Genomic DNA, 41292 nt, shown 5'->3' with positions numbered 1-41292 from the left:
GCTGGCCGTCGACGAGTCCAAGGAATTCACCGCCCAACTGGCGACCGGGGAGCACGCCGGCAAGGACGCGCAGGTCACCGTCACCGTCAGGTCGATCAAGGAACGCGAACTGCCCGAGCCCGACGACGAGTTCGCCCAATTGGCCAGCGAGTTCGACACCATCGACGAGCTGCGGTCCAACCTGCGCGTCCTTGCCGGCGTGCTCCCCGGTCGCCAGTTGGGCGGTGAATTCCTTGGACTCGTCGACGGACAGGCCGACCAGCGCGTCGTCCAGGCCAGCGATGAGCCGGCCGGATCCCACCTCGTGCGACAGGCCCTCCGCGGCCGCGTTGGGCACCTCTTCGCCGTCGACGGTCGCCGACAGGTCGATCGAGACGAAGTCGCCGAGGGCCGCCGGGCGCTCGACCCCCTTCAGGGTGCCGAACCGGGCGCGCAACGACTCCAGCTCGGCGTCGACGTCGTCGTCGCTGATCTCGATCGGGTCGACCGAGACCTTCAGCGAGCCGAGGTCCGGGAGGGCGATCTTGGGGCGCACGTCGACCTCGGCGGTGAACGCCAGCTCCTCGCCGTACTCCTTTTTGGTGACCTCGATGTCGGGCTGGCCGATCGGGTCGACTTCCGCCTCGGCGACGGCCTGGCCGTACCGAGCGGGCAGCGCGTCGTTGACGACCTGGTCGAGCATCGCCTCGCGGCCGAACCGGGCCTCGAGCAACTTGGCCGGCGCCTTGCCGGGCCGGAACCCGGGCAGCCGGACCTGCTTGGCCAGCTCCTTGTAGGCGCGCTGGAAATCGGGCTCGAGTTCGGTGAACGGCACCTCAACGTTGATGCGCACCCTGGTGGGGCTCAACTGCTCGACGCTGCTCTTCACGGATTTGCTCCTCGGTATTCGGTGGATCGGCGCAGTGTTGGTCGGGGTGACAGGATTTGAACCTGCGGCCTTCCGCTCCCAAAGCGGATGCGCTACCAAGCTGCGCTACACCCCGCGCTGACCTCGCGATCCTACGGCCCCACGACGCCAGGCCGGCCATCGGCTTCGCAGGGACCTCAGGACCTCACGGGGCGATCACAAAACCGCTTCGATTAGATTTGATGTTCGCCGCCAGATACAGTCTCGCTCGACTAAAACTTGCGGGCGTAGCTCAATGGTAGAGCCCTAGTCTTCCAAACTAGCTACGCGGGTTCGATTCCCGTCGCCCGCTCGGGCTGATTTTTGCTCGACAGAAAGGCGCCATGAGCGACGTCGAACTGAAGGGCTCATGCGCGTCCGACTTTGTCGGAGTGCGCGACGCTTTCGAGCGCAACTTTGTGCTGCAATCCGAGGTCGGTGCGGCCGTCGCGGTGTGGGTCGACGGGGAACTCGTCGTCAACCTCTGGGGCGGCTGGGCCGATGCCGCCCGAACCCGGCCCTGGGCGCAGAACACCTTGACGACGGTCCTGTCGGGCACCAAGGGCCTGACGGCCACCTGCGTCCACCAGCTGGCCGATCGCGGCGAACTGGACCTGCACGCGCCCGTGGCCCGCTACTGGCCGGAGTTCGCCCAGGCGGGCAAGGACGGCATCACGCTGGCGATGGTGATGAGCCACCGGTCCGGGGTCATCGGCCCGCGGACCCGAATGGGCTGGGAGCAGGTCGCCGACTGGGACTTCGTCTGCGAGCAGCTCGCCGCCGCGGAACCGTGGTGGGAGCCCGGCACCGCGCAGGGCTACCACATGACCACGTTCGGCTTCATCCTCGGCGAGGTGTTCCGCCGCGTGACGGGCCGCACGGTCGGTGAGTACCTACGCACCGAGATCGCCGAACCGTTCGGCGCCGACGTCCACATCGGCTTGTCGCCGGCCGAGCAACGGCGCTGCGCCGAGCGCGTGAACAAGCCGCACGCCCGTGATCTGCTGGCCGAGGCGCAGGCCCCGGGCTACCCGACCAGCCTGACCGAACACCCGAAGGCGGCGCTGTCGATTTCGATGGGCTTCGCCCCCGACGACGAACTCGGCTCCCACGACCTGGAGCTGTGGCGCCAACTCGAGTTCCCCGGCACCAACGGCCAGGTGTCGGCGCTGGGGCTGGCGACGTTCTATAACGCCCTCGCGCAGGAGCGGCTGCTGACCCGTGAGCACATGGAACGGGTTCGGGTGTCGCAGGGCGGCTTCGAGACCGACCTGGTGCTGGGCCCGCGGGTCGCCGACCACGGATGGGGCCTGGGCTACATGCTCAACCAGCGCTGCGTCAACGGACCCAATCCCCGGATCTTCGGGCACGGCGGCCTGGGCGGCTCGTTCGGATTTGTCGACCTCGAGCACCGCATCGGCTACGCATACGTGATGAATCGCTTCGACGCCACCAAGGCCAACGCCGACCCGCGCAGCGTCGCGCTCAGCGACGAGGTCTACGCGGCGCTGGGCGTCATCGAGCGCGCCCAAACCTGAAGCGCCGGGCCGTCACTTCTGACAGTTGGGGCACCAGAACACGTTTCGGCCCTCCAGCTCTTGCGTGCGGATCGCCGTGCCGCACACCCGGCACGCCTCCCCCGCGCGCCGGTACACGTAGGTGCGTGGCCGCCCGGGCCGGTACGACGGCGCGCCGTGGTCGTGTTCGGGCCGCACCACCACGATCTGGCCGCGGCGCAAGCCGACCTTCATCAGCGCCACCAGATCGGTCCACGCCGCGTCGAATTCCGCCTGGCCGATCGCGCGGCCGGGCCGGAATGGGTCGATGCGGTGGCGGAACAGCAACTCGTTGCGATAGACGTTGCCGACACCGGCGATCACGGTCTGGTCCATCAGCAGGGCCCCAATGGGCCTGCGCGACTTGCTGATTCGGGCCCACGGCCACGACGGGTCGGCGTCGCTGCGTAAGGGGTCGGGGCCGAGCCTGGCCACCACGTCGCTGACCTGAGCCTCGTCGATGACTTCGCACACCGTCGGGCCGCGCAGGTCGGTGCCGTAGCCGGCGCCGACCATCCGCATCCGCACCTGCCCGATCGGTTCGGGCAGGTGCGCACCGTCGGGCCGCTCCCATTCGGTGAAGGCGCCGTACAGCCCGAGGTGCACGTGCACGATCGGGCCGCCGTCGTAGTGGTGAAACAGGTGCTTGCCCCACGCGCTGGTCCGCCGCAGCACCCGGCCGTCCACGATGGCCGCTTCGAAGCGGCCCTGCGGGCTGGACACCGCGACCGCCGCGCCGCCGTATCGGCGTTGGTGCAGCCGGGCCAGCCGGTGCAGGGTGTGGCCTTCGGGCATCGCTAAGCCGGGGCACCCGGCACCGGCGGCGCCTGGTGGGTGCGTTCGTATTCGGCGAGGATGTCGATACGCCGTTGGTGGCGTTCGGCTTTCGACCACTGCGCGCTCAGGAAGGCGTCCACGATGGTCAGCGCCTCCTCGACGGTGTGCATGCGGCCGCCGATGCCGATCAACTGCGCGTTGTTGTGTTCGCGGGCCAGGGTCGCGGTCTCGACGCTCCACCCCAGCGCGCAGCGCGCGCCCGGCACCTTGTTCGCGGCGATCTGCTCACCGTTGCCCGACCCGCCCAGCACGATGCCCAGGCTCTCCGGGTCGGCCACGGTGCGCGTGGCGGCCGCGATGCAAAACGCCGGGTAGTCGTCCTCGGCGTCGTAGCTGAACGCGCCGCAATCGATCGGCTCGTGCCCGGATCCCTTGAGGTGCTCGATGATCTGCTGCTTGAGCTCGTAGCCGGCGTGGTCGGACCCCAGGTAGACGCGCATGTCCGACATCCTTACACAGCAGCGCGCCGCCGCAGCGCGTCGCTCGTCAGTCGAACTGGGGCGGCTCGGTGCGGGTCCGCTTGAGTTCGAAGAAATGCGGGTAGGAGGCGAAGGTCACCGAGGCGTCCCACAGCCTGCCCGCTTCCTCGCCGCGCGGAATCTTGGAGATCACCGGCCCGAAGAACGCCACGCCGTTGACGTGGATGGTCGGCGTGCCGACGTCGTCGCCGACCGCGTCCATCCCCTCGTGGTGGCTCTTGCGCAGCGCCTCGTCGTAGTCCTCGCTGTGCGCGGCCTCGGCCAGCTCCGCCGGCAGACCGGCGTCCGCCAGCGACAGCTTGATGACCTCCTCGAGGTTCTTGTTGTCCTCGTTGTGGATCCGGGTGCCCATCGCGGTGTACAGCGGGTCCAGCACCTTGGCGCCGTGGGCCTGCTCGGCGGCGATCGCCACCCGCACCGGCCCCCAGGCGTGCTTCATCATCTCGCGGTACTTGTCGGGCAGGCCTTCGCGGTTTTCGTTGAGGATCGCCAGGCTCATGACGTGGAAGTGCACCTCGATGTCGCGGACCTTCTCCACCTCGAGAATCCAGCGCGACGTGATCCAGCACCACGGACACAGCGGATCGAACCAAAAATCGGCTCGGTTTTTCTCGTTGGCCTTCTCGGGCATAGCGCGGTCCTCTCCTGGAGAGCAGATACGGTCAGAACACCGTTCAGCACAACCGTAGTCGCGCGGCGCGTGTTCCCGCTCCGTCGCTTCGGTTACCGGCCGTTCACCAACACGTTTAAGTTGGACGCGTGGCCCTTCCTAACCTCACCCGTGACCAGGCCGTCGAGCGCGCCGCCCTGATCACCGTCGACAGCTACCGGATCGACTTGGACGTCACCGACGGCTCGGGTAGGGCCGGCGATCGCACCTTCCGGTCCACCACCACCGTGGCGTTCGAGGCGCTCGCCGGTGCCGACACCGTCATCGACATCGCCGCCGACGCCATCCGCAGCGCCACCCTCAACGGCCGCGAGCTCGACGTGTCCGGATACGACGAATCGACCGGCATCCCGCTGCGCGGGCTCGAGAAGCGAAACGTCCTCGTCGTCGACGCCGACTGCCGCTACTCCAACACCGGCGAGGGGCTGCATCGCTTCGTCGACCCGGTGGACGACGAGACCTATCTGTATTCGCAATTCGAAACGGCCGACGCCAAGCGCATGTTCGCCTGCTTCGACCAACCCGACCTCAAGGCGACCTTCGACGTGCGGGTCGCCGCCCCCGAGCACTGGAAGGTGATCTCCAACGGCACGACCGTGTCGGTGCAGGACGGCATACATACGTTCGCCACCACACCGCGGATGAGCACCTACCTGGTGGCGCTGATCGCCGGCCCGTACGCCGAATGGACGGACACCTACACCGACGAACATGGCGAGATCCCGCTGGGCATCTACTGCCGCGCCTCGCTGGCCGAATACATGGACACCGAGCGGTTGTTCACCCAGACGAAGCAGGGATTCGGCTTCTACCACAAGAACTTTGGGCTGCCGTACGCGTTCGGCAAGTACGACCAGCTGTTCGTCCCCGAGTTCAACGCCGGCGCCATGGAAAACGCCGGGGCGGTGACGTTCCTCGAGGACTACGTCTTCCGCAGCAAGGTCACCCGGGCTTCCTACGAGCGGCGCGCCGAGACGGTGCTGCACGAGATGGCGCACATGTGGTTCGGCGACCTCGTCACCATGACGTGGTGGGACGACCTGTGGCTCAACGAGTCGTTCGCGACCTTCGCGTCGGTGTTGTGTCAAAGCGAGGCAACCGAATTCACCGAGGCGTGGACGACGTTCGCCACCGTGGAGAAGTCGTGGGCGTACCGCCAGGACCAGCTGCCGTCGACGCACCCGATCGCCGCCGAGATCCCCGACCTGGCCGCGGTCGAGGTGAACTTCGACGGAATCACCTACGCCAAAGGCGCGTCAGTCCTCAAGCAGCTGGTCGCCTACGTCGGGCTGGAGCACTTCCTGGCCGGGCTGCGCGACTACTTCCGCACGCACGCGTACGGCAACGCCACGTTCGGTGACCTGATCGCCGCGCTGGAAAAGGCGTCCGGCCGCGACCTGTCCGACTGGGGTCAGCAGTGGCTGAAAACCACCGGCCTGAACACGCTGCGGCCCGACTTCGACGTCGACGCGGACGGCAAGTTCACCCGGTTCGTCGTGCGGCAAGGCGGCGCCGCGCCCGGCGCGGGCGAGACACGGGTGCACCGGCTGGCGATCGGAATCTACGACGACGACGGCGCCGGCAAGCTGGTGCGGGTGCACCGGGAGGAACTCGACGTCGAGGGCCCGGACACCGAAGTCCCTGCGCTGGTTGGGGTTTCGCGTGGCAAGCTGATCCTGGTCAACGACGACGACCTGACCTACTGTTCGCTGCGGCTGGACGAACGCTCGCTGCAGACCGCGCTGGAGCGGATCGCCGACATCGCCGAGCCGCTGCCGCGCTCGCTGGTCTGGTCGGCCGCGTGGGAGATGACCCGCGAGGCCGAACTGCGCGCCCGCGATTTCGTGGCGCTGGTCTCCGGCGGCGTGCAGGCCGAAACCGAGGTCGGGGTGGCGCAACGTCTGCTGATGCAGGCCCAGACCGCGCTGACGTCCTACGCCGAGCCCGGCTGGGCGCGCGAGCACGGTTGGCCGCGATTCGCCGACCGGCTGCTGGAGTTGGCGCGCGCCGCGCCGCCCGGATCGGATCACCAGCTCGCGTTCGTCAACGCGCTGTGCACCGCGGTGCTGTCGACGCGACACGTGGTGACGCTGGCGGACCTGCTCGACCACGACCCGGCCGAGCGGGGGCTGGCCGGGCTGGAGATCGACACCGACCTGCGGTGGCGCATCGTGACCGCGCTGGCCGCCGCCGGCGAGATCGACGCCGACGGGCCCGCGACCCCGTTCATCGACGCCGAGGTGCAGCGCGACCCGACCGCCGCCGGCAAGCGCCACGGCGCCCAGGCGGCGGCGGCGCGGCCCCAACTCGAGGTCAAGGAACAGGCCTGGACCACCGTGGTCGAAGACGACACCCTGGCCAACATCACGGCCCGCTCGATGATCGCGGGCATCGCGCCGCCGGGACAGCACGAGCTGCTCAAGGCGTTCACCGCGCGCTACTTCGATGCGATCCCCGGGGTCTGGGCGCGGCGCTCCAGCGAGGTCGCCCAAACCGTGGTCATCGGCCTCTACCCGCACTGGGACATCAGCGACGAGGGCGTCGCGGCCGCCGACGAGTTCCTGAGCGACCCGGAGATTCCGCCGGCCCTGCGGCGCCTGGTGCTGGAGGGTCAGGCCGGGGTCAAGCGGTCGCTGCGCGCCCGCAAGTTCGACGCGTCCTGATCTCGGCGCGCGGCAGAACCTAGGCGGGGGAAATCCCGGCGCTCAGCACGCGGGTCGCGCTGACCAGCCCGTCGACCAGGTGACCCTGCTCGAACGCCGACGACGCGGCGGCCACCCCGAGCGGCGCGGCGGACTCGGCGCCGCGGCCGCGGACCGCCGAGCCGTAGACCACCTCGATGACGCGCTGGTCGGGCGACACGGCGAGCAGCACCGCGTTGTCGGGCGTCGGCACCTTGGCCAAGATCTCGCGGGCCCGCGCGGCGGTGTCGCTGCCCAGGTCCCCGAGGTAGATGGCGAACCGCGCCCGAGATGCCCGCGAGGCATACTTCAGCGCGTCGTCGATGGCGACCAGGTCGCTGATCGGGAACGGGTAGTGCACCGACAGCTCGCCCGGCTCGGTGACGGCCGAGATCCGTCCGCTGGTGGTGATCGCCGAACCGTAGGGCAGCTCGCTGGGCGCGATCGTCGCGACCTCACCATGTGCCACTTGCGCCACCTCCCACCGAGAACTCCGACGTGCCGTGTCCGCCGTGCGCGCCGCCAACGTCTTCGTCGGTGGCCGCCCACAGGATCGGCGGATGCGTCCACTTCTCCGACATCTTGTAGGTCGCGGGGTGGGGCCCCTTGCGCGACCAGATGAGTACCGCCAGCGCCGCTACCAGCGCCAGCGGGATCCCGATGAAGTACAGGTGAATCTCTGCAAGGCTCACGACGCAAACCGTATCCCACCGGATGATCCACCCGCACACTTGGACACGGGATCGGTCAGGCCGCGCCCTCGCCGAGGTATCGAGCCCAGGATGGGTCCAGTTCCTTGACCGTCGACAGCAGTCGCCAGTGTTGCCCGGTCGGCGGCAGCGGCGCCCGGCGCAGCGCCCAGCCCAACTCGGTGAGCAGCTTGTCGCCCTTGCGGTGGTTGCAGGTCGAACAGCACGCCACGCAGTTCTCCCAGGAGTGGTCGCCGCCACGGCTGCGCGGCACCACGTGGTCGACGGTGTCGGCCTTGGCGCCGCAGTAGGCGCAGCAGAAACGGTCGCGGTGCATCAGGGCGGCGCGGGTCATCGGCACGCGCGCCCGATACGGAACCCGCACGTAGGACCGCAGCTGGATCACCGAGGGCACCACGATCGACCTGGTCGCCGAGTGGATGACCGGCCCGGCCGGGTCGTCGTGCACCACGTCGGCCTTGCCGCAGATCACCATGACGATGGCCCGCCGCATCGGCAGCGCGGTCAGCGGCTCGTAGGTGGAATTCAGCAGGAGAACCCGCCGCCGGCTCCAGATTGACGCGGTTTCGTGGCGGGTTGGCGGATGGGTATCGACGCTATGCAGGGGTGACGCGGTTGGGGGCCCGGTTAACCCTGCCGCGGCACCGGAACTGCGGTGGCTGCGGCGTCTCTTGCCATGCGCCATTGATCCTCCGCGGATAGTCCACCATGATTCGCCGCCAAACGCACCCTTATTGCTGGTGCGCGCCGTGACGAACCGGTGAACAGAAGGCGCGTTCCGGGCCCGTTCGGCCTTGCCACCGCGGCGATGCACCACAATGGAGGGGATGGATCAGGTGAGCTTTTACGAGGCCGTCGGCGGTGCCGAAACCTTCAATGCGATCGTGTCGCGGTTTTACGCACAGGTCCCCGAGGACGAGATTCTCAGCCAGCTGTACCCCGCGGACGACCTGGCCGGCGCGGAGGAGCGGCTGCGGATGTTCCTCGAGCAGTACTGGGGCGGCCCGCGCACCTACTCCGACCGGCGCGGGCATCCGCGGCTGCGGATGCGGCACGCCCCGTTCCGGATCACCCCCATCGAGCGCGATGCGTGGCTGCGGTGCATGCACACCGCCGTGGCCTCCATCGACTCGCAGACTCTCGACGACACGCACCGCCGGGAGTTACTCGAATACCTGGACATGGCCGCGCACTCTCTGGTCAATTCATCGTTCTGATCCCCCGTAACCGAACGGAGCAGCATGAGCCCCGAGCCGTGGTGGTCGAGCGCGGTCTTCTACCAGGTGTATCCGAGGTCGTTCGCCGACAGCGACGGCGACGGCGTCGGCGACCTGGACGGGGTGACCGCCCGCCTGGATTACCTGACGCAGCTGGGTATCGACGCGATCTGGCTCAACCCGGTCACGGTTTCCCCGATGGCCGACCACGGCTATGACGTCGCCGATCCGCGCGACATCGACCCGCTGTTCGGCGGGATGGCCGCGATCGAGCGGCTGATCGCGGCGGCGCACGAGCGGGGCATCAAGATCACCATGGACGTGGTGCCCAACCACACCAGCTCGGCGCACCCGTGGTTTCAGGCGGCGCTGGCCGCCGGCCCCGGCACCGACGCCCGCGAGCGCTACTTCTTTCGCGACGGGCGCGGTCCGGACGGGGCGCTGCCGCCGAACAACTGGACCTCGGTGTTCGGCGGGTCGGCCTGGACCCGGGTGGTCGAACCCGACGGCAACCCCGGACAGTGGTATCTGCACCTTTTCGACGCCGAGCAGCCCGACCTGAACTGGGAGCACCCGGACGTCTTCGACGACTTCGAGAAGACGCTGCGGTTCTGGCTGGAACGCGGCGTGGACGGCTTCCGCATCGACGTGGCGCACGGGATGGCCAAGCCGGCCGACCTGCCCGACGCGAAGGGCGACATCAAGGTGTTGAGCCACAGCGACGACGACCCGCGCTTCAACCACCCGAGCGTGCACGAGATACACCGCGGGATCCGCACGATCGTCGACGACTATCCGGGGGCGGTGACCATCGGCGAGGTGTGGGTGATGGACAACCTGCTGTGGGCCGAGTATCTGCGGCCCGACGAATTGCATCTCGGCTTCAATTTCCGGCTGACCAAGATCGAATTCGACGCACGCGAAATCCACGACGCGATCCAGAACTCGCTGGAAGCCACCGCAATTGAGAACGCCACCCCGACGTGGACGCTCTCCAACCACGACGTGGGCCGGGAGGTCACCCGGTACGGCGGCGGCCAGGTCGGGCTGAGCCGGGCGCGGGCGATGGCGATGGTGATGCTGGCCCTGCCGGGCGCGGTGTTTGTCTACAACGGGGAGGAACTGGGCCTGCCCGACGTCGTGGACCTGCCCGAGGAGGTGCTGCAGGACCCCACGTGGGAACGCTCCGGGCATACCGAACGCGGCCGCGACAAGTGCCGGGTCCCGATTCCGTGGTCGGGTGAGGCTCCCCCGTTCGGCTTCTCCGCGACCGCCGACACCTGGCTGCCGATGCCGGCGGACTGGGCGGCGCTGACCGTCGAAAAGCAGCTCGACGATCCCGACTCGACGCTGTCCTTCTACCGAAGGGCGCTGCAATTACGCAGGGAGCGGGGCGAATTCGGTGGCGGCGAGCTCGAATGGCTGGCCGCCGACGACGACTTTTTGATCTTCGAGCGCCACGGCGGGGCCCTGGTGTGCGCGCTGAACGCCGGCCGGCTGCCGATGGCGTTGCCGCCGGGAGAGGTGATCCTGGCCAGCGCGCCGTTGGTCGACGACAAGTTGCCGCCGGACGCGGCGGCCTGGCTGGTCTGAGGCACAGAGGACCCGGTTCGGACGGCGCAGCCGCTCAGCGCAGCGCTCGTGCCACGTGACGGGGGCCCGCGGGGGTCACCTTTTGCACGTACGAAACGTCAGAGATCGCGTAAGGGCAACATGATCAATGATTGACGAAGGAGTCCGATATGCCCACGTTGATCGTGCGATATGAAGTTGGGCCTCAGGGCGTCGATGACATCGTCAAGGCGGTTGAACTCGCATTCGCGGCGGTGAACGAGCGACAGCCCAACGGCATTCGGTGGACGTACTGGCAGGGACCCGGCAACACCGAGTTTGGTGCAATCCTCGAGCTGGCTGACGGGGCCGAGAATCCGCTACCGGGCATCGCCGCAGCGCGCCGTGTTCAGGAAGCCGTCGCTAAAGGCATCGTTGGCGAACCGCCGACGCCTAAGCCTGTCACCGTCATCGGATCGTACGGCTAGGCCTGGCCATTCGGCTGTTGGATGTGTAAACCGCAACGACCGTTCAGGCAAGCACCAGCGCCGCGTGTGCGCGGCGCCGGTACACCGAGCCGAACTTGGCGTCGACGCGCAGCCAGGTCGGCAGGATCCGCACCCGGACAATCTCGTCGGCGCCGATGGCATCTGGTGACTGCGGCAGGAAACCCATTGCGGTCAAGGCGAACACGCATCGCATCGGGAGTCCCACGCTGAAGTCGGCCCCTCCAGAGGCCGAGCTGACCCGGATGACCTCCTGGTCCAGCAGCGACACCGGCGGACCATGAGAACTGCCGTGCTCCTTGGCGAGTTGCGCGCCGCGCTGCGCCAGGTCCAGCATCACCCGGGCGGGTACGTCGTCGAGGTGGGTGAAACCGGATTCGGGGGGCAGGGCTCCCCGCCACGCGGAGTCCATCGCGAATCCGGGATCCACATAGCCCTCGGCGTCCATCGCCGACAGTCCCCGCGCCAGCCCGTCCGCCGCGACCGACATATCGTCGGGCCGCACCCGGCCGACCACCACCCGGCTGGCCAGCACGTCGAAACCGGTTGCCACCCAAGCGGTCAGCAGCCCGGCGGATCGGGCCCGAAGCCGGATGACCGCGGCGTCGTCTAGGCGCATCGCGTGATCGACGAACGTGGCGAGATCCCCGCGGTGGGCGGCGTCACGCAACCACACACCCCGCTCGGCTACCCCGCTTATTCCCTGAGCCACCGTTGCAGATACTCCCGATGGTTGGGCAAGAGCCGGAACAGCCGCTGCTCCTCGATGTGCACGGCGGCCAGCTGCGTCTCGGCGATGACGGCGGGTTTCGAAGCGGGATCGGCGTTGACGGGGCGTACCTCGTAGCCGAGCGTGAAGTCGACCGTCCGGTGCTGTTTGGTCCAAATCGTCACCTGCAGAGGCGAATCGGCCAGGCGCAGCTGGCTCTTGTAGGTCACCCGCACGTCGGCGATCAGCAATCCGATGGTCGTGATGTCGGCGGCGAAGGGTTCCTTGAGGAACTGCACCCGCGCCTCTTCGAGGATGGTGACCATGGTGGCGTGGTTGACGTGCTGGTACATGTCGATGTCCGACCAGCGCACGGGCACCGGCGCGACGAAGCCAACGTTCAACTCGACGATCCCCTGCCGCTGGTGCGGGTCATCCGGCGAATCTGCCGCGCGGCGACCGACAGCGTCGCGAGATCCTTTGCCCCGCTTTCCTGAATCTCGCTCAGCGTGCGACGGGCCCGCTCAACCCGGGACGCGCTGATGTGTTCCCACTCGCCGATCTTCTCTTCGCCGCTTTCGTCGGGCTCGCCGACCGCCAGCACATCGAAGCACAGCGACCGAAGCGACGCGTAGATGTCGTCGCGAATAGCCAAGCGCGCCAACGACTGCCAGCGGTCGTGGCGGGGTAGCTCCGAAACCGCCGTCAGCAAGGCGTCGGTGCCCAGGTGGTCCATCAGGGCGAAATAGGTGTCGGCGACTTCGGCGGTGTCCATTTCGGTGATGTCCGCGACGTCGATGATGTCGAGCAGGCTATAGCGGTACAGGCCGGCGGCCACCATGTACGCCAAGTCCTCCGGCGCGCCCTGCGAGGCGAATTCGGCGGCTTCCTTTTCGACGATGGCCTTGTCGTCGCCGCGCAGCCACTCCGACATGCGCGGCGTCAGCTCTTTGACCTTCGCGGCGAACCGGTTGATCTCGGCGCCGACGGCCAACGGCTGGGGCCGGTAGTTGAGCAGCCAGCGTCCGGCGCGGTCGATCAGCCGCCGGGTGTCCAACGTCAGCCGGTCCGACAGCGCGACGGGCACGCTCGCCGCCCGGATCTGCCTCCAGATCTCGTCCACGCCGAAGATGGCGTCGGTGGCGACGTAGGTGCGCACCGCGTCGATCGGCCCGACACCGACGTCTTCGGTGATCCGGAACGCGTAGCTGATGCCCGCGGCGTCCACCAGGTCATTGATCAGCATGGTGGTGACGATCTCCCGACGCAGCTGGTGGCCGCGGATCTCCGGGGTGAACCGCTCGCGCAGTTGCGTCGGGAAGTACTGCGGGAGCCGGGATGCGAAGACGTCCTGCTCGGGCAGTTCGGTGGTCAGCATCTCCTCCTTGAGTGCCAGCTTGACGTGGGCCATCAGGGTGCACAGCTCGGGAGAGGTGAGCCCGATGCCGACATCGATGCGCCGGTGAATCTCCTTCTCCGAGGGCAGCGCTTCCAGCTCCCGGTTGATGCCGCGCTCTTCGAGGTACTTGATTTGCATCGCGTGCACGGGCAGCAAGCTGGCCGCGTTGGCGCGGCTGGTGCCGATCAGGTCGTTTTGGTCCTCGTTGTCGAGCAGCACCAGCCGCGCGACCTCGTCGGTCATCGACTCCAGCAGCTCCTTGCGCTCCTCGGCCTTGACCTTGCCCGCGGTGACCAGCGAGTCGATCAGGATCTTGATGTTGACCTCGTGGTCCGAACAGTCGACTCCGGCGGAGTTGTCCATCGCGTCGGTGTTGATCCGCCCGCCCGACAGATCGAACTCGACGCGGCCAAGCGCGGTCACCCCCAGGTTGCCGCCCTCGCCAACGACCTTGGCGCGCACCTGGTTTGCGTTCACGCGCACCGGATCGTTGGCGCGGTCGCCGACGTCGGCGTCGGACTCGGATTCGGCCTTGATGTAGGTGCCGATGCCGCCGTTGAACAACAGGTCGACGGGCGCCTGCAGGATCGCCTTGATCAGGTTGGGCGGCGACATTTCGGTGGCGTCGTCGTCGATGCCCAGCGCCTCGCGGACCTGCGGGCTGACCGGGATCGCCTTCTGGTCGCGGTTGTACACCCCACCGCCCTCGCTGATCAGCGACTTGTCGTAGTCGTCCCAGCTGGACCGCGGCAGGTCGAACATCCGCCGGCGTTCCCGCCACGACGCGGCCGGGTCGGGGTCCGGGTCCAGAAAGACGTGCCGGTGGTCGAAGGCGGCGAGCAGCCGGATGTGCTGGCTCAGCAGCATGCCGTTGCCGAACACGTCGCCGCTCATGTCCCCGACGCCGACGACGGTGAAATCCTCGGTCTGGGTGTCGACGCCCATCTCGCGGAAATGGCGTTTGACGGCCTCCCACGCGCCCTTGGCGGTGATGCCCATGGCCTTGTGGTCGTAGCCCACCGACCCGCCGGACGCGAACGCGTCCCCCAGCCAGAACCCGTACGACTTGGCGACGTCGTTGGCGATGTCGGAGAACGTCGCGGTGCCCTTGTCCGCGGCCACCACCAGGTAGGCGTCGTCGCCGTCCCGCCGGATCACTTCGGGCGGCGGGCTGACCTTTTTGGTTGCGTGGTCGACGTTGTCGGTGACGTCGAGCAGACCGGAGATGAACAGCTGATAGCAGGCGACGCCCTCGGCGCGGCTGGCGTCGCGGTCGGCGGCGGCGTCACCGGACGGCAGCGGCGGCCGCTTGACGACGAACCCGCCCTTGGCCCCGACCGGCACGATGACGGCGTTCTTCACCGCCTGCGCCTTGACCAACCCCAGGATTTCGGTGCGGAAGTCGTCGCGGCGGTCGGACCAGCGCAGGCCGCCGCGCGCCACCGGGCCGAACCGCAGGTGCACGCCCTCCACGCGCGGCGAGTACACGAAGATCTCGAATTTGGGCCGCGGCAGCGGAAGCTCGTCGATCAGTTGAGCGTCGAGCTTGAGCGCCAACACATTACGGGCGCGTGCGGAACCCTCGCTGGTGACGAAGTAGTTGGTCCGCAGCGTGGCCTGCACCAGCGACGCGAACGCACGCAGGATGCGGTCGGTGTCGAGGCCCACCACCGCGTCGATGTCCGCGGCGACCGCGGCGGCGGCCGCCTGCGCGTCGCGGCTGGTCGGCGACCCCTTAAAAGAGGCAGCCCGCGGGTCGAAGAGCGCCTCGAACAGGGTGACCAGTGACCGCACGGTAGAGGGGTGCTCACTGAGTACCGACTCGATGTGGGACTGGCTGTACGGAAAGCCCGCCTGCCGCAGGTATTTCGCGTAGGCGCGCAGCAACACGACCTGCTGCCACGTGAGCCGCGCGCGCATCACCAGTTCGTTGAACCGGTCGATCTCGACGCGCCCCTCCCAGATGGCGGTCACCGCGTCGGCGAATCGCTCCGCGGTGGCTTGCCGTTCGGCCGCCGTCCGCGCCGCCGGGATCGTCGGGTGTGGCTGGATCTTGAACTGGTAGATCCACACCGCCAGCCCGTCCTCCCGGGTGACGGTGAACGGCCGCTCCTCGAGCACAATGACGCCCATGCTCTGCAGCATCGGCAGCAGCTGGCTCAACGAGGCGGTGTGCCCCCCCACGAACCAGGTGAGCTGGGCGGCCCCGTCCTCGCCGCGATCGGAGAACACCAGCTTGACCGAATCATCGGACAGCCCTTTGATGATCGCGATGTGCTCGATCGCATCCTGGGGCGGGACGGCCTGTTTGTAGACCTCGGGGAAGGCGGCCGCGTAATGCTCGGCGTCGGGGTGCGACACGGGCCCCTCGGGGACGTCGGCAGCCGCGGCGATCAGGCGGTCCCCCCAGGTCCGCGCCGCCTCGCTGAGCAGCCCCTGGATCCGGATGCGGTTGGCTTCCGAGACGTCGACGGCCGTCGTTTTTTCGGGCAGCCGGACCATGAAATGCATTAGCGCCCAGGGCGATTCGCTGACGCGGGCGGTGAATTCCAGTCGCGTGCCACCGAATTCGTGGACCAGGATGTCCTCGATCTGCAGCCGAACCGGGGTGGTGTAGCGATCGCGCGGCACGTAGACGAGGCACGACACGAAGTACCGCAGGCGATCGGCCCGCAGGAACAACAACGCGCGCCGCTGGGATCCCAGGTCCACCACCGCTTTGGCCATCGTCAGGAGCCGTTCGGCGCTGAGCGTGAACAGCTCGGAGCGCGGCACGGTCTGGATGACGTCGAGCAGCAGCTGGCCGGGGTGGATCGGGTCGCCGTCGGCCATCGCGAGCGCCTCGCGGACCCGGCTCGAGACCGTCGGGATCTCCAGGACGTCCGCGTTCATCGCGGCGACCGTGAAGAGTCCGACGAAGCGATGCTCGAAGACCGCGCGGCCGCCCTCGCCGTCGTCGGCGTATTCGCGAACCGCGATCGCGTACGGGTACGCGCCGTAGCGCAGGTAGCTGCCGACCACGGATTGGGCCAGGACCAGCAGGTGGTCCTCGTCGGTCAACCGCGGGCGCGACCCCGTCCGGGTGCGCAGGACCCCCAGGCCGGTCGCGCCGTCTCCGGAAACCACGTTGTCGTGCACCCGGGCGCGCTGATATCCCAGCAGCAGGAAGTTTCCGTTGCCCAGCCAGCGCAGCAGCTCGGCGACGTCCTCGCGGTCCGGCGCCGAATATTGGCCCTGGGCGTTGGTGTGGACGGCCTCGGCCAGATCGCTCAGCGTGGCGATCATGGTCGCCGCGTCCCTCGCGACTTGCTCGACGTCGCTCAGCACCTTGGGCAGCAGGCGGTCGACCTCGGCGAGGACCTTGCTGTCGACGGACGGCGACAGCGGGACGTATATCCAGGCCTCGCCGTCGTATTGCGACGCGCCGGGCGGTTTCGGTTCGACGCTGAGCAGGTCGCCCGCCGCGTTGCGGTGCACGTCGAACACCGGGGTCATGATCCCTGCGTAGGCGACGCCGAGCCGGTGCAGCAAAACCGTGACGGAGTCCAGCAGCATGCTGCCGTGATCGGTGACCACTTGCAGGGCGGGCCCGAATCCCTCGGGGTCGTCCGCCCCGTGGACGCAGACGCAGCTCCCGTGTTCGGCGCGGCACCCGGCGAGCCGATAGTGGGCGCGCAGCATGGCGGGGGTGACCATGACCGCGGGGTCGACGGGACCGGGTTCCGCGGCTCCCGGTTCGTCGCCGCGGGGACCGCGGTAGCTCTCGATGTAGGCGTTCGCGATCCAGTCGGGAATGTCGTCACTCTTGGTGAACGTGGTCCACGGCTTGAGATCCTGCCTGGCACCGGGATCGATCGTCATGCCGATTGCTCCCAACTCGCGACGGATGCCACTCTGCGCCCGATCGCCCCACTTCTCAGCGGGACAGCCCTGACACTAGTCGCGGGTCAGCTTGCGATGGGTCACTCTGTGCGGCCTGGCGGCCTCCGCCCCGAGGCGTTCCACCTTGTTCTCCTCGTACGCGCCGAAGTTGCCCTCGAACCAGAACCACTTGGCCTCGTTGTCCTCGTCGCCCTCCCACGCCAGGATGTGCGTGCACGTGCGGTCGAGGAACCACCGGTCGTGGCTGATCACGACCGCGCAGCCGGGGAATTTCTCCAGCGCGTTCTCCAGCGAGCCCAGCGTCTCGACGTCGAGGTCGTTGGTCGGCTCGTCCAGCAGAATGAGGTTGCCGCCCTCCTTCAACGTGAGCGCCAGGTTCAGCCGGTTGCGCTCACCGCCGGAGAGCACGCCTGCCGGCTTCTGCTGGTCGGGTCCCTTGAAACCGAACGCCGATACGTAGGCCCGCGACGGGATCTCGTTCTGACCAACCTCGATGTAGTCCAGCCCGTCGGAAACCACTTCCCACACCGTCTTTTTGGGGTCGATGCCGGCGCGGGTCTGATCCACGTAGCTGAGCTTGACCGTCTCCCCGACCTTGACGGTGCCGCTGTCGGGCTGCTCGAGGCCGACGATGGTCTTGAACAGTGTGGTCTTCCCGACCCCGTTGGGACCGATGACCCCGACGATGCCGTTGCGCGGCAGCGTGAACGACAGGTCCTTGATCAGCGTGCGCCCGTCGTAGCCCTTGTCGAGATGCTCGACCTCGACGACGACGTTGCCCAGTCGCGGCCCGACCGGGATCTGGATCTCCTCGAAATCGAGCTTGCGCGTCTTTTCCGCCTCGGCGGCCATCTCCTCGTAGCGCTGCAGGCGCGCCTTGCTCTTGGCCTGCCGCGCTTTGGCACCGGACCGGACCCAGGCCAGCTCTTCGGTCAGCCGCTTCTGCAGCTTGGCGTCCTTGCGGCCCTGCACCGCGATCCGCTCGGCCTTCTTCTCCAGGTAGGTCGAGTAGTTGCCCTCGTAGGGATACGCGCGGCCACGGTCGAGCTCGAGGATCCACTCGGCGACGTTGTCCAGGAAGTACCGGTCGTGGGTCACCGCCAGGATCGCCCCCGGGTAGGCGGCCAGGTGCTGTTCGAGCCACTGCACGCTTTCGGCGTCCAGGTGGTTGGTCGGCTCGTCGAGCAGCAGCAGGTCCGGTTTGGACAGCAGCAGCTTGCACAGCGCCACTCGGCGCCGCTCGCCGCCGGACAGGTTCGTGACCGGCTCGTCGGGCGGCGGGCAGCGCAGCGCGTCCATCGCCTGCTCGAGCTGGGAGTCGAGGTCCCACGCGTCGGCGTGGTCAAGCTCCTCCTGCAGCCGGCCCATCTCCTCCATCAGCTCGTCGGAGTAGTCGGTGGCCATCAGCTCGGCGACCTCGTTGAACCGGTCGAGCTTGACCTTGATCTCGCCTAGGCCCTCCTCCACGTTGCCGCGGACCGTCTTCTCCTCGTTCAGCGGGGGCTCCTGCTGCAGGATGCCGACCGTGGCGTCATTGGCCAGGAACGCGTCGCCGTTGTTCGGCTTGTCCAGGCCGGCCATGATCCGCAAGACGCTCGACTTGCCGGCGCCGTTGGGGCCGACGACACCGATCTTGGCGCCCGGGAAGAAGCTCAACGTGACGTCGTCCAGGATCACCTTGTCGCCGTGCGCCTTGCGGACCTTCTTCATCGTGTAGATGAACTCAGCCATGCCGCGGTTTTGCCTTTCTGGTCTTCGAGAGAGATCTCGCGGACCATCCTATGCACCTCGCGGCGGGCCCAATCCCGCAGCTAAGCCGACAGCGGCAGCGGCCCCGTGTCATCGGACTCGGCGCTGTCGTTGGCACCGGCGTCCTCACCAGCGGCGTCGGCCGAATCCGCCGCGGGGGCGGCGGCCTCGATAGTCGGACCGGTGTAGCCCGGCTTCTCGATCCGCACGATCGCGCGGGACACGTCCGGCCCGACCGACGTCGCGCGCATCTCGAGCGACGAGCGGCGGTTGCCGTCACGGTCCTCGTACTCGCTGGTGTACACGTGGCCCACCACGATCACCGGCGCACCCTTGCCCAGCGCGGCGCCGACGCCGGTGACCAACTTGCCCCAGCAATTGACGTTGATGAACAGCGAGTTGCCCGGCTCCCAGCCGCCGTCGGCTGTACGGCGCCGGGAGTTGCTGGCGACCCGGAACTTGATGACCTCCTGGTTGCCGACCTGTCGGCGGTCGGGGTTGTTGACGATGTGGCCGACGACCGTAAGCGGTGTTTCGAACATGGGTCTGATCCCTTCTCGGTTGCATTTCTCTGTGGTGACCATTGACCGCGGGACTACCGACTGGCCGGGCGCAGTACGGGGCTCCAACGACTGCCCCTGTGGAAGAAATCGTGACTGTGGATCAGTCCGCCGACCCGCGCGAACGCAACTTGAGCGCAAAATTCGCGGCAGATAACGCCGTGGCGTTACGCTCGCGGACTCCCACTCCGCCCCGGCGTTTCCCCCCGCGCCAGCTCGGCCAGCATCGCGTTGTAGGCGGCCAGCTCGGCGTCGTCGTCCAGATCCGCCGCCCGATCCAGCCGTCTGGCGGTGCGCCTGTCGCTGCGCGCCCACTGCACAAGCAGCGCGATCATCACGATCACCAGCGGCACTTCGCCTGCCGCCCAGGCGATTCCACCGCCCAGCCGCTGATCACCCATCAGGTCGGTGTGCCAGCTCAGCCCGAGCGAGCGGTAGTAATCGGCGCCGAGCACCTTGCGCCAACCCATCAGCACCACCCCGAAGAAGGCGTGCAGCGGCAACGAGGCGAACACCACGCCGACCTTCGCCAGCGGCGGGATGGGCCTTGGCGTCGGGTCCACCCCGATGACGACCCAATAGAACAGGTAGCCGCTGAGCAGGAAGTGCACATTCATCGCCAGGTGGCCGGCATGGCTGCTCACGGTGGTGTCGAAGAGGTTCGAAAGATACAGCCCGTAAAACCCCGCGACGAACAACACGGTCGCGACCACGGGGTTGGTCAGGAATCGCGACAGGTGGCTGTGCAGCGCGACCAGCAGCCATTCCCGCGGGCCGGGCGGGGCGTCGCGGCCCGCGGCGGGCAGCGCCCGCAACGCCAGGGTGACCGGGGCACCCAGCACCAGCAGGATGGGGACCAGCATCGACAGGCCCATGTGCGCGACCATGTGCATGCTGAACATCGCCGGCATGTACCGGCCCACGCCCGACGAGGTCACGAACAGCAACGCCAGGCAGCCAAGCAGCCAGGACACGGTCCGCCCCGGCGGCCAGTGATCGCCGCGGCGGCGCAGCCGCACCACCGCCGCCACATACAGCGCGGCGAGGACGATCGCGGTGCTGCCGAAGATGAGGTCGAAGCGCCAGTCGAGCAGGATGCGCACGGCGGTGGGCGGGCCGTCGAAGTCGTAGCCGATCTCGGCTTCCGGAATCGTGGGCAGCCGCGCCGGGGGCGGTGGCGGCGCGGTGCGGCCCAGCCCGACGGCGATGCCGAAGGTCAGGCCGAACACCGCGGCCTCGATCAGCGCAAGCCTGATCAGCAGCCTGCGCGCGCGGGGGGAACCCGGATCGCCTTGCAGCGCAGCCACTCCCGAGCGCCGCTGGCGCCAGCCGAGGACGCCCAGCACGCAGAGCGCGACGAATTTGGCGACGACCAGCCGGCCGTACCCGGTCGTCAACAGGTCGGACGGCAGCACCCGCACCAGGGCGTTGACCACCCCGCTGATCGCCATCGCCACCCAGCACCACAGCGCGACCGCCGAGAACCGCCGCGCCGCCAGACCGATATGGTCACCGTCGCGCAACCCGTGCGCGAGCAGGGCAAGCAGGCCACCGGCCCACACGCTGGCCGCGACGAGGTGGATCAGCAGGCTGTTGGTGGCCAGGTCGTGCGAACCGCCGGCCGACGAATGACCGGTCAGCCCGAGCGGAATCAGCGTCACCACCGATCCGGCCAGCAGCAGCGGCGTCCACGACCAGCGCAGCACCGACAGGCTCGCCAAGGTGACCACCGCGGCCAGGATCGCGGTCCAGCGCCAGGCCGAGGCGGTGTTGATCAACCCGGCCAGCGACCAGATCGTGGCCGGGTCGAGGTCGGCCACGCCGTGACCGGACACGTCGGAGACGGTCAGCGGGACGAGCAGGGCCGCGCACACCGCCCACACCCCCGACGCGACCGTCCCGATGCGAAGCGCACGGTATCCGCCGGCGTCGAGCACGCCGCTGCCCTGCGGCGGCACCAGAAACGCCGCGAACAGGAAAGATCCGACGGCCAGCACCGCGGCGATCTCGCCCGCGGCGCGGACGAACGGCAGCCCCAGCGTGGTGGCCGGGCCCGGATCGGGCAGCCCCGTGGCGGTCAGCGCGCCCGCCAGCGAGAGCGCCCCGATCCCCGCGGCGGTGCAGCCCGCGAGTACCGCGACGCCGATCAGCGGCGGCCACACCCGCGCCAGGCGGGTGGCCACCGGCCGGTCAACGGTCATGCCACCAGGGTATTGGGCGCTTGCGACTACAGAGCTTGGCCGTCCAGCCGCTCGCGGCGCGCCCTGGCCTCGCGGGCGATGAACTGCTCGCGCGCGATCCGACCGACGTATTCGGAATCCTCGAGGATGTCGCGCAGCTCCTGGCGGAATGCGGCCCGCCTTTCGGCGAGGTCGGCGGCGGGCGCGATCAGGTCCTGGTCGACGACGACCTGATAGGCGGTGGCGAACAGCAGCGTCGATACCGACTCGCTGCTGCGGACCCTGGTCTGTGCCACGTATTGCCGGCCCACCCCGAGCGCCGACTCGGTCAGCTCCTTGGGCCCGACGTCGGCCGGCGCGTCGCGCAACACGTCGGCGACGATCTCGTACGCCTCGAAGAACACCCGCAACATGGCGTCGGCCCTCATCGGACGCTTGCCGAACAGCATGGCGTGGATCTCGTCCCCGCCGGCGGTGACGTGCGCTTCCCAGTCGTCGTTCCACGCCATCTCTTCGGCGATGTGATCGCGGAACGCCGCCGAGTCGGCGAAATAGAAATCGAACTTCAGCAGATCCCGCAACCGCATCGCCTGCGCCCAGAAAGCGCCGACGCGGTCGCCGTGCGGATCCGTGACGCGCCTGGCGTGCGCCAGCGCGAGTTCGACGATCGAGGTCTCTAAGAAGGCGTGTATCAACGAGTTTCGATAGAACGCGGCCGCGTGTTGCTGATCGGGCGCAATGCGCCACACCGGCTCCCGGCCGCCGTCGACGCGGGTGATCGGGTGCCCGTTGGACAACGTGTCGACCGCGGCGAGCACCCCGTCGCGCCGGCGCAGCCGCAAGGCGCTCGTCGACATCGGGATCTGCCTGCGCTCGAGATAATCCAGCGAGTCCTGCAGGGTGTGGTGCAGCTGGCCGAGGGTCAACGCCGCGCCCCGGGTGGTCAGCAGCAGCGCGCACACCAAACCCGTCGCCGTCACCGGCGTCGCCTGCAGGATCCGCCACGCGACCTCGAACGACATCTTGTGCAGCGCAAGCCGTTTGGCATCCTGATCCAACTCGCGTGCCCCGTGCTGAGGGCCGAGGTACTGCCGCATCGAGACCGCTTCGGGGAAGCGCACGTAGATCTTGCCGTAGTTGCGCTCACCCTGGGCCTTGATGAAGTTGTACAGCCAGACGACGCCCTCCGGCGTCTTCTCGCCGCCGCGGGCGTAGGCGGCGTACTCGGCCGTCTCGTGCAGCTGGTCAAAGCCGATCGACACCGGCTGCAGCAGGATGTCTTCGCTGCGGCCGTCCAGGTAAGCGTCGGCGACGTAGGAGAGCAGACCGAGCTTGGGCGGCAACATCTTTCCGGTGCGCGAGCGGGTGCCTTCGATCGACCAGCTCAGGTTGAACCGTTTTTCGACGATGTAGCCGACATATTCGCGCAGGACGTACTTGTAGAGCGGGTCGTCGCCGATGTTGCGGCGGATGAAAATCGTGCCGGCGCGGCGCAGCAGCGGGCCCATCACCCCGAAGGACAGGTTGATTCCGGCGAACACGTGCACCGGCGGTAGCCGGTTCTCCTGCATGGCGACCGGCACCACCGCGCCGTCGATGTAGGACCGGTGCGAAAACAACAGCACCGCGGGGTGGGTTTCCAGCGCGGCGCGCATGGCCGCCACCTGGTATTCGTCGTAGTCGATCTCCGGGTCGAATCCGCGGCTGAGCGCCCTGCCCAGAACGCCGACCAGGTCGACGGACACCCGGCTCCACCCGGTGGACAGTTCGTCGAGCATCTTGCCGGCTTCCTCGACGGTGGCGCCCGGGATCTTCTTCAGGCCGGCGCGAAACCGCGTGGACGCCAGGATCTCCGGCTTCACCAATCGCGGCGACTTGTACTGCGGCCCCAGGATTCGGTATTCCGCGCGTTCCATCGCCAAGATGGCCCGGCGGGTGACGAAGGATGCGAAGTCGTCGCCGACGGTGGTGTCGCGCCACTGCTGGCGCAATTCGGAGACCTTGGCCGGCTCGCCGGCCACCACCCGCGCGCGTTGCGGATCGTTGCGGATGATGTGCCGTTGCTGACGCGGGTTGGGGTGGTAGGGATCCTGTCCCGGAAGCAGTCCGGCGAGCTTGGCGACCCGGCCGCGATTGGCGGGCGGAAGCCAGAACACCCGCACGGGCACGACCGAGCGGTCGTCATTGGATTCGGACTCGAGCCGCTCAACCAACTGGGGTAGCGCCGTGGGCGGCGCATTGTCTTCGGGCAGCGCCAACACCTCGAACGTCGCATCGGGGTTGTCGGCACGCTGCTGACCGACCCAAGCCATGACCAGCTCCCGCTCGACCGGAGAGGCCATGGACGCCAATATCAGCGAGTCTTGTGCGGCGAGGACTGCGCTGATATCCGCGGCCGGTTTGGTCACTGCCGCCCTCTCGGCGCGGAACCGGGCGACCCCCCGCTGACGGTTCCCTGTCCGCTGGGCTGTTGCGCCTCACCGTCTTTGAGCGCAACCTCGGACTCGTTGGGGTGCGCCTTGGCCGGCTTCGCCTTGGGTGCGGTCTTCTTCGCGGCGGCCTTCTTCGCGGGCGCCTTGGCCGCAACCTTCTTGGGGGCCGCCTTCTTGGCAGCCGTCTTGGTCTTTTTTGCCGCTTTCTTCTCGGCGTACAGATCGATCTGCGGCAGTCCGTCGACGGGCCAGTTGGCCAGCGTGTCCAGATAGAGCTGGCGCACCTCGGCGATGTGCTCCGGCAGCGTCTCAACGGTCCAGTCGTGCACGGAGATTGGCGGGAACACCGCCACGTCGACGGTGCCGGGGTTGATGACGGTGGAGTTGCGGGCGGCGACGATCTCGGCGTTGCGGATGACGATCGGGACGATCGGGATTCCCACCGCCATCGCGATGCGGAAGGGCCCCTTCTTGAACGGCCCCACTTCGGTGGTGTCCACCCGGGTGCCTTCCGGTGCGATCACGATCGAGAGCCCGTTGCGGGCCCGGTCTTCGACCGTGTGCATCGTCTCGACCGCGGCGGCCGAATCGTCCCGGTCGATGAACACGGTGTCGACCAGCTTGCCGAGCGTGCCCATGATCGGGTCTTTCTGCAGCTCCTTCTTGCCGACGCCGACCCAGTTGTCGCGCACCAGCGCGCCCGCGATGACGGGATCAACCTGGTTGCGGTGGTTGAAGATAAAGACCGCGGGACGCTGCGCGGTCAGGTTCTCCTCGCCGATGACGTTGAGCTGCACCCCGGAGATCGCCAGCGACAACTGGGAGAAAGTGGAGGTGAAGAAGTTCACGCCGCGGCGCCGGCTGCGGGTCAGCAGACCGATGCCCACCGCGCCGGCGGCGACCGGGAACATCGAACTGAAGCCGGCGAGCGTTCGCAACTGCCGCTGCAGGCCGAGCCGACCGCGGCTCTCGAATCTCAGGATCGGCCAGCCCCGGCGCTTGGCCACTGCGGCCATCTTCCCCTCGGGGTTGGTCGGCCGTGGATTGCCGACCAAGTACATCAGCGCGACGTCCTCGTCACCGTCGGCGTAGAAGTAGCTGTCCTTGAGATCGATGCCGTGCTCGGCGGCAAACCGTTGCACGGCAGCGGCTTTGCCCGGTCCCCACAGGATCGGCTTCTGCACACCGCCGGTGAGTATGCCGTCCTCGTTCGTCTCGAACTTGTTGGTGAGCATGTTGGAGATCCCGAGGAAGCGCGCCACCGGGTTGACCTGAATGGTCAGCGCCGACGAGCTCAGCACCACGGTGTGGCCGCGGGCCACGTGTGCGCGCACCAGCTCGCGCATCTCCGGGTAGATCCGCGACTCGATCCGCTGCACGAAGAGCCGCTCGCCGATCTCCTCCAGGTCGTCCAGCAGTCGCCCGGCCAGCGCCGCGGCGGCCTTGCCGATGAGGTCTTCGAACTCGATGCGTCCCAGGGTGTGGCTCAGGCCGGCCTGAACCATGCTGAGCAGCTCCCCCACCCCCATGTCGCGGCGCAGCAGCCGCTCCTGGGTCAGGATGACGGCGGTGAATCCGGCGACCAGCGTCCCGTCCAGGTCGAAAAACGCGCCGATCTTCGGCCCGGGAGGACTGGCCATGATCTCGGCGACCGAGCCAGGCAGCCGCATGTCGCCCGACGGCTTCTTTTGTGCGCCACCGTTTTCGGCCTGCTCTCGCGCGGGGCTCATGAGCTTGCCACCGATCGCGCGGAAACTGCCGGCTCCGCGAAGGAGGCGGGCACCGCGCGCGGCGCCGGGTCACCGGCCAGCGCCAGGATCTCGTCGAAACCCTCCAGCAGGCACTGGGCGAACAGCGGTTCGTTTCGCACCGAGGCCCGGTCGTAGCGGACGGTGATCGTGCACCACCCACCCCGGGAGATCAGCACGACCATCATCGCGACCCCAGGCAGCGGGCCGACGCCATACTGCCGCAAGACCTTTGCGCCGGCGATGTACGTGTCACCCGGATAGACCGGGACGTTGCTGGCCTGCACGTCGGAGCCGATCACCGAACCCGTCAGCCCCTCCAGCACTGCGGTGGGCAACACGCTCAGCACCGGGGCGATCGAACCGATGATGTTCATCGCGGGCTCGTCGCGGCGCTGCGTCATCTGGGCACGGATCTTCTTCATCCGCGCGACCGGATCGGCCGTGCCCAACGGCGCGGCGAGGTTGACCCCGGTCCACCGGTTGCCGCCGGCCGTGTCCGCGTCGGCCCGCAGGTTGACCGGCACCGCCATCGGCAGAGTGCTGATGGGCACGCCGAGGGCCACGTGGTAGCGGCGCAGGGCGCCCGACAGGCCGGCGAGGTAGGCGTCGTTGATCGATCCCCCGCCGGCTTTCGCCGCCCGGTGCAGGTCGGAAAGCGGGATGTCGATCGCTTCGGTGCGGGTGGCGAGGCTGCGGCGGCGTAGCAGCGGGGACGGCTCGGCGGCCCGGTTCATCACCCGCATGCCCGACACGGCGTATCCGACCACTCCCCCCACCGTGGACACCGGGTCGAGCACCGCCTTGCCGGCCGCCGACACCGCCCCGGACACGGCGCCCACGACGCCGTTGACGAGGGCCAAGGGCAGGCGGTTGATGCCTTGGCGCATCAGGTCGTTGGGCGTCAGGTCCTGTGGGACGGGTTGCGGCGGCGTCGGCCTGGGCGGCGGCTCGCGCTCGAGGTCATAGATCTCGGCGAACATCTCGACGCCGCCGACACCGTCGGTGACCGCGTGGCTGACATGCAGCAGCGTCGCGGCCTTGCCGTCGGCCAGGCCCTCCACCAGGGTCGCGGTCCACAGCGGCCGCGAAATGTCCATCGGTGACTGCAGGATCACCTCGGCCAGGTCGAACACCTCGCGCAGCGTGCCGGGCCCCGACACCCGCACCCGTCGCACGTGGAAGTCGAGGTTGAAGTCGGGGTCGACCACCCACCGCGGCGACGCCGTCGGCAACGTCGGCACGACGACCTTCTGCCGCAGCCGCCGCACCCGCCGGGAGGCGTTTTCGAATCGGCTCCGGAACCGATCCCAGTCCGGTGTGGTGTCCAGGAGTTCGAGCGCCATGATTCCGGACCGGGTCCGGGGGTTGGCCTCACCCCGATGCATCAGATAGTCGACCGGTCCGAGCTCGTCGGACAATTGAACGGCCTCGACCGACTCAGCCATGATCGTGAACTCGACGCGCCAACGTTGTCACCGCTGACCAAGCCTCCTGCCTGGGACCCGCAAACCGGATTGCTCACCCAACGCTAGTCGGCTTGCCGCGCTGGTGAAAGGCGCGATCGCGTCGGCGAAGCGGCGCCCGGCTCAGCTGGCCGAAGTCGCAGACAGCGGCAACGAATGCGCCAGCGAGCCGGCGCGACGGCCGTAGACGACGCCGAGGAAGTCCGCGACGGCGCCGGCGGCCAACCGCGACCGCACCGTCGGGGTGATGTCAAACGCGTGGTGCGCGTTGGCGAGTTCGGCGTAGCCCACCGTGGCGGCCCCGGCGTCGCGTAGCGCCGCGCAGAAGACCCGGGCCTGGCCGGCGGGAACCAGTTCGTCTTTCTCGCCGTGCAGCACGAAGAACGGTGGAGCCTCGCCGTGCGCGTAGGTGATCGGCGACGCCGCCCGGAACCGCTCGGGGTTCTCGCTGTAGCGGGATTTGAGAACGAAGTGCTCGAGGAACGGCAGCATCATCTCGTGCATGTTCTCGAAGTCGGTGAAGTCGTAGACGCCGTAATACGGCGCGACGGCCTGCACGGTGGTGTCCGCGTCCTCGAATCCGGGCTGGAACGCCGGGTCGTTCGGGGTGAGCGCGGCCAGCGACGCCAGGTGACCGCCCGCCGACCCACCGGTGACCGCGATGAAGTCGGGATCGCCGCCGTAGTCGGCGATGTTCTCGCGGACCCACGCGATCGCCCTCTTCACGTCGATGAGGTGCGTGGGGAACGTGCAGCGGGGGCTTTTGCTGTAGTTGATCGAGACGCAGATCCAGCCGAGCTCCGCCATGTGGCTCATCAGCGTGTAGGCCTGATGGCGTTTGCCGTTGACTGCCCACGCCCCGCCGGGGACCTGGATGAGCACCGGCGCGCGCCGGCCGGGTGCCAGGTCATGGCGCCGCCAGATGTCCAGCAAGTGTTCGCTGCCGCCGGGGCCGTAGGAGATGTCGGACGTTTCCGCCGCGTACCGGCGGTGCGGACCGGGCCTGCGCAACAACCCGCCCCGCGGCGCACCCTCGGACTGGACGTAGGCCGGGTGGCGCACCAGTTCACGGAAGTCCGGCCCGAAACACTCGACGAGCGCGGCGGTAAGGGCTTCATCGGCTTTTTGCGAGGCCCACGAGGTACCGACGCGGCCGATGGAGGGGCGCGATACCCGGGACAGCGCGTGCCCCGTCACTACGTGCGGGGGGAATTCGGTGGTGAGCCAGCCGGCGACCCAGCCGACCGCGAATGGCGAGCCGCGTAGCAGCACCGCGCCGGCGCGGTACGTGTCTCTGGCGTCGGCCGCCAGTCGCAGTGCCTGCGCACCGGCCTGCGAGCACCGCGAAGTCAAGTTCAAGGCCACGCTCATAACAACGCACCCCTCGACGTTAGGCACACGCTTCGTTGCGGTTAACGGCTGATGATCAACCGGTGTTGTACGTGTGTCGAGGTCTCACACGATAACCGATAAGTGCGGCGGCGGAAGACTTTTCGGGCGCGTCGCGTTCCGCGAGTCTTTCGGCGTGTCGCGTTCGATAGACTGACCTGCACATTGCCTCCGTAGCTCAGGTGGATAGAGCAAGGGCCTTCTAATCCCTAGGTCGCACGTTCGAGTCGTGCCGGGGGCACTGCACCATTTTTTTGGCGGTCCGGTGACGACACTGGGCAGCCCGGAGTCGGCCCTCAGATCACCCGTCGGCCGCGTCTGCGGCGGCGATCAACGCGCTGCTCAGCTTCCGCGCCTCGGTCGGGGTGATCACCGGGGTATGGGGGCCGTCGAGGATGATCTCGCACTCCGCGCGCCCATCCATGTACTGCCGGCCGATAACCGACACCACGATGTCACCGCTTTGGGCGCCTCGCCCGCGGTCGGTGACGCGCTTGATTCGCCACTCCGGGCCGTCGTACACCCTGAAAGCCGCCCCGAAGTTCCCCCATTCGTCGACGCGGGTTGCCCCACTGGGCGCTGGGAGATCGAGTTCCATGGCTAAATCGTTTCCTCGACCGCGCGCTTGGGCTGTGGTCATGGGTTGGCTCTCCTTAGTGGTTGTGGGCGCACAAGCCCGTGTAGTCACTTGACTACACCACAGCACACGCGTGTAGTCAACTGACTACACCGAGAGGTGCGTCGGCGACCCCGTGATCGTGGTCACACCACGTCAGCTATCGAAAAGCCCGCTAGCTGGGAGAGGTTGTCCGCGGATCCTCAGCGCCCTTTATCGAACATGGCAGGCCAAAACCCAAACACCTTGCGCCCGAATAGATCAGCCATCTTCTCGTTGACAGCCCGGGTGAGAGCGCCTATCAGCCAGGAGTCCGACTTCGGCTGATGCGTGACCTCACCAGCGCAGAAAGCCCGACAGCCCAGTGCCGGTGTTGAAACCACCCGAGTTGCCGATGCTGGTGCCCGAGGTGTTGTCGTTGCCGAAGCCCGAGTTGAAACCGTCGCCGTCGTTACCAAAACCGGTGTTGAAGCCGCCCGGGCCCGAGTTGAAGAAGCCTATGTCGGTGCCGCCGTCGCCGCCGTTGAAGAAGCCGACGTTGCTGCCGCCGCTGCCGTAGTTTCCGTAGCCCACGTCGCCGCTGCCGCTGCCCGAGTTGAAGAAACCGGTGTTGAAGGTGCCGCTGCCCGAGTTGAAGAAGCCCTCGTTGTACCCGACGTCGCCGAAGTTCCCGTAACCCGAGTTGAAGCCGCCGCTGCCCGAGTTGAAGAACCCCGAGTTGCCGTCGCTCGAGTTGAAGAAGCCCGAGTTGCCCGTCCCGGTGTTCCCGAAGCCCGAGTTGCCGCTATGGCTGGCCGTGCCGCCGAAGCCCGTGTTGACGTTGCCCGAGTTCCACAAACCGGTGTTGGTGTTGCCGGAGTTGAACAAACCGGTATTCGCCGAACCGGTGTTGAAGAACCCGGTGTTGCCGGCCAACAGCGCCGCCGTCGTGCCGCCGCCGCTGTTGAAGGCGCCGGTGTTGCCGACGCCCGCGTTGTCGAAGCCCAGGTTGTCGGTGCCCGCGTTGGCCCAGCCCATGTTCAGCGTGCCCGAATTGAAGAACCCGACGTTGTCGGTGCCCGCGTTGAACAGACCCGTGTTTTCGTCGCCCGTGTTGAAGAAGCCCGTGTCGCCGGACAGCGTCGACCCTTCGAAGACGCCGCCACCACCGGCGTTGAAGCCGCCGGTGGCGAAGTCGCCGGCGTTGAACAAACCGGTGTCGAACAGACCGGTGTTCCCGATGCCGGTGTCGGTCGTACCAGAGTTAGCGACACCCCAGTTGTGGATGCCGGTGTTGAACAAGCCGGTGTTGCCGGTTCCGGAATTGAACAAGCCGGTGTTGCCCGTGCCCGAGTTGAACAGGCCGGAGTTGCCGCTCCCGGAGTTCCACCCGCCGAAGCCGATTGCGTTGTCGCCGGTCAGTCCGATGCCGATGTCATGGTTTCCAGTGTTCGCCAAGCCGAAGTTGCCATTGCCCGTGTTGCCGAAGCCGACATTGAAGCTGCCGTTGTTTCCGAAGCCGAGGTTAAAACCGACACCATTGGCGTTCAGCCCGCCAAAACCGATCTGGTGGTCGCCGGTCAGCCCGATGCCGATATCGCCACTGCCCTTGTTGCCGACGCCGATGTCGAAGTTGCCAAGGTTCCCCAGGCCGATGTTGTAGCTGCCGGAGTTGCCCACGCCCACATTCAGAATGGACAGATTGCCCCGCGCAGCCGAGATCGTTTCTCCGTTGCCGAAGCCGATGTTGCCGCCGCCGACATTTCCGAAACCGATGTTGAATTCCCCGATGTTGCCGTTGCCCACGTTGAAGAGGGACGCGCCCGGGGAACCCGCATATGCGTTTCCGTTGCCGGCTCCCAAGTTGTAGGAACCCCAGTTGCCGAAGCCGAAGTTGAGATTGCCACCCACGGGGCCGCTGTTGCCGCCGCCGAAGTTGAAGTTGCCGTAATTCCCACTGCCAAAGTTGCCACTGCCGATGTTTCCGATCCCGAGGTTGGGCAGGTTCAGCAGCACGTTGGCCGCCTCGGTGTTCGCATATGCCGCCGCTCCCGCGGCCAAGTTCTGGACAAACTGCGCGTGAAATTCCGACGCCTGGGCGCTGAGCGCCTGATACGACAGGCCGTGCGCATTGAACAGCGCCGTGATGGCCGTGGACACCTCATCCGCGGCGGGCGCAATTACCGCCGTGCTCGAGGTCGCCGCCGACGTCATCGCCTCAACGACGTTCGACCTGATACTCGCCAAATCTGTTGCCGCCGCCGCCATTACGTCCGGCACCGTGTTCACAAACGACATAGCCGCCTCCCAACATCTCATAACAAGTCCGCGATGAACTCGCCATCGTTGGGAGGTATAAAGAGTCGATGCGAATCGGCTCCCGCAGTGGCAGGCGAAAGGATAGCCTATCCTAATCGCGGCCAACAACCGGGTCGCCTATCCGAGTCATGCAGGGACAAACGGAGGAACTGGCGCGCAGGACAGGCAAGAATGGCGGCCATGACGGAAACCGAGAACCTCGGCATCGATGTGGTGCTCTTCTGCCCGGCACACCACCACATCGGCAACCTCAGGAAGTTTGCGGCCGAGATCGGCTATCAACCACGAGGCGGACAACTCGGGGCGTGGCCGCAACATCTGTCGGACTCGTGGTGGGAGGTGCGGTGCCCCGACGGCTGCCCCGGCGTGTTCGGCGGTGCCGTGGATCCGATTCGCCAAGAGGTGAAGAGGCTCGCCGATGACCCCATGCGGACGACTGCTCACTACACCCTGAAACAGGTGGGCTGAGACCTGCCCGTCTGGCCTACGGGTTGAACGCGCCGTGAATCTCTCGGCAACATCGGCGGGCGCGGTCTAGCACCGACGACAGCACAGTGGTTCGATCGAAATCGTAAGAGATGCAACGATTTCAGGAGACTTCATGGCAACTCTGCCAATCCAGCGTCAGCCCAGAAACCTGGTGCCCGATCTCACCGAGCTCTTCGGTGGCACTCCCCTGCTGTCCAGCCTGCGTCCGCTCTTCGACCGCAACCTGCTGCGCGTCGAGGACGAGATGGACGACGGCCGTTACGAGGTGCGCGCCGAGATTCCCGGCGTCGACCCCGCGAAGGACATCGACATCACCGTGCAGGACGGGATGCTCACCATCAAGGCCGTGCGCAGCCAGGCAGTCGAGTCCCACGGCCGGTCGGAATTCAGCTATGGAGCCTTCGCGCGCTCCGTTCCGCTGCCTGCCGGAGCCGACGTCGACGAAGTGCACGCCACCTACGAAAAGGGCATCCTCGCCATCTCGGTGCCCGTGCCCAACGGCGCGCCCGCGGCGAAACGCATCGAGGTCCAAACTCGGGACTGATTTCCGACGCCGGCGGCCACTGAGTCGCCGGGGGCACGCCGCCCGGTAGCGCGATGCGGGCGGAAAGCTTCGATCCCGATATGTCAGCATTGGAAACGTGAACGCGCGCCCATTGGCCCGTTTTCTCGTTTCCGCGGTGGTGGCAACCGCGGCGGCGCTGCTGAGCGCGCCGATCCTGGCTCCTTCCGCTCCGGCCGCTGCCTGCCCCGACGTCGAGGTGACGTTCGCCCGCGGCACCGGCGAACCACCCGGCGTTGGTGGCGTCGGACAGGCGTTCATCGATTCGTTGCGCCCGCAGCTTGGGGCTCGCACCCTAGGGGTGTACGCGGTCAACTACCCCGCGACCGAAGATTGGCCCCCGTCGGCGTCCGCCGGCGCCGGCGACGCGAAGGCTCACGTTCAATCCATGGTTGCGAGCTGTCCCAACACCAAGCTGGTGCTCGGCGGATACTCCCAAGGCGCGATGGTCATTGACCTGATCACCATCGCCCGGGCGTCGATCGCGGGCTTCAACGCCGATACGCTGTCGGCGGACGAGGCGGATCACGTTGCGGCCGTCGCCGTCTTCGGCAACATGGCGGACCGCGTCGTGGGCCCAATGAACGAGGCCAGCCCGTGGTACGGGGCCAAGGCCATTGACCTATGCGCGCCCGGCGATCCGATTTGTTCACCGGGCGGGGGCTGGTCGTTGCCTACGCATGACGACATGTTCTCCGCGGCGCACCTGTCCTATCAGCACTCCGGAATGCCCAGTCAGGCCGCGAGTTTCGTGGCGAGCCACCTCTGAGCTGCTCTGTCAGCCGCACCAACTAACGATCAACCCGTCATTGATTCGGTTGGTATACCGTTGGCGGTCCGAAATTCGGGCCGTCGAAGCAACTCGGCCCAAATTGCGCCGCGCACTTCAGCACGTCCGCCGGAACGGGTGCCGGCGTCGTCGTTGGCTCGGTCCCCTGGAACGTGAATTTCTGGGCGATCGCGCGTGTGCTGCGGTCGCAGGCACGGTAGGCGGGGAAGGTCTGCAGCGGGTACTTCTGCCACGACGAGTCGGTGGCTACCTCTACTTGCCACTGCTGGTCCACGACGTTCCCGCAACCGGTGTCATACCCACCCGACGGCTTGGGGCCTATCAGCACATACATGCCACTCACGCTCGCTTGGGCGCTGCCTGACACGGTGAGTTTCCCGTTGACCAGCGGACTGACCCTGAGCCCGCTATCCGGCGCCCCGTTTGACGAAATGGTGGTCGTCGCTGATTGGGCGGTAGTCGTCGGCGGTGGCTTAGAGTTTGCAGTTTCGTGGCTGAGCAAACCGATGGAGGTAGGGATCGCGCCGATAATCGCCGCGCCGATCGCGAAGAGCCCTGTTATCTTGGCCACCGACATGGGATTGCCGGGGTCCTGTGCATGCGATGCCATGGTTCTACCCCAATACGCAGAACTGGTAGTTGGTAATTGTGTTGGCGCTTGGCGCTTTTCGTCCTACTGCTCGCCGACGCGTCACACGCACGTCAACACCGGGCACTGCAACCCGTCCTGAGGTGCACATGATGCTCCCGCTCTCAGTGCCGTTACCATTAAATTTCGGTCTCTGAATTGTCACGCAATATCCGCGGAACACCACGAGTAGTTCACTACTCTATTTCCCGCTTGTCTTCTTTAGGAAAGCGCTCTCGGCTAAGTCGTCAGGGTGCGAGCCGGACGAAGCCCGGCGATGGATCCGCCGGAATCCCACCACCGTTACCCCCGGGGCTACCACCACCGTTGCCGCCACCGGTGTTACCGCCGCCGCCTCCAGTGCCCCCCGGTTGGGGCCCACCGGCAGGCTCCATCTGCTGCGGTGAGGGCGGCGGGTGCTTTGGTGCGGACGGCGCCGCGATCGGCAGGCGTGGCGTCTGGATCTGCGCCGCTTGCGGCGGCGGTGCCGGAAGCGGCGGCGGGCTAGGATCATCGATCTCGCCGGCCGGCCGGATATCCCCAGTGACCCTGCGCCCCGGCTCTTTCCATCCGGTGGGATTAGTCCGGAGCGAAGCGATCTTGCCGCGATCGTAGGGGCAGTAAGCCCCCACCGCCGCCGTGATGAAGCGGGCCTCGGTGCGCGCGAGGCGGCCCGGGGTGTAATCGCGCTCACCCGGATCGATGCCAACCGCATTGTTGACCATCGCGTCCACCAGGCCGGCCGCCGACATGCCGGCATCGAGTGTGCGACAAACGTCATGCGCGGTTTCGATGAGGCTGGGCACGCCCCGGAGGGCGGGAATGCCCTGTTGCTCGAGCAGCGCCAGGAACTGATCGTCCTGGGTCGAGTCGGCCACCGCCGCGCCGCCGCGCAGAATTGCAGCTCCAGTCAGCACCACAATGGCGCTAACCAGGGCACCGGAGTGACTGATGGTGCCGGTGAACATAGGAGGGATTTCCGTTCTGATCGGGCCGTCGCGCGACGGGCGATTGCCATCTACACCACGTACGTGCGCCGCCCCTCCGATTCCACGGCGCACGTGACAAACGCTGCTAACCTAGATTCCGTTCACCATTTGTTCATCGTTTGTTAACCGTTGCGTTCATAATAAATCACCGCGATTCCGCGGTAAATACCCGATTTCCTCAACCCGCACGGGTCAGCTCAAATACGTTGTGTTGCAAGCCAACACAGCTGCGACGGGCCAACGGCCGTGATTAGCAGTCGATCTCCGCATTCAGGTCGAATTCGGCGAAGGTGCTCGATACGCTTTCTCGCAGCTCATCCCTGGTATTCGACCGCCCGAGCAGATAGGCGGAGATTCTGATGAACATCTTGCCGCGGCCGCGACCAGAGCCCAGGAACAGTTGTCCGCCCATGGCCTCGAGCGTGCTTTTCTTCATGTCGGGCTCGAGGTTTCTCATGTACGCGTAATCGGCATCGGTGCCGTCGGGCCGGTTCGCCGACGGGGACAGGTCACCGACGTTGGAGCAAGTGACCGGAAGGGTGGAACCACCCGCCGCCATGCCGGCGACCTTCCTGGCCGCCCACACCGGGGTCATCGCGGCCAGCGGCAGCGGCGCCAGCCACTCGTTGTCGGGGTCTTCCATCGCCTCGAGGATTGTTTGCGTGATCTTGGCCTGCATTTCGGCCAGGTGCGTCGTTGCGTTCCTCGGGTCGACGGTGACGTCAACGCTCGTGAGCGCGTTACCGCGGGTGTCGCCCTCGGTCCGCAGCGTTACCAGGAATCGCAGGGTGACGGTTCCGTCGTCCTGAACGCGGCCCATCCTTACCGCGAGCCGGCACGCGATTCCCGCCACCAGCGAGTTACTACTTACACCAAGGCTTTTCGCGCGGGCATCCCATTGCGCCAGGTCGACGTACGCGGTCAGGGCGGGCATCTCTACCGGCTTATCGTCGCCCGACGTCCTCGGGGATGGAGGCGCCGCTTTGATCGACGAGTTGAGTTCTTTGCGGTCGCGCCGGGCCCGGCGAGCCACGGCGGCCAAGGCGTGCCCGATGTCGGGCAGGTCTTTGACGGTTTGCCGCAGATCCTCACGCACCGCCCGCCCGAGGGTGCGCGATCCGGCGGGCGGATACCCGAAGTCGCGCGTCCTGCCCTCGGCGGCGTCCTCTATTGCCTGGCCGAACGCGATGGCGTCGACGATCGTGTGCGAAGCCACCAGGCTGACCGCCGTGCCGCCGTCCTCGAGCGGAAGCACCCCGAGATGCCAGGCGGGTCCCCATTCCGGATCGATGGGGAGACGCGCCCGCTCGTCGGCCCACGCGTTCACCTCGGCGCGCGGCCGCGGCGTCGCCGCGAAGTCGATGTCCTCCGGCTCAGGCGCCAACACCCAGCGATCGCGCGCGAACGGCAACGTGGCCCGCTCGATCCGACGTCCCAACAACCCGCGGCCGAGATTGCGGTGAAAACGCTTGAGCCCCTCGACATCCACGGCGCGGTCGTATATCCACGTCACCTGAATCAGCGCGCCGTGAACCGCGCGCAGCGCGAGGAATGCCGCCTGATCCAGGTATGCGAGCCGATCGTCCACCGGTTCGTCGCCGCGCGCGGCGACCTGCGCCGCCGGGGCGGCAGGCGCGGCGGTGTCGGTGAGCAGCTCCGCGAGGTGGCTTGCCAGCTTCGCCGGGGTGGGGTGGTCGAAAGCCAGCGTCGCCGGCAAAGCCAGGCCGGTGCGTTGGTTGACCGTGTTCCGCAGTTCCAGCGCCGTCAGGGAGTCGATCCCGAGCTCTTTGAAGGGACTGTCGGGATCGAGGGCGGCCGGGTCGGGGTGGGCCAACACGGCCGCGGTGGTGGCGGTGACCATCGCGGTCAGCGTGTTCAGCCGTTGCTGCGGCGTTTGGGCGGCCAGCGTGGCGGCCAGTGTGCGCGGGCTGGCGGTGGCGGCCTTGGGGCGGCTGGTGGTCAGGGCGGACAGGATCGGGTCCAGCGTGCCGTTGCGCGCCTGCCGGGCCAGCGCGCCGATGTTGAACGGGCTGGCCAGCAGGTTGGTGGGCTGACTGGAGAGCGCGGCGTCGAACAGCGCCAGGCCGCGCTCGTTGGTGATGGGGGTGAGCCCGGTGCTGCTAAGGCGGGTCAGGTCGCTCGTGCTGAGGTGGGCGGTCATGCCGGACGGGGTTTGCCAGTACCCCCACGCCATGCTGGTGGCCTGGCGTTGGGTGTGGTGGCGGTGGTGCGCGAGCGCGTCCAGGAACGCATTGGCGGCCGCGTAGTTGGCTTGCCCGGCGCTGCCCAGGATGCCCGCCGCCGAGGAGAACAGGACGAACGCGGCCAGGTCGCGGTCGGCGGTGAGGTGATGCAGGTGCCAGGCGGCGTCGGCCTTGGCGGCCAAGACCGCATCGAGTTGTTCGGGGCTGAGATCGGTCACCAGGGCGTCGTCGAGGACGCCGGCGGCGTGGATCACCGCGGTCAACGGGTGGTCGGCGGGGACGGTATCGAGTGCCGCGGCCACCTCGGCGGGGTCGCTGGTGTCGCACGCGGTGATCGCGACCTGGGCGCCGAGCCCGGCCAGACGCTGTTGCAGTTCGCCGGCGCCGGGCGCGTCGATTCCGCTGCGCGACAACAGCAATAGATGTTCGACGCCGTGGCGGGTGACCAGGTGTTCGGCAAACAGCGCGCCCAGCATCCCGGTACCACCGGTGATCAGCACCGTGCCTTGGGGATCCAATACCGCGGGCGGGATCAGCACGATCTTTCCGGTGTGGCGGGCTTGGCTCATGTCGCGGAAGGCGTGCGGGGCGTTCAGCAGGCCGTAGCTGGTGGTGGGCAGCGGCTTGAGGACACCGGTGGCGAACATTTCGGTCAGTGCCGCCCATGCGGGTTGCAGGGCCTCGGCGGGCGCGCTGGACAGGTCGTAGACCCGATAGTCGACTCCCCGATGGGATGCGGCGATGTCGTCGACCCGGCGGATGTCGGTCTTGCCGATTTCGACGAAACTGCCTCCGCGGGGCAGCAATTGCAGCGAAGCGTCGACGAACTCCCCGGCCAGGCTGTTGAGCACGACATCCATGCCCTGCCCGTCGGTGGCGGCCTTGAAGGTGTCGACGAAATCCAGCGTGCGCGACGACGCGATGTGCGCGGCGTCGAGGCCCAGACCGCTGAGCACGTGGTGTTTGTTCGGGTGGGCGGTGGCGAAAACCTCCGCACCGAGGTGACGTGCGATCTGGATCGCGGCCTGACCGACGCCGCCGGCGCCGGCGTGGATGAGCACCCGTTGGCCGGCCGACAACCCGGCGATCTCGACCAAAGCGGCATAGGCGGTGAGGAACACGATCGGCGCGGACGCGGCCTGGGTGAACGACCATCGGGCCGGGATCGGTACCACCATGCGCTCGTCGGCGATCGCGGTGGGCGCGAACGCGTTGTGCGGGAAAAGGCCCATCACCGTGTCACCGCGACGCAGCGACGTGCCGGGGCCGGCGTCGAGGATGACCCCCGCGCCTTCGCTACCCATGCCGTCGTCGGCGATGGCGCCCAACGCCACGACCACGTCCCGGAAGTTCAGCCCGGCCGCCCGCACCTGAACGCGAACCTGCCCTGGCGCCAGGGTGTTTGGCGCGTCTACGGGGAGCAGGGCCAAATTACTCAGGTCGCCCTTGCGGGTGGTGCCCAACTGCCAGTCGGGAGCGCCCGGTGGGGTCAGGGTCGGGATGCGGGCCACGCGTGGGATGTGCGCGACACCGTTGCGCACGGCCAACTCCGGCTCGCCCGACGGTCGCGTCGCAGCGATGGCGAGCAGGCTGTCGAGGGAGGTGTCGTCGGTGTCGATCAGGGTGATGCGGTCGGGCTGCTCGTTCTGCGCGGTGTGTATCAGCGCCCACGCCGCGGCGTGCGCCAGATCCGGGACCCGGTCATACGCGCCGACGCTCACCGCGTGACGGGTGACGATCATCAGGCGGGCGTTGGCGGTGTCGGGACGGGTGAGCCACCCCTGAAGCTGGGCCAAGACATCGCGGGTCAGGGCATGCACTCGCTGCACCGGATCGCCCTCGTCGGCTTGCGGCAGCGGCCAGACCACCAGCTCCGGGGGCGCGGTCACCGAGGCGAGGTCGTTGTCGGTGCACACCGCCCATGCCGGGGGTTGCGCCGACGTGGCGGGCAGGTCGGGCAGGGGCGGCCAGGTCAGCTCGAACATGCTGTCGGAGAGACCGCCGATCGAGGCGGCCCGGCCGATCTGGTCGCCGATGGCCCGCAACGTCAGCGCGCCGATCGTGATCACCGGTGCGCCGGTGGGGTCGGTGGCGTGCAGCGCGAACGTGTCCTCGCCGGTGCGGGTGAGGTGGACGTGCAGCTGGGTGGCCGCAGTGGCATACAGGGTTATTCCGTTGAGCGCGTATGGGATTCGCGGCGAGGCCGGTTCGGCCGCATCGGACGCGGAAGCCAACGGATGCAGGGCTGCGTCGAGGAGGGCGGGGTGAATGCCGTAGCCGGTGACATCGGTGCCGGCGGGCAATGCCACCTCGGCGTAGAGGACTTCGGGTCGCGCCGGGTCGGTCCCGATGCCGCGGACCGACCGGAACGGACCGCCGTAGTTGTAGCCCTGCTGGGCCAGCCGGTCGTAGAAGTCGTCCTGGTCGAGTTCCTCCGCACCCACCGCCGGCGGCGGGGAGCCGGCGGCCGGCTGACGGGCGCTGAGCGCGCCGCTGGCGTGCAGGGTCCACATGGCGGGCTGGCCGCCGGCGCGCGAGTGCACGCTGAACGGCCGCCGGCCCAGCTCGTCGAGCGGTTGCACCAGGATCTGCAGATCGGTCGGCGCCTGCTCCGTCAGGGGCAGCGCGGTGTGCAGGATCAGCTCGTCGATCACCGGCGAGTTGGCCAACTCACCGGCCCGCAGGAGTACCTCGATGAACCCGGTCGCCGGGAACAAGATGGTGTCGTTGACTCGGTGGCCGCCCAGCCACTCCTGGGTGCTGGGTGACAGCCGCCCGCTGACCATGAACTGGTCTTCGTCGGCCAATTCTGCGACCGCGCCCAGCAAGGGGTGGTCGGCCCGGTCCAGGCCGAGTCCGGCGGCGTCGTCGGTGGGCGTTGGGGCGAGCCAGTAGCGGCGGTGGTCGAAGGGGTAGGTGGGCAGTGCGACGGTGCGCGCACGTGGGTAGAGCGCTGGCCATGAGGGGCTGTGGCCGTGAGTGTGCAACTGCGCCAAGGCCATTGCCAGGCTGTCGTGGTCGGCACGCTCGCGGTGCAAGGTGATGACGACGTTGGACTGGGCCCTGCCGGGGGTCTGGGCCAGCGTGTCGCTCAACGCGGGGGCCAGTACCGGGTGTGGGGACAGCTCCACGAAGCTGCATTCCCCGGCGGCCAGCCGCTCGGCCACCCGGTCATAGAAGCGCACCGGCTCGCGCAGGTTGCGATACCAGTAGTCGGCGTCCATCGTGGTGGTGTCCAACGGATCACGCGAAACCGCCTGTCCCACCGTGGAATACAGCGGGATGCGCGCCAGGGCCGGATTGAGTGCGCCCAACTCGGCCAGCAGCCGCTCACGCACCGCCTCGACCTGGGCGCAGTGCGAGGCGTAATCCACCGCGATCTGACGGAACTGGATGCCATCACGCTCACACGCCGCGCTGAACTCCTGCAGCGCGCCCGGCTCACCGCTGATGATGGTGTGCGACGGGCCGTTGATCGCCGAAACACTCAACGCCGCACCCCAGGGTTGCAGCAGCGGCGCGAGCTGCTCGGCGCCCAACAACACCGAGGCCATCGCCCCCGCCCCACACAGCTCACCCAGGGCTTGGCTGCGCCGCGCCACGATCTGGGCCGCCTCGGGCAGCGAGAACACCCCGGCGATGTAGGCCGCGGCGATCTCGCCCTGCGAATGCCCGATCACCGCATCCGGGGTGATGCCATACGAACTGAGGACCTCGGCCAACGACACCATCATGGTGAACAACACCGGCTGCACCACATCCACCCGCTCCAGCGCCGCCGCCCCCAGCTCCTGGCGCAGCACGTCGCGCACCGACCACCCGGTGAAGGGGCGCAACGCCTCATCACAGTCATCGACCATGTCGGCGAACACCCGATGCTGTGCGTAGAGCTCGCGGCCCATGCCCACGTATTGGCCACCCTGACCGGGCAGCACGAACACCGTCTTACCGCGCAAATGCGCCAGATAATGGTGCTCAATCAGCTGCGGATGCGGGTGACCATCACGCAATGCCTCTAGCGCGCCCAGGACGTCGTCGCGGGGATCGGCGCCGTCGACCGCTCCGGTGATCACCGCCCGGTAGGGGTGGTGGGCACGGGTGGTGGCCAG

Annotated in this window: 30 protein-coding genes and 3 tRNA genes; 10 read left to right on the top strand and 23 right to left on the bottom strand. The window is 67.7% G+C overall.

Going from position 1 to position 41292, the window contains the following annotated elements; all coding sequences use genetic code 11:
- Nucleotides 1–868: trigger factor (tig, locus tag A5655_RS20295; RefSeq protein WP_082978762.1), on the bottom strand; the 868-nt coding region annotated here is incomplete at its 3' end.
- Nucleotides 869–906: 38 nt separating this feature from the next.
- A tRNA-Pro gene (locus A5655_RS20290) sits at nt 907–983 on the bottom strand.
- Nucleotides 984–1128: 145 nt separating this feature from the next.
- Between A5655_RS20290 and A5655_RS20285 the strand changes: the two genes are divergently transcribed.
- Together A5655_RS20285 and A5655_RS20280 are read left to right on the top strand one after the other, a co-directional pair.
- A tRNA-Gly gene (locus A5655_RS20285) sits at nt 1129–1199 on the top strand.
- Nucleotides 1200–1230: 31 nt separating this feature from the next.
- On the top strand, nt 1231–2424 hold the full coding sequence (locus A5655_RS20280) for a serine hydrolase domain-containing protein (protein WP_067013073.1): 1194 nt from the start codon (nt 1231–1233) through the stop codon (nt 2422–2424).
- A gap of 12 nt (nt 2425–2436) precedes the next feature.
- Here the strand turns inward: A5655_RS20280 and A5655_RS20275 are convergent, their stop codons facing one another.
- Genes A5655_RS20275 through A5655_RS20265 form a run of 3 tightly spaced genes read right to left on the bottom strand, consistent with a single transcriptional unit; the run spans nt 2437 to nt 4389 of the window.
- Nucleotides 2437–3237, bottom strand: a complete 801-nt coding sequence (locus A5655_RS20275; protein ID WP_067013072.1) for an Fpg/Nei family DNA glycosylase — start codon at nt 3235–3237, stop codon at nt 2437–2439.
- A 2-nt stretch (nt 3238–3239) separates the two neighbouring features.
- The gene (locus tag A5655_RS20270; protein ID WP_067013081.1) at nt 3240–3719 is read right to left on the bottom strand and encodes a ribose-5-phosphate isomerase; all 480 of its coding nucleotides are present in this window, start codon (nt 3717–3719) and stop codon (nt 3240–3242) included.
- Nucleotides 3720–3765: 46 nt separating this feature from the next.
- Nucleotides 3766–4389, bottom strand: a complete 624-nt coding sequence (locus tag A5655_RS20265; RefSeq protein ID WP_067013070.1) for an Rv2466c family mycothiol-dependent reductase — start codon at nt 4387–4389, stop codon at nt 3766–3768.
- A gap of 128 nt (nt 4390–4517) precedes the next feature.
- Here A5655_RS20265 and pepN point away from each other — a divergent pair, with 128 nt between their 5' ends.
- Nucleotides 4518–7091 (top strand): aminopeptidase N, encoded by a 2574-nt coding sequence (gene pepN / locus A5655_RS20260; RefSeq protein WP_067013069.1) that lies wholly within the window; start codon nt 4518–4520, stop codon nt 7089–7091.
- 19 nt (nt 7092–7110) lie between these two features.
- Here the strand turns inward: pepN and A5655_RS20255 are convergent, their stop codons facing one another.
- From A5655_RS20255 to A5655_RS20245, 3 genes are read right to left on the bottom strand one after another with little or no spacing between them, the layout of a single operon-like run.
- Nucleotides 7111–7578, bottom strand: coding sequence for a DUF5130 domain-containing protein (locus tag A5655_RS20255; RefSeq protein WP_067013068.1), 468 nt, complete (start codon nt 7576–7578; stop codon nt 7111–7113).
- Nucleotides 7565–7801, bottom strand: coding sequence for a hypothetical protein (locus tag A5655_RS20250; protein ID WP_067013067.1), 237 nt, complete (start codon nt 7799–7801; stop codon nt 7565–7567). The genes A5655_RS20255 and A5655_RS20250 overlap by 14 nt, the downstream gene beginning before the upstream one ends.
- A 55-nt stretch (nt 7802–7856) precedes the next feature.
- Nucleotides 7857–8504: an HNH endonuclease gene (locus A5655_RS20245; RefSeq protein WP_067013066.1), complete on the bottom strand. Its 648-nt coding sequence runs from the start codon at nt 8502–8504 to the stop codon at nt 7857–7859.
- A gap of 142 nt (nt 8505–8646) precedes the next feature.
- Between A5655_RS20245 and A5655_RS20240 the strand changes: the two genes are divergently transcribed.
- The 3 genes from A5655_RS20240 (at nt 8647) to A5655_RS20230 (ending at nt 11075) form a co-directional block, all read left to right on the top strand.
- The gene (locus A5655_RS20240; protein WP_067013079.1) at nt 8647–9036 is read left to right on the top strand and encodes a globin; all 390 of its coding nucleotides are present in this window, start codon (nt 8647–8649) and stop codon (nt 9034–9036) included.
- A 24-nt stretch (nt 9037–9060) separates the two neighbouring features.
- Complete coding sequence (locus A5655_RS20235; protein ID WP_067013065.1) at nt 9061–10629, top strand: glycoside hydrolase family 13 protein; 1569 nt, start codon at nt 9061–9063, stop codon at nt 10627–10629.
- A 149-nt stretch (nt 10630–10778) separates the two neighbouring features.
- A complete protein-coding gene (locus A5655_RS20230; protein ID WP_067013063.1) occupies nt 10779–11075 on the top strand; it encodes a hypothetical protein in 297 nt (98 codons plus the stop codon).
- A gap of 43 nt (nt 11076–11118) precedes the next feature.
- Here A5655_RS20230 and A5655_RS20225 read toward each other — a convergent pair whose 3' ends face one another.
- From A5655_RS20225 to A5655_RS20180, 10 genes are all read right to left on the bottom strand, one after another.
- Complete coding sequence (locus tag A5655_RS20225; protein ID WP_067013077.1) at nt 11119–11793, bottom strand: hypothetical protein; 675 nt, start codon at nt 11791–11793, stop codon at nt 11119–11121.
- Entirely contained in the window at nt 11790–12206 is a 417-nt protein-coding gene (locus A5655_RS20220; protein WP_067013061.1) for a thioesterase family protein, read from the bottom strand. The genes A5655_RS20225 and A5655_RS20220 overlap by 4 nt, the downstream gene beginning before the upstream one ends.
- Nucleotides 12203–17062: an NAD-glutamate dehydrogenase gene (locus A5655_RS20215; RefSeq protein WP_067013059.1), complete on the bottom strand. Its 4860-nt coding sequence runs from the start codon at nt 17060–17062 to the stop codon at nt 12203–12205. The genes A5655_RS20220 and A5655_RS20215 overlap by 4 nt, the downstream gene beginning before the upstream one ends.
- A gap of 75 nt (nt 17063–17137) precedes the next feature.
- Entirely contained in the window at nt 17138–18814 is a 1677-nt protein-coding gene (gene ettA / locus A5655_RS20210; protein ID WP_067013057.1) for an energy-dependent translational throttle protein EttA, read from the bottom strand.
- An 80-nt stretch (nt 18815–18894) separates the two neighbouring features.
- Nucleotides 18895–19374: a single-stranded DNA-binding protein gene (locus tag A5655_RS20205; RefSeq protein WP_067013055.1), complete on the bottom strand. Its 480-nt coding sequence runs from the start codon at nt 19372–19374 to the stop codon at nt 18895–18897.
- Between the two features lie 185 nt (nt 19375–19559).
- Complete coding sequence (locus tag A5655_RS20200; RefSeq protein WP_067013054.1) at nt 19560–21593, bottom strand: cytochrome c oxidase assembly protein; 2034 nt, start codon at nt 21591–21593, stop codon at nt 19560–19562.
- 26 nt (nt 21594–21619) lie between these two features.
- On the bottom strand, nt 21620–23980 hold the full coding sequence (locus A5655_RS20195; RefSeq protein ID WP_067013053.1) for a glycerol-3-phosphate 1-O-acyltransferase: 2361 nt from the start codon (nt 23978–23980) through the stop codon (nt 21620–21622).
- Nucleotides 23977–25734, bottom strand: coding sequence for an HAD-IB family hydrolase/lysophospholipid acyltransferase family protein (locus A5655_RS20190; protein ID WP_067013052.1), 1758 nt, complete (start codon nt 25732–25734; stop codon nt 23977–23979). The genes A5655_RS20195 and A5655_RS20190 overlap by 4 nt, the downstream gene beginning before the upstream one ends.
- Complete coding sequence (locus A5655_RS20185) at nt 25731–27200, bottom strand: wax ester/triacylglycerol synthase family O-acyltransferase (protein ID WP_067013050.1); 1470 nt, start codon at nt 27198–27200, stop codon at nt 25731–25733. The genes A5655_RS20190 and A5655_RS20185 overlap by 4 nt, the downstream gene beginning before the upstream one ends.
- Nucleotides 27201–27341: 141 nt before the next feature.
- Nucleotides 27342–28589, bottom strand: coding sequence for an alpha/beta hydrolase (locus A5655_RS20180; RefSeq protein ID WP_067013048.1), 1248 nt, complete (start codon nt 28587–28589; stop codon nt 27342–27344).
- 185 nt (nt 28590–28774) lie between these two features.
- Between A5655_RS20180 and A5655_RS20175 the strand changes: the two genes are divergently transcribed.
- Nucleotides 28775–28848, top strand: a tRNA-Arg gene (locus A5655_RS20175).
- 60 nt (nt 28849–28908) lie between these two features.
- Here A5655_RS20175 and A5655_RS20170 read toward each other — a convergent pair.
- Nucleotides 28909–29205, bottom strand: coding sequence for a hypothetical protein (locus A5655_RS20170; protein WP_067013046.1), 297 nt, complete (start codon nt 29203–29205; stop codon nt 28909–28911).
- 354 nt (nt 29206–29559) lie between these two features.
- Nucleotides 29560–31500 (bottom strand): PE domain-containing protein, encoded by a 1941-nt coding sequence (locus A5655_RS20165; RefSeq protein ID WP_231999213.1) that lies wholly within the window; start codon nt 31498–31500, stop codon nt 29560–29562.
- Between the two features lie 201 nt (nt 31501–31701).
- Between A5655_RS20165 and A5655_RS20160 the strand changes: the two genes are divergently transcribed.
- The 3 genes from A5655_RS20160 (at nt 31702) to A5655_RS20150 (ending at nt 33341) form a co-directional block, all read left to right on the top strand.
- Complete coding sequence (locus tag A5655_RS20160) at nt 31702–31989, top strand: hypothetical protein (protein ID WP_156764955.1); 288 nt, start codon at nt 31702–31704, stop codon at nt 31987–31989.
- Nucleotides 31990–32122: 133 nt separating this feature from the next.
- Nucleotides 32123–32554 carry an Hsp20/alpha crystallin family protein gene (locus tag A5655_RS20155; protein ID WP_067013040.1) on the top strand — a complete coding sequence of 144 codons (432 nt, stop codon included), beginning with the start codon at nt 32123–32125 and terminating at the stop codon, nt 32552–32554.
- A gap of 97 nt (nt 32555–32651) precedes the next feature.
- Complete coding sequence (locus tag A5655_RS20150; protein WP_082978760.1) at nt 32652–33341, top strand: cutinase family protein; 690 nt, start codon at nt 32652–32654, stop codon at nt 33339–33341.
- A gap of 37 nt (nt 33342–33378) precedes the next feature.
- Here the strand turns inward: A5655_RS20150 and A5655_RS28000 are convergent, their stop codons facing one another.
- The 3 genes from A5655_RS28000 to A5655_RS20135 all read right to left on the bottom strand — a co-directional run bounded on the left by A5655_RS28000 (nt 33379) and on the right by A5655_RS20135 (nt 41256).
- Nucleotides 33379–33972: a hypothetical protein gene (locus tag A5655_RS28000; protein ID WP_156764954.1), complete on the bottom strand. Its 594-nt coding sequence runs from the start codon at nt 33970–33972 to the stop codon at nt 33379–33381.
- A gap of 266 nt (nt 33973–34238) precedes the next feature.
- Nucleotides 34239–34958: a DUF732 domain-containing protein gene (locus A5655_RS20140; protein ID WP_067013037.1), complete on the bottom strand. Its 720-nt coding sequence runs from the start codon at nt 34956–34958 to the stop codon at nt 34239–34241.
- Nucleotides 34959–35229: 271 nt separating this feature from the next.
- Nucleotides 35230–41256, bottom strand: a complete 6027-nt coding sequence (locus A5655_RS20135; protein WP_231999212.1) for an SDR family NAD(P)-dependent oxidoreductase — start codon at nt 41254–41256, stop codon at nt 35230–35232.
- Between the last annotated feature and the right edge of the window lie 36 nt (nt 41257–41292).

The organism is Mycobacterium sp. 1081908.1, assembly GCF_001673535.1.
Classification (GTDB): Bacteria; Actinomycetota; Actinomycetes; order Mycobacteriales; family Mycobacteriaceae; genus Mycobacterium.
The sequence above is the reverse complement of the archived record's forward strand: the minus strand, read 5'-3'. Positions and strand labels throughout refer to the sequence as shown.

What these genes read in the sequence shown, in the direction of transcription:
- A5655_RS20280 (WP_067013073.1), top strand. Translation starts at nt 1,231, where the DNA reads ATGAGCGACGTCGAACTGAAGGGCTCATGCGCGTCCGACTTTGTCGGA.
- A5655_RS20275 (WP_067013072.1), bottom strand. Translation starts at nt 3,237, where the DNA reads ATGCCCGAAGGCCACACCCTGCACCGGCTGGCCCGGCTGCACCAACGC.
- A5655_RS20270 (WP_067013081.1), bottom strand. Translation starts at nt 3,719, where the DNA reads ATGCGCGTCTACCTGGGGTCCGACCACGCCGGCTACGAGCTCAAGCAG.
- A5655_RS20265 (WP_067013070.1), bottom strand. Translation starts at nt 4,389, where the DNA reads ATGCCCGAGAAGGCCAACGAGAAAAACCGAGCCGATTTTTGGTTCGAT.
- A5655_RS20245 (WP_067013066.1), bottom strand. Translation starts at nt 8,504, where the DNA reads ATGGCGCATGGCAAGAGACGCCGCAGCCACCGCAGTTCCGGTGCCGCG.
- A5655_RS20240 (WP_067013079.1), top strand. Translation starts at nt 8,647, where the DNA reads ATGGATCAGGTGAGCTTTTACGAGGCCGTCGGCGGTGCCGAAACCTTC.
- A5655_RS20235 (WP_067013065.1), top strand. Translation starts at nt 9,061, where the DNA reads ATGAGCCCCGAGCCGTGGTGGTCGAGCGCGGTCTTCTACCAGGTGTAT.
- A5655_RS20230 (WP_067013063.1), top strand. Translation starts at nt 10,779, where the DNA reads ATGCCCACGTTGATCGTGCGATATGAAGTTGGGCCTCAGGGCGTCGAT.
- A5655_RS20215 (WP_067013059.1), bottom strand. Translation starts at nt 17,062, where the DNA reads ATGACGATCGATCCCGGTGCCAGGCAGGATCTCAAGCCGTGGACCACG.
- ettA (WP_067013057.1), bottom strand. Translation starts at nt 18,814, where the DNA reads ATGGCTGAGTTCATCTACACGATGAAGAAGGTCCGCAAGGCGCACGGC.
- A5655_RS20205 (WP_067013055.1), bottom strand. Translation starts at nt 19,374, where the DNA reads ATGTTCGAAACACCGCTTACGGTCGTCGGCCACATCGTCAACAACCCC.
- A5655_RS20200 (WP_067013054.1), bottom strand. Translation starts at nt 21,593, where the DNA reads ATGACCGTTGACCGGCCGGTGGCCACCCGCCTGGCGCGGGTGTGGCCG.
- A5655_RS20190 (WP_067013052.1), bottom strand. Translation starts at nt 25,734, where the DNA reads ATGAGCCCCGCGCGAGAGCAGGCCGAAAACGGTGGCGCACAAAAGAAG.
- A5655_RS20185 (WP_067013050.1), bottom strand. Translation starts at nt 27,200, where the DNA reads ATGGCTGAGTCGGTCGAGGCCGTTCAATTGTCCGACGAGCTCGGACCG.
- A5655_RS20180 (WP_067013048.1), bottom strand. Translation starts at nt 28,589, where the DNA reads ATGAGCGTGGCCTTGAACTTGACTTCGCGGTGCTCGCAGGCCGGTGCG.
- A5655_RS20170 (WP_067013046.1), bottom strand. Translation starts at nt 29,205, where the DNA reads ATGGAACTCGATCTCCCAGCGCCCAGTGGGGCAACCCGCGTCGACGAA.
- A5655_RS20165 (WP_231999213.1), bottom strand. Translation starts at nt 31,500, where the DNA reads ATGTCGTTTGTGAACACGGTGCCGGACGTAATGGCGGCGGCGGCAACA.
- A5655_RS20160 (WP_156764955.1), top strand. Translation starts at nt 31,702, where the DNA reads ATGACGGAAACCGAGAACCTCGGCATCGATGTGGTGCTCTTCTGCCCG.
- A5655_RS20155 (WP_067013040.1), top strand. Translation starts at nt 32,123, where the DNA reads ATGGCAACTCTGCCAATCCAGCGTCAGCCCAGAAACCTGGTGCCCGAT.
- A5655_RS28000 (WP_156764954.1), bottom strand. Translation starts at nt 33,972, where the DNA reads ATGGCATCGCATGCACAGGACCCCGGCAATCCCATGTCGGTGGCCAAG.
- A5655_RS20140 (WP_067013037.1), bottom strand. Translation starts at nt 34,958, where the DNA reads ATGTTCACCGGCACCATCAGTCACTCCGGTGCCCTGGTTAGCGCCATT.